The following is a 55,476-nucleotide window of genomic DNA, read 5'->3' as shown; positions in this document are numbered from 1 at the left end:
CCACCATTTGTAGAGCTTCTTCCTGCGTCATCGAGCCGTCCTGCAATTTTACACGCATGTCGTTCAAATCGGTAATGCCCACTTTTTGAATTAAGACTTTCGTTGCCTCTTCTTTTGTCGTAAACGGTAATGTACTGCTATCGACCGTTTTCGCCTCTTCCATATAGGCTTTTAATTGTGGGTCATTTTCAATGGTATTTTTGATTTCTTCCTTTTGTCCGCTATTTTCTAATTCTGTCGACAAGGTATCTACAATTTTTTCAGAGGCAAATTTTGTGCCGAAATGTAGTACACCATACCCCACTACACCAACAAATATAGCAATTACCACTAGAAATTTAATCAATCTCAACTACGCTCACTCCTTTATACACGTTCATCATACTATATGGAGCGGGTGTTGAGAAACAATTCTCCCTAGAAATTATGTAAAAAAACCCCATCTTTGTAGATGAGGCTTATTTAACGTATTTCAAATACTTCCGCACAAATTCAACAATGTAGAGAACTTCCTCTTCCGTCATCGTTAGCAGCTTGCAAACACGTTGTAGTCTAGCAGGTAATGCTAATTGCTGACGTACCTGATGAATATACATATATTTGCATTTCCGCGGATTTACTTTGTCTCGTATTTGCTTATATCGTAGGTATGCATAGCGGGCAAAGGCGTTGAGCATCTCCCGCTCCTGCTCATCACGCTCCCTCTTTTTAGCAGCCTCATCAATGATGTCCGTGTCAAATATCTGTGTACCATCTGTTAATTGCATAGTACCACCTCTCTATTGCAAATGTACTCCTCTCTATTAAATGCAACAAAAAAAGCCACACCTAGGGTAGATGTGACACTTTTTATGATTTTTATATGTAATGATTGGTGGATAGAATTCTAAATGTGACGGATACAATGCTCATTTTGATGGATAGAAATGCTTAGAATGGATTGCTCATTCAAATCGGTGGATAGAATTCTATTTTTGACGGATACAATGTCTAATCTGACGGATACATCGCTCATTTTGATGGATAGAATCGCTTAGATTGGATTGCTCATTCAATTCGGTGGATAGAATTCTATATTTGACGGATACAATGTCTAATTTGGCGGATCCAATGCTCATTTTGATGGATAGAAATGCTTAGATTGGATTGCTCATACAAATCGGTGGATAGAATTCTATATTTGACGGATAAAATATCTAATCTGACGGATACATCGCTCATTTTGATGGATAGAATCGCTTATATTGGATTGCTCATGCAAATCGGTGGATTGAATGCTAAATGTGATGAATACAATGCTTATTCTAAATTGATGGCTGCTATTAGCTTCATAGATAATAAACAAAGATTGCTACGATAATGTTTGGTATTGCTAATAGTAACGCATTATTCATGAGAAGATTGCGTTCGTTTCTGTCTTCATTGGTTTCTGTTGCGAAATTGGCGCGCATTCTATCTCCGCTTGCGATGGCTCCTGACAATAACATGGCAGAAACGATGAAAATTCCACCGAGTAGCCCTGAAAGCAAATGGGCTTCCTCTGTACCCCATATGAGAATGGAGCATATCACACCTAGAATGGACAAGATGGTGCCAATGCCTATATACTTCATTTTCAGCCCCCCTTCGTTTATATACGGCTAACCGCTCTTTTTCGTTTCAATAAATCCCTATTTACCTATACAAAATTTTTCCTTTTCCAGTAAAATAACTATTAGGAGGGAGGCTATGCAAATGAAAGACAAAATAAGAGCATTAACGAAAATGACCTTAGATGATTTAGTACATAATAGATATGAGAAACTTCAACAGGAGAAGATATTAACAGAGGATACTGCTATATTTCTGCAGGAGGTTTTCGCCTTGCAAGGTACCTTAACATGGCCGCTGGATGAAGCTTCCTTAGCTATTGATGTGTATGAAATGAATGACCAAAGTTGTTTTACAACAGAAATTCGCTATTTATGGTTTGATGATGAAGAAAGTGCTGTGGTTCTTTTTTGCAAGGCCTATACAAATGCAGATCAAACGGAGATCACTGCTTTCATGATTGATACGGTTGATGCCTAGTATAGTATCCGCGCCAAACGTTCATAGTAAGTATGGTGTGAAACTCACGCCGAATCATACGACGGAGGGATCAATTTATGAATGGAATTCGTGAAGGTTTAATCCCCACTATACTCGGGTCAGCTGTTACGGCGGCAGGCTATGCAATGAAGCAAAAACATGGCTCTAACAAAATGGTGGCCAATACGATTTTTGGCTTTGGCTTAGCACACATTGTGTTAGGTGCAATTGACCTGGTAGAGCATCGTCGTTAACGAGAGAAGGGCACGCAATGTGCTCTTCTTTTTTGTATTTTTTTCTATTAAATGCTAACATTGTCATAAAAGCTTAAGGAGTACAGTGATGGCGACAATAGAAGATTTTATAGCACTTGATATACGAATCGGCACGGTATTAGAGGCTGAGGAACTGCCAAAGGCTCGGGTTCCTGCGATTAAAATGAAAATTGATTTTGGTGAAGAATTGGGCATTAAACAGTCTTCCGCACAAATTACGAAGCGTTATACACCCGAAGTCATTATTGGGAAGCAAGTAGTGGCGATTGTTAATTTCCCGCCACGTCGCGTTGCGGGTTTTAAGTCAGAGGTATTAGTCATTGGTGGTGTACCTGTGGAGGGAGATGTAATCCTGTTAACGCCCGATCAGCAGCTGCCCAATGGAACGAAAATACAGTAAAAGCCTCTCGCATTATGCAAGAGGCTTCTTTTTCTGAAGTGGTATCCAGATTTCACTTGTAAAGGTTGGTGAGGAAAAATCCGTGCTTGTATGGCGCACGATTTCTGGACCAGCAACCTGTTCATAGCCAGATGATGGGAACCACTCCGCATAAATGCGCCCCCATGTTTCCTGCAGTGTTTGTGGGAATGGTCCAACCGCTTCAAAGACAGCCCACGTACAAGCGGGTACATCCAACTGTGAAAAATGGTGAGCCGTTTCGGTTGTGGCTACGCCGATATAATGATCAAGCTCGCCCTTTTCCTCCATTCTGCCCTCAGAAAAGTTTGTGGAGGCTTGGATGATTCCTGTTGGTTCTACATTCGACAGCTTTTTTAGTTGCCCAATATCCTCCATTGTTAATGCACGTGCCATTTCAGTTATCGCTTGATTTTCTCCTTGAAAGACGATAGGTACTCTTTTCATAAGACCCACGATGTGAAACGCTTCTTTTTGTTCGAGTCGGTAATTCATTTCACAACCTCCTTGTATGGTAAGTTGGAAGGTCATTCGTGGAAACGCTTTTAGGTGCTGACCATTTTGCCTCGCCTCCGATGGTGTGATGCCATGCATTTGCTGAAAGGCTCTTGTAAATGCATCTGCAGAGCGATAGCCATAACGAATCGCGATATCGAGAATTCTCATAGATGAATCTGATAGTTCCAGTGCGGCAAGCGTCAGACGCCTACGACGAATATACTCTGATAGCGAGATGCCTGCTAGAAAGGAAAACATACGTTTAAAATGGTATTCCGAGCAATAAGCTAATCTCGCAGCTTCTTGCACATCAATTTCCTCTGTTAGATTGGTCTCGATATACGTAATCGCCTTATTCAACCTTGTTAAAGAATCCACTTCTTTCACCTTCCTTATCTTTACTTTAGCAGGAATAGTAGCCCTTCATCCGACAATTGGTGCCCCATTTAGTCGCCTTCCAAAAAATAATCTATCGAGCAGGCAGATAACTAGCTTTTGAAGCTACTTTCACATACATATAATAGTGTAAAGCTAATTTTAGCCTTACACCTCCTGACTTGATACTTAGGGTCACTGCTCGCACAGTGGCCCTATGAAAATAAAAGATCATTGTGTCGGATCATAATTTTCGTTACAATATTTGTAAAAATAGTCTATTGAGCTGGAGGCAGCAACATGGATCGTCTTTTCCAGTGGTACAAGTATTTAAAATACATACTCATTCCTATAATTATTTTAAAATACTTTCATAATGGGGATATACCGAATGCGCATCCTCTAATCATTTTTGAATATGCTCTCCTATTTGGTGTGAGCTTTTTACTCATTATTCTACAGGATTTTTTCGCCATTCGTAAAAAAACAAAATTCCTACTCCGTCTCATCATACTGATTATTTTATTGTTTTTGTTCATAACTGCCATTGTCTATCAAGCGATAATGTCTATTATTTTTTCAATTCTACTACTATGCGTGTTAGGTATGGCACTTTATTTACATAGAAATGAAGAAGGAGAACAATAAATGGTACATGAAAATAATAGTAAGCGATTACTTTTAATCATCGGTTGGGTCAATGTGGTAGTAGCCCTTCTCCTATTCCAAGCTTTTTGTGGGCTTATGGCTATCTGTATGGGGATTGTACTTAAAAAGGATTATCAAGCACCAACCCATGGGCTAGTCTTGATAGGAGTTGGTATCGTGAGTACGGTTATAGGTTGGATGCTCAATCATTTCTATATGTAAAAATGACCAAGAACCTAGATTCTTGGTCATTTTATAATTAGCGATAACTATGATGTGTTGGTTCAAATAATGCTTCATCGGCGTTTCGCACAAGTGAGAAATGATCCACATTGTAATGGCCATGCAGGATGTCGTTATGGTGGGCAACTGTATCTTCTGGTGATAAGTAGTCGGAACCATTTGTTGAATGGCCATCTCCCACTAAAGTGACATCAAAGCCCTGTATAGTTGCTGCTCTAACTGCTGTATCCACGCAATGCTCGGTTTTGCAGCCCATCATCACCAAATGCTCTACCTCATTGGCCTGTAAGTAATCGAGTAATCCCGTCCTATAAAAAGCGTTTGTAGCCAGTTTATCAAAATAAACAGCGGTAGTAGGTACTTGGATCGCTTGATGTACCTGAAAGCCTTCCCCTTCTCCACCCGCTACATCCTGATCACGCACAAAGATAATATGTGCCTCTACCTCAATAGCTTTTTGAATAACGGCATTGATTGTTTTAAGCAATTCATCCTTGCGATAGACGGCTTGTTCATCCTGATTTCCCTCGATTAATTCTTGCTGTGCATCAATGACCACTAGTGCTTGCTTCAAAAGCATCTCTCCCTTATCGTTTGCTAACAATATTTTACCATTAATAGTTAATTTCTGATATGCATTATTTTATAACTTTTGAAACCGTCATACCATCCCCAATGGGTAAAAGAATCGAATCCAGCTGCGGATGATTAGCCACTGTGACATTGAACTTTTTCATGATGGCTGTATAGCGCTTGGGTGTCGCCATAGGGTCTGCTACACTGCCTCCTGCTAGGACATTATCTGTCACAATGAATGCACCAGGGCTTGCTAGCTGTATGCAATAGGCTAAATAATTTTCATAGTTACCCTTATCAGCATCAATGAAGAAAAAATCAAAACACTGTCCCGTTGCCACAAGCTTTTCAAGGCTATCCAATGCAGGACCTGTCATATACGTTACCTGCTCGGCAAAGCCTGCCTTGGCAAGATTTTTAGCGGCTAGCTGTGCATATTTATCCTCTAACTCTAGGGATGTCAGTTTGCCTTTCCCTTCCATTCCTCTCGCCAGACAAATACCACTATAGCCGCCAAGAGCACCAATTTCTAAAATAGCCTTTGACCTAGTAATCGATACAAGCATCGTCAACAGCTTTCCTGATGATCGAGAGACAGAAATAGCAGGCATACCATTTTCGGCAATAGAGGACAGGACATCCTCTAATAGGGCATCGTTCTGATAAAATACCTCATCTATATAGTTATTCATTTGTTTCATGTGCGTTATCTTCCTCTTGTAGACTGTCGTTGGTTTCATTTTCTTGAATATCAAACAACTGGCAAAATTCTTGGATAACCAGATCGATGGCTTTTAATTCACCGACTAAAATTTGCTGAATCGATTGAAATTCTGGCTGTTCTAATTGCTGTTTAATGGTAGCTCGCTTCACATGCAGCATCTCTAAAAATGAAATCGCTTTGCCGCGTCGGAACGTTTTTGCTCCTCGCTGTGGCGCGCCTTCCATGCCTCTGTGGCGTCCTCCACGGTGATGTCCCTCTCTCATATGCTCTCTAAATCCAGATCCTCTCATTTCTAAAACACTCCTTTTGTATACATTTGTATACATTAATTTAAACTGATTGTATACAAATGTATACAAATTGTCAATTAAACATAATGCTTTCATGCTTCAACATATGTTAGACAATAGGGTAAACGTATCGAAATGGAGGTTAGATGAGTGAAAAGGGTTATAAAATATGTGTTGGGCATCGGTACATTATTGATACTGTCAGGCATATTTTTGATTGGAGCACAATCTCACTATAATCAGAAGGAAATTAAAATTGCCAGTAAGCTATGTCTTGAAAATGGCGGACAGCCTACTATCATCCGCGATTATTTGGCTTTGAATTACTCCTTTTCATGTCAGAAGAACTGAGGTAGTACATATATGGATAGTGAACTGAGTTGCTAGAAAATCGAGTAAATTTCATCTATCTTTCAGGCAAATGGCTAGCTAACAAGATTACTTTTACATACAAATAGTAGGGTAAAGCAAATCTAGCCTTTCCACAGCTCTCCTGTTTTGAGGTCACTTTTCTTGGAAGGTGGCCTTTTTTGGCATGAAAAAAGACGTCATGTCGACGTCTTTAATGTTTGATCGATATCCTCAATCAACCTATCCACTTGTTCCTTTGTTATCTTGATGACATATAATTCTGTCGTTTCGATTCCATCAAGGCTTGTTAGGTGTTTAGGATATTGATAGTTATTTGATATCTCCTTGTCCATACAATCACCTCTTCAATAGATATATTCGACATAAAGTATAGCAAACCTTCTATAAAAAGGAAAATAACAGTATATTTTTTCACTAAAATAGCTATCATTTAGACGATTTAGGATAAAGAAAGGTTAAAGGGATAAGTCCATTTAGACTATCCTTGTGTAAAAATGCTTATTGCTTACCAAATTTCGCAATTTTTTTGAGGTAGAAAAACCCGATGGAAACAATGATAGCTCCATAGACTTTCAGCATCACATTTCTAACAGGCGCCTCCTCTATGGTTGTACTGAGAAAGGCACATCCAACCACAATGATTACCATCCCGAAGATGGCATGAATATATTTCACTATATTTCCCCTTTTCTAGTAGGCAAGTCCGACACGTGTTTTCAAAAATTCCTCACTGAAGATTTGTTGGTAGGCAAAATCTGCTGTATCCGCTACTGAAATTTCGCTACCTCCCTCTGGCAAGAAGTTACGTTCAACGCGGTAGTTTCCTGTCCAGGCCCCATCAGGTAAATAGGTAGGACAAACAATTGTCCAATCCATTGCAGATTGCTGTAGCTGTTCGAATACACGTTGGTGCTCCTGTGCAGCAAAGGTCGATTTTCGTTTCGATTCCGTTGATTGGTAACGAAGAAGAGTCGGCGTTACACGACTTTGTAGAATCCCTGCTGTTCCAATCGTAATGATTCTTGTCACCTGTTGCTTTGTCATCGCTTCAAGAATCAATGGTAAGCTAGCCGATAATGTAGTGCCTCCATCTGTATTTAATGCACTCACCACCACATCCACATGATGCATTGCCTGCTCGATATCCTGCTTGTTTAAAACATCCCCTTTCATTACACACAGCTGTTGATGATGGTGCGGTAATTTATCGGGATTTCGGACTAATAGGGTGACCTCATGCTGATCCTTTATTGCTAGTTCTACCAAATGGCTGCCGACACGTCCACTCGCGCCTAATATTAAAATTTTCATTTCTCTCACCTCTTTATCATTATATTACAATTCCCTTTATATGTAAAAAGGCACAGATCACAGTGCCTCCCCTCTACTATTCACGCTCTAGTAATTGAACATCAACCATAAATAGATGCATATTATTCTTTTCAGCTAGCTCATCGATAATCGATTGAATTTCACTTTCTGTACTTACATCAATTTCTTCCCCATCGTGTAATTGAATAGTGATGACTTGATGCGCTGGAGAGTCTATTAGATAACCAACTGTACTATCAGGCGAGTAGCCTGCCGACCGTATCGCCTGTAACACTTGTTTTGTAAAATTCGTAGCTTGTAATTTTTCGCCAAGCTCTTCAGCATAGGGAGTTGCTCTTTCGGTGCTCGGAGCTATAGCTAAAGGCTCCCTTTGTGCCATCCACAATGACATCACAACCAGTAAGCACATGAATAAAAAGAAGATTTGCAGGACACTTTTCATACACTCGCTCCATTTCTCCATGAAATTTACAGGCGGAAGTCTAGCAATCTTTTGCCCTGAAATTGTTATTATTCTCACAGCTATGTATGGCTATTTCTCTCTTTTTAATTATTAAAAAATAATTTTCTTTTTGTACAAAGGGCAAATTACCAAGAAGTTTTGTTTGTGGCTTCATAGATTAGAAATGTAAAGGTTAGCGCTACCATTACTAAAAAACTAACAAAAAGGGAGATTAAAAGATGCAGGATAGTAGATATAGTCAATATATGAATTGGAATCATAAAAAAGAAAAGTGCTGTGAACAATATGTAAAATGCTATTGTCATTTAGAAAAAAAATGTGAACACAAACAAGAAGGATGCAAATGCAAACACAAGCATGAGCATTGCAAATGGGAACAGAAGCATCAGCGATGTAAGTGTCATGAAAAGGATGACCATTGTAAATGGGAACATAAGGAGGATTCTTGCTCTTGCAAAAAAGAGGAGGAAGAGTACTACTACGAGAAGGATTATTCCAAAGATCACAAGTGTAAAGGCTGTATTTGTCATCTATTAAGATGCTTATCTCCTGGCACTTTGGTAGATGTTATTTTAGCAGGTGGCGGTAGCTTTGCAGGAATTTTATTCATCAGCTTAGATCCTAAAACTTGCTGTGCTACATTCTTAGAGGTAGATGCTGCAGCAGCCACACCACTTATCATTGATTGCCAGCAAATTATTGCCATTAGAAACGCGTAACTGTTCCATTATCCTACTTGACACCAATTCATATACCATAATCCTACCACTATAAGCACATTTAATCTTCTGCCAGGTTCGTGAAACCATACCTGGCAGAATTCATATTTTTTCAGCTATTCATTGACAATGACTTTGACAATGGGCTCTAATTTTCCTCTATTCACATCGCCAAGATAATCAACATCTACTACGACAGCTCGTGGCTCAAAACGTTGGATACATTCTATGAGGCGTTTTGTGTTTATTTTCTTCATACGCTGGAAGGGTTTACGAATATCAGACCTTGTCACATATTCGCGGAGCGGACAAGGAATCGTAAACGTCGATAAAATAAATGCTACATTTTGTAATATACCTTCCACGCCTGTAGCATTACCATTAACATTACTTAAAGCCGTTACTTGATGTGTCATTCTATCAACCTTTCTTCTACGTTCATACAATTGGTACTTTGGAAAAGAGCACTTTGTTATTTATGCTTGCTCATTAAAAATTATGAACGCTTTGTTTTTATGTACCCAATGTTATTTTTATTCAAACAACATCTTAGTTGATAGGCTGACCTACAAGCTTAGCGCATGATGGCGTAGTAAATAACATACAGCCAGCTAAAACAGCCATGGATGATTGCCCAAATGATGGAGTGATGCACACTCCAGGAGATCGTAATCGCTAAAACCGAACCAAAGCCAATGCCATTTTTGACCACCGTTTTATGCTCCACTTTTTTCACCTTCCTAGTGCTTTTTAACTCTCCTTCTTGCCATCGCAATCGGTTTCCCTCCTATCGTTTTCTATGTTTATGCAGGAACGAACAAGGGCAATCTGAAAGAAAGGATGTGATGTTATGACAATTGTCATGCTGACTGCCACGATTGGTATCCCCAGCCTTATGGCATATCTTCAGCACAAATGGGCTAGCTTTCGCCTTCTTTTCAACATACTAGGTGTCCTTGCTGCTATTCTGTTTAGCACGATTGCCGCTACAGCTATAACGAACATTATTCTTGAGGATGTAGTCTTTATGACAACGATCCATGCTGTGTTCTTAAACCCTGTCTTTCTAATTACAGGGGCGTACCTTGGCTTATATCTGATTTACCGGTTCATCATGATGACAATTCATGAAAGAGACAGGCGGCCATCCCTTTAGTAGAAATCACAATAGACGTGCCAAGTCTGGATTGTTGGATTGTAGAAAAAATAAAAATTACCATGATCCACAATATTCAAACGTGCTTTTGCATCGGAGGCAATTTGGAGGACAAATGGCGCATCGTCACCGAAATCAACGCCACTTTGACAAAAGCTTGGATAGCCACCAATTTTATGGAGTGGATAGAGGTCTTCAACAATATCCTCAAAATAGTCGAGCTGCTCTTCATGCTCCAACGTCAAAATCTCTTCCTCCAATTGAGCAGGAATACCGCCCCCATCCCATGTTGGATAGTCGTTCGTGATATGCTGTGGTATGAGTGGAAACGCGCGAATTTGTTCATGCTGCCATTCGCGCTTTACTAAGCCTTCCAAAGTGGTGTACGTTCTAATATCAAAATAAGAACCAAGATCATCCTCCATCAGATGATCAAATAGACGTTCATCGACAAAAACTGTGACTAATTGAAAAGGCTGTAATGCCATCGGTACATAGGGTAGACCTTTTAGAAAAAACGTAGCGAGCGGCTGATAGCCAGATGGTGGCTGCTCTTCTGGTAAGGACCAGCCCACATAGCCAATCCAGCTTTCCAATAAATCATGTGTAGGTCGAATACCACCCGTTTGAAAAATCGTGGCCTGCGTGGCTAGTTGAGCCCGAATTTGTTCAATTGCCATCCGCTAGCTCCTTTTGTCGACAGCAGCAATCTGTTGTATGGTCGTTTACCATGCCCACTGCCTGCATAAAAGAATAACAAATTGTACTACCGATAAATTTAAAGCCATCTTTCTTCAATTGCTTGCTCATACCATCACTAATTTCTGTCGTCACAGGCACCTCTTTGATGGATGCCCACTCATTCATAACTGGTTTGTGATCTACAAAGCCCCAAATATAATCTGAGAATGAGCCATGCTTTTCCTGTATTTGGAGATATGCTTTAGCATTTGTCACCACGCTAGCTATTTTTAATTTATTGCGTACAATCCGTGTGTCTTGCTGCAATTCCTCTAGCTTGTCTGCTGTATAATGGATAATTTTTTCCACATCGAATTGATCAAATGCCTCACGATAGCCTTCACGCTTTTGGAGAATCGTCCACCAGCTCAAGCCAGCCTGTGCCCCCTCCAAGCAAAGCATCTCAAATAAATGCTGGTCATCATAGACCGGTACACCCCACTCCTTGTCATGGTATTCCACATACAAAGGCTCATCTAGCTTGACCCAATCACATCTTTTCATTTTTATACCCTCCATTTTATGTATCCTTTACTTAATAGCTGTAATGCAAAGCCATCCTTTACTTGATTTTTCGGTGACATACACGGTTTGAAAACCGATACGTTCTAATAATTGCTTCGTTGCCTCAGGAGTTTGATAGGCTTTCATATGATAGTTCATTTTGTAGAGCTCTGCTATGATAATAAATTTCCCACCGTTTTTCAGAACCCGCCATACTTCCTCTACATCCTGCTCCAAGGATGGCCAAAAATAGTGCGTTTGAAAGGCTGTAATCGCATCAAAAAACTGATCATCGTATGGAATGCTTGAAACGCTTGCCTCTTTCACAATGACGCTACCCCTGGCAACATTTGCTTTATTCAATTTGATTGATTCCTTCACTGCCTGTGTGGAAAAATCTATCCCATATATTATACCATTTGGATTCAATTTGGATAAAATTTGGAGCGTTTTCCCACCACCACATCCTATGTCTAACACACGATCACCATCATTGATAGCACCTTGCCTGATGAACCATGCATTCATACCACGATGGGCAAAATTCATAATTTGTAGCATCGTTGAGCCAATCCATCCATTTGGCTTTTTCGCTTGTTCAATTAACGTTTGTAAGAGTGACATGATTGGATTCCCCCCTCAAGTAAGATTGTTAAAATAGAATTAGAGCTTTAAAATAAAAACGCTTACTAGTTTGTACGTACTTCAAAACAATTTGTTTCATTTTTTACAAAGGAGGAAAATTTTATGATTCAACAAGCAAACCAGAAGAACGCTCATGCTGCGGCCTCATTAGCCTTACTGCTCTGGCCTAATCATACACTAGAGGAATTTACCGAAGAGATGACACAGCTGCTAAAGGAAGAAAACGCAGCTATTTTTCTTGTCTATGACGATGACGAAGCAGTTGGATTTGCCCAATGCCAGTTAAGAACAGACTATGTAGAAGGGACTGACTCAAGTCCAGTCGGCTATTTAGAAGGCCTTTTTGTGAGAGAGGAATATCGCCAGCAGGGCTATGCAAGACTGCTTGTGGAGAAATGTGAGCAATGGGCAAAGCATAGGGGCTGTCTAGAGTTTGCCAGTGACTGTGAATGGGACAATGACGAAAGCCTAAGGGTTCATCTTCAGCTCGGTTTTACAGAAGCTAATCGCATCATTTGCTTCACAAAAAAATTATAAAATGGCTGACAAAAAAATCACAGGCGTTGCAAACATAGCACCTGTGATTTTTCGACATTTTTTTAGTTTAGATATGTATTGTTGGAAATATTTCGTTCGCGCTCATCTATGATTAATTGGATCATTAATGCGAGTTGTTGTTCGATTCGCATATTATTTAGATGTAAGATATCAGCAATCACATTCTTGTGCTTCTCTGCTAATTCCATCTCCTCTAGCATTAACATAATTTCTTCTTTTGTCAGCCCAAACATACTCATATCACCCCAATACTCTCTCTATTTATTATTGTAAAATCATTACTCCCATTTCATAATTAACGAAAATTTATCTTATTGGATGAACCATTTTTACTAATTATAGGTTTAAACATAGAAAATAATCAATCTATTATCCACATTTATTTAATATTTATTTTACATTAAGTAAAAACTTTTATTATGTTGGTTATAACTTATACAAAGATTGTATAAGTTTCCCTGTGGAATATTTCAAAATATTGCAGTAATTGCAACAAGACATCTATACCATTATAAAAATATTCTTGCATTTTGTCGAATTATAGATTTTTTTTGCACAAATTAAAGTTAATTAACAGCCCAAACGTATTTCTTTACCCATTTTTCACATATATGAAATATCAATACACGAATCCATAAAAAAAGTAATTTCAAAATTGAAACTACTTGTCTTATTTGTATAATCGGCTTTTATATTATTTTTTTAATATCATATTTCACTATTTCTAATTTCATGTCCTCAATTTGAGAAACCTTTGATGCTGTATCCTTCTGCCATGTCGCTGACTGTACATGTCCTTGTACAAATAATTGGCTGTTTTCCTGTACCACCGCTGGAGCCTTTACTGCGGCTATATCAGTATGACGCATTTCCAATAATGATTTATTGGACAGCGCTAAGAATGGTCTAGCCGCCTTATCCACCCTACAATTTTCAATACGCCCCATTGATTGATCTGACCAAATCATGGCATAAGAGCTTTCTTGACCATCTTTAAAATAGCTATTAGCTATCTCAAAAATTGCATCAATGCAAGTAATTCCGTTTCCTTCCATTTGTTCAAACGTGCAATATTGTGTAAATAATCGGGCATTGTTGATATAGATATGGTGGCTTTGCAGCTCTCGAATCGTTGTATGATGCATCATGATTTTGGCATGTTCATTACCATAAACACCACCTGATTGCCCAAATTGAATAATCGATTGCTGTAGCTTTAATCCACTAGCATCAACAATAATATGAAATTGCTGATGGTTTTGAATTTTACATTGGTTCATCGAAACATTTGCCTCATCCACAATGGTAAGCCCGACAGCCATGCCATTACGAACATGACATGTATGCAATTCCACCTTGCTATTTTCTATCAACACCTGCGCCTTGACATGCCGAGAAACTTGACAATCATAGAACTTGGCTTCGGTTTTTTCTCCAAGATACACCCCATGACTTTGACCATCTGAAAAAATAGAATCAGAAACCATTAGTTCACTGCGATGAACCACCATATTCGTATCAAAATGCTCTTTTATTTCACAGCCATCCATCCTGAAAGTCGTGCTATCAAACAATTGAATGCCTACCCCTTGCCCTTGGTGCACTAAACAATTGGTCATCGTAATCTCACTCGACGCAGCTATTACTTGTGCCTTGTCATGCCCATGAATTTCACAGTCCTCCATTGTCATCTTGACATGGCGAATCGCAAAAATACCATGCTTCTTCCCTTCCAACAGCATACAATTCGTCAAGGTCAGCTCACAGTTTTGAGCGATAATCTGTGCCTTCCTATGATGCTCAAATGTCGTGTCGACTAGAATAACACTGGATCCATTCGCCACACGCAAACCAAAATGATTCAGTGGCGTAGCAAGCACTGCACAATTTTTCATCAGCAAACTACCATAGCTCACCATCATCTGCGTTCGAATCAATTGCTCCTCAATGACACAATTCTCTAGCTGTAAATCACCTTTCACATATAGCCCCTGCCCTTGCCGGAACCGTAAATTACGCATCGCGACAGGAGTTTGATAGCGAATAAATACACCACCCTTGATGGTCACATTGCCAACCCCATACAACGTCAGCCGCTTGGCAATATCCAAGCTTTCCTCATAAATCCCATCCCGAATTTCAATCATATCCCCAGGCGCCGCCTCTTCAATCGCCTGCCCGATACTTTGATAACGATGCATTATGCTCCTCTTCACCACAAGTACAGCCATTTACACACTCCTAACCAAAAAATGTTCGTACCCTATTTATATACCGAACATGCTTGTGCTTATTCAATTTTGTGTAAAATTGCTGGAATATGCAGGTGTTTATTTGGAATGTTTGACGGTTTAATGAAAGTGGGGAAAAATGAAAAAACCACCAACAACCGAATTCCCTCGGTTATTGCTGGTTTTTTTCATTTACATTATTTCTTGCGTTTCACAAATACAATAACAAAAATAGCGGCTAGTGCTGCTAGGATAGCGATCATCCAAACTGTGTTTGAGTTGGATGCTGTGTCATCTGCTGCGGCTGCTTGTTGCTCTTCTCTTGGTGTAGCGTTCGAAAACTCCGTTTCTTTGGCATCCTCTTTCACCACTTGTGCAGTGCTAATTTGCACATATTGTAGTGTTGCTTCATTCGAGTCGGATGCTTCATGCTCGTGGCTGTCACCATGGCCTTCTGCATGATCCCCGTGGTTTTCCTCTTGCCCACCGTCATGTCCATGAGGGTGATCCGCTGCTGTTGTAAAAATAGAACGTTCTAGCTGTTGCCCTACCCAGCTTTTGGCATCTGTTGAATCGGCAAAGATGCGAGGGTGTCCTGACAGCATGTATGTTTTACCGTCGATGATGATTCCTGTTTGGTCACCTGTGACAACGTCTTCAATCGTACCCGTTGGTCCTTCTGCAAAGCCGCCCATCTGAATAAGCGTATGTCCGCCCATATCAAATGTAAGGTGCTCTGTTAAGAATGCAATGTACTCTTCTTTCGTCATGGTTGCGTCAGGATTGGCTAGCTCAAGTTTATGATGAAAAAGTGCTGTATTTATTTCCTTGTACGTAATATCTCCCTCTAGCGAAGATACGTAATCCTCTTTTTGAGCTGCTTGTGCTAGCTCATCCACTGTTGCTCCCTCAAGGCCGAAAAAGCCACCTACCCAGCCTGCAAAGTCCTTGCGTGAAAGATTGTCTGTTGGATTTAAGGCCATATCTTTGCCATTGTACCCAAGAAGCCCAATACTGTGTAGTACCATAATGTCCTGAATATTGGCGGCTGTTTCAGGGACATCTGTGAATAGTGTACTTTTATCCATCGTATGGGCGTAGGCAACGGGTGCCATGAATAAAGTACTCATCAATAATAAAAGTAAATATTTTCTCAAAATGATTCCACCTTCCAATGCCTTAGTATACAGATGAAATGTGAGGGAAGTTTGAAATCCACAGGTATTTTCTATTGCTTAAATTGACGAATCAGGGCATTTAGTTGTTCAGCCATTTCTGCTAAATGCTCGGCACTATGTTTAATTTCAGCCATGGAGCTTGCAGTTTGCTCAATGGTAGCCGATGTTTCCTGAATGCCTGCCGCTGATTGTTCGGAGACAGCAGCAATTTCATCGACTGCTTTATTAATCGTGACAGTATTGTGAACAACTTCAGCTAGCTCCACTGACATACCTTCAATGCCTGTCGCAATGGCCTCAATAGCATCCGCAATTCGATTGAATGTTGTATTGGTTGCGGCCATTTGTGTTGTGCCCTTTTCGACTTCCTCATAGCCTTGCTCTAGCGAGGAGGTTACTGTATCGGAATCATCCTGAATTTTTCTGACAATCGCTGTAATATCATCGACGGAGAAGGCGACCTGTTCGGCTAATGTTCGAACCTCGTCGGCCACCACGGCAAAGCCTTTCCCCTGTTCCCCAGCTCTAGCTGCTTCAATCGCTGCGTTCAATGCGAGTAAATTAGTTTGGGCAGCAATCGTTTGAATGACCGCTACAAGCTTAGAAATCTCCTGTGTTTGCTTACTTAAGCCATTTACCTGATTCACCGCGTCCTTCACTGTATGCTGGATGGCTTCCATTTGTTTTGTGGAAGTGGTCATTAAGCTTCTACCTTCTTGTGTTAAAGCCTTCACACTCTGCGAATACTGTTGAACATCTTTACTGCCGTGATGAACCGTAGTAACTTTGCTAGTAAAATCATTCATGGCGGAAGCGACATCAGAGGCATGATCTGCCTGTAATTCTGTCCCACTTGCCATTTCTGTAACCGTATGAACAATTTGCTCTGTCCCCATTTTGACCTCAGAAGTCGACTGAAGAAGCTCCTCACTATGTGCCGCTACATCATTGGACACCGTTTGAATGTGCTTTAATAGACGATTTAAAATATCTGACATCGTATTGGTCGCTTCCATCAGTTGCCCTACTTCATCCTTCGATTGAACCTTCAAAGGCGGCTCACTTAAATCGCCATTGGTCATTTGTTGCATACGCTTGGTTAACGTCACGATTGGTCTTGAAATACCACGAGCACTTAATAGCTCAATTATCACTGCTAGAAGAACAATCACAATACCTACGATAATGGCGATTCGCTGTTTCTGCTCTCCAGCAGCAATACTGTCCGTCCCTACCTCATTAATGGCTAGCTTCCGTTGCGCCGCTAAGTCTTCGTAGCCTTCACGAATGGTCGTAGCTGTGTCATCCATTTTTGTGAGGTTTTGGGTAGCTAGCTCGGTGTTCCCTTGATCATATACCGCAAATACCTCTTGCTCAATATAACGGTTCCATTCCTTAGACATTTCCGCAAATTGTCCGAATTCGCCTGAGGAAGATAATGCTGACCGCTTTTCTTCATTGCTTAGTTCCTTTGCAACATTATCCTGAAATATCTCTTTATACTTTTCTCTCCCAGAAAGCACATAGCCTCTAGCTGCCGCTATTCTTAAATCAATGGACTGTGCCTGCTCGTAATCGATGATTAATAGTTGTAATTCTTGCTGTACAATTTGCTCTGTCGCATCATTGCTTTGCTTGATGGCAAAGTAATTGTAAACAATGTATCCTATCATGATTGCAATCACAATGCTAAAGGAAAAAACAATGCGTCTACTGATTGTTTTGAACTTCATTTGCAAAAACCCCTTATTTTCCTAATCTATTCCATCCTTAAAAATCTACCATTTAATTAGGACGATTAGCGGTTTTAGGAATTTTTGCTATATTTCCAGAAATAACTTGGTCAATATAATGTTTTTTATAGCATCTTTTATCGCACGCCTATAGTACTATCCTTAATCCCAGCCATTGAACATTACATCGCCAATGGTTTGACTATTAAAATAAGAGACGTATTTCCATTCTGTAGCAGATAGGCTATGGAACGCCTCATCCTTTGTTAGTAATGTTGTAAGTGTCTCCGCTTCCAAGCATTTTCGCATAGGAAAATATTTATGCAGGTGAGGCTTGGATAAAAAGGTAAAGCTATTCACCTCCTGCTTGGCAAATGCGATGTACGGCATCAAACGATGATGAAGAATCGTCAGTGTTTCTCCATCGATTTCAATCACTGCCTGCATATAGACAAAGGGCGCTTGATCAATAAATTGCCTTACTTTCGCTCTTTGTTCGCTTGTCACTAAATGGTACACCATCGACTGAAACATGCGCATGTCCTGCTCAATTAAATGCGCTGCATCGAAACCAGAAATTCCTTTTGTTAAACGCAAGCCTTCCATCACTCCTTGTTATTTGTCTCTATAATAGGACCTTCTCGTTCGGTTGAGGAAATTCCTGCCAATCTAAGCATTTCTTTTAATATGATAATCAATTTGTAGGAATGGAATACCAAATAACGTCATCTGATGGCGTGCTGACAATGTCTTGTCATCTACCGCAGAAATTTGAAAATGCTCCTGTAGGGGTAGCCTCATCACATTTTTTCCTATCGCCAAATAAATTCCTGCATCTCCATCATGACGACTTGTTAGGTGTAGCTGACCATTTTCTTCATAGGCATACAAAATGCCAACCATTGTTGAGAACGGGAGTGGTAAGGCTATATTCATATAGGTCGTTTCGTCGCTTGTGTGCTTCGAATAAATCGCGACAAAAACGGTTTGCTGATGAATTGTCCGAATCCATGCACGTGGAGACGGACGGCTATCTCGTGCAGAATCGACCTGAACAATGCTACCCGTCATCTCAACTGGCTTACTGGAAAAGGGTAAATTGAGCTGTTGGAGCAAACGGCTCATTCCTTGATACAGAAAGGCAAAAGGTCGAAACCAAGCCTTCCATTGCACCGTCGAAAGCAGCCGATAGGTCGTCGTATACTCATAAAAATGTGGAATGACAGGCGGTAGCTTTGTAGTATCCACAAAATCCTGTAAGGCATCGACCAAGCCAGGGTGTGGTATATTCTCATGATGTAGCTTCCCGCGAATTTGGCTTACAGGGAACTCAAACGGACGCTGTGTTGTTGGGGGGACAGCCATTAGCCAGGCGATGACCCCTATCCCCCCAAAGAAAACACCATTGATCACACCATGGAATTGAAGCATTTCTGGAATGCCGATGGAAACGTTTCCGCTGACACGACTGTAAACATACAGACAAGATCCAAGAATCGTCAGACAGAGCGCTCCATAGGAAGTCCTCAGCAATAGCCCCTGTCCAAACGGAAGCTTTGTTTTGAGCGCTACGAAAAACAAGCCGTAAATGGCGAAAATATAAAGAGCGACGGCGATGATTTCGATGAGAATGGAAAAGGCAATACCTATCGCAACAAGGATTGGTCCTGCCAGCAACATCATCACCATAACACGATAGCCTCTACTATCATGTAATCGACCTAAAAGTCCAACTGAAATGGGTAATAAACAAGCCGAATAATGAAAGTGAATGGCCGTTAACCACGTTATTAATGGTGAAAAACCAGTATCCATGTTGGTGACATAGGCGAAAAACCACAGACCACCGAGGGCTAGGTAGAAAAGCCCCATGTCGATAGCAAACTCCGCAATATTTGTAAAACCTCGTTGTAAAAATCTTTTCACGCCTTGCATGGCGATATAGAAGGTATACAGTACATACATGCCTGCCAAAACATTAGCCAAAACGCCATCCGTCGACCAATGCAGCAGTGTAACGGCTAGCATCATCCCCATAGTAATGGCTGTGCCGACTTTCTGAACATCCACAACCATTAATACCATGGTGGGAACGAAAATTAGTTGAGCAACGGTTAGTAACCATAAGTAATTGGGTTGCCCACTAAGCACAAAGCACATCACCGTGAACAAAATCCCTAGTAAAAAAATGAAATTACTTCGATTGTTGCGTAAATTCACCAGCATACATCATGAGCCTCCCTATGAATGGATTATGGATGGAGACATGAATGGTAAAGACATTTTTCGATTCATCAAAGCCTTCCTCTACAATGACTCGACCCTCTAACAGTCTAGGCATCGGGCATTCGAAACGCGAGAGGACAAAGCGCTGCTTTCCTGAACGAATGACCAATGTCCCCGCTCGTGTCACCGTAAAGTGCAAATCGGAATAAAAAAGAGCGGGTGTGCCTAAATAATCTTTCACAATTTTTTGGATTGGATCAATGGTCATCCTTGCATCAAAATGCCTTGTTTTCTGCGGGAAATAAAAGGTGCGCTCCCATAGTACCTCTAGTTCCCCACTTGGCAGGGCTCTGCATGTATTCGAAATAGTAAAGGGGATATCCTCCCCTGACTCTGGGAACAGAAATCGCGTTTTCGCAGCCAGTGTATAGAAGGGACACATCCATTTAGCACCAGATTTTATTTGATGCATCACGCCCTTAGCAAAAAATGATTCATCAATTGGTAACGCATAACGCTGTTGTAGCATCGGATGAAGTCTTGCAAAATCATCCCCTAATAATGTTTGATAGATCGTCATCCTTGTTATCCTCGCTTTCTTTTACAACTTTTAGCACTCGGTACATCCTTACTTAAGCTAAATCCGACAATCGACAACACCCATAAAGCACTATTAAAGGTAAGTGGATTAAAGGGTGCTTGTACACTTGTCGGGTCCGCAACAATAGCAGCTATCGTCAAGAGCGGAAAAACGATGATTTGCATGCCAAAGAGCCAGCGTTTTCCTCGCGGGTAAAGCCAACAAAAAGCAAAGAGAATTTCCGCAACCCCTATCCACATAACTAGCTGATCTGCATGGTTTAGTAATGAAGCGGTCATCTTTAATTCCTGCGGATGCAAATGGATGATCTTCGGTACAAGACCATGATAGAACCAGACAAAGCAAAAGAATAGACACAGAAGCATCGTTAAAAAGAATCGACTATACTGTGCGGTAGGATTTTCTCCTTTTTCTAGCCATCTTTTTAAAACGTCAAAGCTGAGTGCCGTCGCCCACCCCATTAATGGACGAAAAAATAAATCAAAGAATACGCCAAGCTTGCCATAGCGTGTATCATAATCATATTGGGTCAGAAATGTCAGCCCCTGTTGATGCGGGATATATTGCCAATAGCCTTTTCCCTCCGCTATGGGTGAGCGCTTTTGAGGCGTACCAAAATGCAGTGAGGATGTTCGCGTGCCATTTTCTTTATGATGCTCCCCCTTGCTTTCTCCCCAGCCGCTTACCTGTAAGCCTGCCATTACCTTCGTTTCATAGGTAAAACGCTGTGGCTCCTCGGGTGCTTTTTTCGGAATATATGTAATCGATGTAAAACGTAAATCCCATTGCTCATGCAGATGAGGATTTTGTGTATAATCCCACGCTTTCTCTATAGGAGCCTGAATGTCTATCTCGACATAAATAGGCTTTCTGCTCATAAACTCACTCCTTTTTTTGATGAAGCCACTATCATTATAGCAGTAAATTGATAACCTTCTATTAAATGGGTATGCTTATGACGTTTCTCAATAAAAATAAAAAACTTGAATCGAAATGATGACTTGCTGAGTCTAATGGTCGAAAAGGAGGCGATTTTCATTACGAGCACCCAACAAACTCTTGTAGCCTTAGCCCAACAAGGTGATGAGCAGGCGTTTTATCAGCTCATTGAGCAGGAGCAGCATAAGCTTTACCGAATGGCCTATGTCTACGTACAAAATGAAAACGACGCCGTAGAAGTTTTTCAGCAAACCATTATTCGAGCCTATGAGGGGCTACCGCAATTAAAGGAGCCTCACTATTTTGCCACTTATCTGTACCTTTTATAGCAACTTAATGAAAACCATATAGTATAATACCTCTCCTACATTGAATCACAATTCAAAACTGCTATAAAAATAAATAATGAATTAAACGATCCAATCACAACCACAATTATCAAAAGTATGGAAGCATGCACTATGCTGAAACACGGAGTATATTACCTTGCAACTCGGCGATGAATGGCTTTCCCTATCGTTTGTACTATATTTTTAATTAGTTTTAACGAGAATACTAGGCTTTATTGATAATGATATACTCATGTCCTATTACTTCTTCACATCAGGCATCAAGAGCATGCCTTTATGTACCTACACTCATTCACTCTCCAGAGTCTATGGGATGAGCCGACAAAGCTAGAAATTTAAATAACAACAGCCCCTCTATTAATACTCTATTAATAGAAGGGCTGTTGTTTTTACTGTTCAAAATTAAGTTTTTGAAGGGTCCTTTCATAAAATGTTATGGTTTTTGACACGCAAAATTATAACCACCGATTTTTCTAGCCTCAGTCGCATTGGTTTGTCCATTTAACCCAGCATCATCTCGGGAGTCAATGATTGGATTTCCTCCCTGTGCAAAGCATTTGTTCATATAATTCATTTTTTCTTTATGTGTCAAGTATCGGTCCCAGAAGAAATAGCCTATGAAAGAAACCAAACCAATTCCTGCAAGCCATGCTATAACAGCATATGGTGTCACTTCCCCATCTTCATTTTCTTTATAAATTATTGTGCCATCATAATTGTCCATGTCTAGCCCAAAGGTTAAAAGTTTATGATGAACCTCATTAGGAGATAGTGATTCAAGAGATTCGTAATAATTTAATTCTTCATCTGTGAAATGATATAATTTCTGGGCTGCTTCTTCATCAAACTCTAATGTTTGTGTAGCCAAGTTATAGTAGATGGATTCGGCTAAAACACTTTCTTTACGTCCATATTCATCAGCATTCGCAAAATTCGGAAAAATTGTAGCAACAATCAACGTAACAATCAAACTGCAAATAAAAAATTGAAGCTTCTTCATCACAGTAAACCTCCTTGTTTTATTTATTTATGTTAAAATATTACATTAATGGATAATGTAATATTAGCTTTATTATACATATAATCCAGATAAATGTATAATATATAAAGAAAGTGAGGTGTTTTTTTGTATTTCTCAAATATACAATTATTAATGCTTGTATTTGCTTTTGTTATTACGATTTTCAGTGTGATTAAAGTGTATCAAATAAAAAAAGAGTATTTGATTAAACACAGAGAATTAGAGGTGGAATACGAAAGAATCCAACTGGAGAAACAAAAACAAAAGATTCTTTAATTTAGTATGAAAACTTACTATATAAAAAGTGCACCTCGTCATTAGATTTTCCCTAACGATTAGGTACACCTATTTTTTCCTTCAATCATTCACTACATCCTGCCACCAGTCGTCTACCTGATAGTGTAATAACTGTTCTGGATGAGTGCCATGTCCACGATACAGCGGCGCATAGCAGGTATAGCCTTGGTTATGTAATGCAGTGGCTACTGTCTTCATATCTCTTGTATGACTTGTAAAGGAATGTAAAAGCAATAGGGCATGCTCATTTCCCTGTAAATAAATCTCTTTTGCTGGTAATATGTTTAGCATTTCATCAAGCCCTTTCTTCCATCTACCTTTATTTAAGCCCCAACAAACAGCACTGCCTGTCCGATGGCAATAAAAAAGGCTTCCTGCTGAATGGGACTGCTGTCTTCAATTTGTAGTGTAATGTCAAAATGCGTCTCACAGAAAGTCGCTTGCCAGCGTGCGATAGGCTGCTCATTCACAGTAAAAACAGACCAGTCCTCCATTTCTTTGTTGAGCTTGATCTGCTGTTCGCCATTGGTAATGACTAAATCAGGAATCATGATTTGCCAGCCATCATAGGCAATCATATAGTCTTTACCTGTTACCAAATCCTTGCCACGGAAATGCACGCGCCCGCGACGGGATACTTTTTTACACGTAAAAAGCGGCTGACCATTGCGATCGTGGACATCAAAACGAACGAAATAACGATAGTCCATCGTTTTATCGAATGCTTTTTTTAGTGCATTGGAATACACGCGTTGAACGGTGGACGATACCTCCCCCGCTTCATTTAAAATAGTAACGGTCTCTGTTGACTCGATGGCCGCTGGTTGCTTGTATGTATAGGTCTTCAATCTATTCGCTCCTTTGAAACATTGCTTTCTTAAAACTACCATAAAATAAGCGTCAAATACAAAGGATGTATTTGACGCTCCTATTATGGTTATTGCGGTTATTTCAATCAAGTAGCCTACTCCATTTTCTATCGATCTAACTTAAAGGTAATTTCCCCGATGCCCAATTCCGAATTGACCTCTAGCACGACATCCGCCTTGTCGTAAGCTTCGTTGACATAGACACCATTCCCTTTTGATACAAGGCCCTCCACATTAGACGAGCCAATGCCTTTTTCTGTCGTTAATTTCACGCCAACCTTTGAAGGTAAAATAACTGTTGTTTGACCGACACCTGTTTCAATAGTCGTTGTAAAGCTCTTTTTCCAGTCGCCACCTAGATTAACCGTTAGATCACCGACACCCGCTTCAATATCGAGCTTTTCCAGCTGAAGACCCTGTAAATCAAGATTGGCAAGAGAGGCACCCGTTTCCACATTCAGATCCATGGGGATGCTGTCGTTCAGTTGAATCGCCCATGTGTTTTTAATATTCGAGAGCCCCAGCCTTGTTGAGCCCTTATGCTTGATTTCCACTTCTCCTGTATCGCCATGTAGATCATAGTCTACCTGAGGGGCTAGCTTTTTTACATTATATTCTGCGTTGCCCTCAACCCATTCCTTTGCACCACTCGATACATTCATTTCGCCAACACCTAAATCAATGTCTACCTCTAATGCTTTCGCTTTATCCTTTTCCACCAAAATGGCTTCCTCTCGCATTTTATTTGGAATAAAGGAAAAGCACCCCGATAATACCAATGCTGACGTGCCTATCACGACACCTAAACCCACTAATTTTTTCACTATTATTTCCTCCCACCGTATAATCTACCAATAATTTCATTATATAGAAGGGAGGAAATTAAAATACGACCCTCCGCTCGAAATTCATCTAAGACCTAAGACGTAGAGAGGCTTACTGATAAGGAATGTCATGCCCCTCCAGCAATGCCTTTAAATTCGCAAGAGAGGCATCATAGCCTGACGAATTAAAGCTCACCGTAGTGCCATTACCCTGTTGGGCTAGCGTAATAGCAATCAATGTTTCAGGAACTTCTAGATAGAAGGAAAATTCCTCATTTTTCTTCACTTGCTGAATCGTTAGCTCCATCGGCAGTTTTTCAGAAAGCTGGTTATGCGCATTTGGCATTAAGGTAAATGTCATCTTTTCCCCAGCTGTTAGTATAGGGATGTCCCATATGGAGCCTGGTGCGTACCATCGGGAGAGGGATTGCTCCTCTGTAATCGCCTGCCATACTTTATCAATCTTTGCCTCAATCCAAATTGAACTGGTCATTCGTCGCAACCTCCATTTCCTCTTTTCCATTATTTTACCGAACTTTCAGAAGTTAGACTACCTTGGGATGTTCTGTATAAGTGAAATGCCCCCAGTATAACCATCACAGCGATAACATCCAAAGCGAGCTGATAGCTGGAAAAAACAGTAACCAATAAACCATAAACCGTTGGTGCCAAGACAATAAAGAACTGATTAATCGTTAACGCTGCACTAACAGTTAGTCCTACTGCTTGCGAATCGGATTGCTCCGTGACACAAGTGATATATATGGAATACCAGCCAAGCGCTAAAAACCCAAATAAACTGCAAAATAAAATCATGAGGCCCTTGCTATGTATGACAAAGGGCAAAAAGCCAACCATCAGGAATGTAGCGACCATGACGAGCACTAATAATGGCTCTCGTTTTTGAGCGAAATAATGGTCACTCATCCAAGCAAGTACAATTCTCCCAAACATCCCACCAAATAAAATCAGACTTAAATAGCGCCCTGCCTCGGTTAATGTATACCCACCTTCATGATGTAAATAGCTCATAAAGTGAGCTATGATAATCATTTGGAGGGACATCATAACCATGCCCACAAAAAATAAAGGATAGAGCGCCCGATTGTGCCGAATAGCACGCATCTTCTCTTTAAAAGGAATGAGAGGTGCCGTAGCGGTGTCATGCTGTTTTGGTTCTTTGTACAGCAATAAAAATAATAGTCCCCCACCAACCGCCATCAAGCCCTGTGCTAAATGGACAGAGGAAAGATGATGATGTTGATACAAATAGGTCAGCAAAGTGGAAGCCAATGCACCTCCAATCGGAATACCTGTTTGGCGTATCCCAATAGCAAGTCCTCGATGCTTGTTAGGAAACCATTTCACAATAGCAGTACTGCCACCTGTTTGCGCACTGCCATACCATATCCCCACAACTATTAATACGAGAAGCAATGTCGTATAATGATTCACGGGTATTAGCAATAAGGCTGACAGGCCCAGTAGTATCGAGCCCCATCCAATAATCTGCTTTTCTCCCTTTTTATCCATGAGATAACCAAATAGCAGCATGGAGAAAATTGGCCCTATATTGACGGCTGAAACAATTAGCCCTGTCTGGAAGGACGTTAAGTGCCATTCCATTTGATAAAAAGAGGCAACTGGCCCCATTCCGTAGGTCACAAAGGTTGCGGCTGTTTGCGAAAGTGTAGCCACAAGCAAGATGACCCATCGATAATATGTATGCATAATAACCCTCCATCAGGTTACTGCTTTTGCAGTCTACCTTTTCATTATCTAGAGTGTACGTGGACAGCTAGCGTACGTAAAATGGAGGAAAATGATAGCGGCTATTAAAAAAATCTATAGGTATGTGAGGAACAACATGAACATTGAAGAAATTGCCTTAAAAATGGAGCTTTTAGAGAGGCAAAACTTGAGTAAATCGGCTGAAATCACCAATTATACACAATCTGCCTTAACAGCAAAGGTGAAAAAAATGGAGCGTGAAATTGGGCAGGACGTCTTTAAACGAACACCCCAAGGCTTAAAGCTGACAGAGGTAGGTCAACATTATTTACAGTTTTTAAAGAAAGTTGCCGAGCAGTATGAAGACTTTTTACATACCATCGGCCCTACACAAACGAGCATTTTGGTTGGTACATCTCATACAACCATAAAAATATATGGACCATCCATCATGAACGCACTGCAAACTAGTCGAAGTCCGATAGATGTTGATTTCACTGTGGAATCAAGTACAGCCTTAAATCACAAAGTTCATCTGGCGGAAATAGATTGTGCATTGACAAGTAATCCAATCAAGCATTATAGCGATCTACACTATGATGTACTAGCCACAGAGACGTTTGAAGTTATCTCAAGCTCCGCTCATATCATTGACTTTGATCAACGAACACCTGTCACATTGCTTGTTTTAAGTAAGGGCTGCATGTATACCCATGCATTAGCACAATGGCTCACTGACAAGCAGGTACCTTTTACGATGAAGGAAATTAAATCAGTTAGTAGTATTTTAGATTTTCTTGAAATCGAGCATACATTGGCTGTATTAAATACCAAATTACTAGCACTTTATCCTTGTCCCGACCTGCATTTTTATGATTTAGATGGGCTTCACAGTGTGATTGAAACAGTTTATATCTATAAAAAAGATGACAGTAAGCAGCCCTTCATCCTGCAATTAAAACAGGTCATTGAATCCTTGCTTGAGCAGAATTAGCTCCATAAACCTATTTTGTGCTAATATTCTAAAAACCCTATATTATTCATGCGGACTACACTATAATAGGTTTGTCATTATTAATCTTGTAAATGCTTAGGAGTACATCATGTTTTATTACATCTCGTTATTTTTTGCAGTATTTGCATTATCTACCTCAGCAATCTTTGTTAAGCTAGCTGATGCACCACCAGCGATTACAGCCTTTTATCGACTATTTTTTGCAATGCTAGTTCTTCTTCCATTTTTATTGGCACAGAAGAGCTTGCGGCAGGAGCTTACAAGTCTCTCGAAAAAACAATGGGGACTCGGCATTTTATCAGGCTTATTTTTGTCCTGTCATTATGTGTTATGGTTTGAATCATTAAACTACACATCTGTGGCTAGTTCAACCGTTATTGTGACACTACAGCCACTATTCTCTTTAATAGGCAGCTATTTTTTATTTAAAGAGCGATTTTCAAAAGGAGCGATTGTTGGCTGCTTCGTAGCGATCATCGGCTGCTTCATTATTGGCTGGCAAGATTTCCAGATTAGTGGACAAGCCCTTTATGGCGATATTCTTGCCTTTATTGCGGCAGGTATTATTACAGCCTACTTTTTTATTGGGCAATCAGTGCGCAAGGATTTATCGCTCATTCCCTATTCTATTATCGGCTATGGCAGTAGCTCGATCTTTTTAGCCGTTTATGCCCTCTTTATGAAAGAATCGTTTTTCGATTATTCAGCCTCCACTTGGTGGTCCCTTGTAGGGCTGGCTGTCATTGCAACGATTTTCGGGCAAACCATTTTTAATTGGCTATTGAAATGGTTAAGTACAACGGTGATTTCCATGAGTATTTTAGGCGAAACAATCGGCACATGTATATTAGCTTATTTTATTTTAGATGAGATGATTTCCGTTCAACAGGGGATCGGTATTGTGGTCATTTTACTAGGACTTGCCCTGTTCTTACTACAGCAACGAAAATCAGTGTAAAATAAAAAACAACGGCAAAGGCTGCCGTTGTTTTTTATTGGTGTGTAAAGTAGAAGGTCGTGCCATTTTTGTTTGATTGTAAGGAAGCTTCGATATTCAATGTTTTAGCAATATCCTGAATGATTTTAAGCCCAAGTCCGCCATGCTCATCTTCCGTCGTAAAGCCAATACCATCATCACACATGACAACTTGCCCGTCCTTAATCGTCACCTCTAGCTTGGATGCTTGGGCATGCTTTAATGTATTTTGAAAGACATTATCGAATAAACGCTGTAGCCACAATTCATTGCTAAGCCAAGCTGCTTGTAAATCATCGTGCTGAAAATGCAGCGTAATATTCTGCATGCGATATAGATACTGCCACTTCTTTATCATCATTTGTAACAATGGGACAAGTTGAACCTCCTCCTGCATGACATAGGACTGTTCACTTGTATCAAAGGACTGTAACTGAAATGCATTAGTTAAATTCGTGATATATTGAATTTGTGCATGTAAGGATTCCACCAATTTGGGCTGCCCCTGTAGCTGATCCTCTAGATAAAACAGCTGCAAACGGATAGCCGTTAACGGCGTATGAATGTCATGTCGCAACTTTTGTAGCAACTCTTTTTGAAGCTCCTGCTGCTGGGCAAGCTCTAATTCTCGGTAAGTTGTACGTTCAATTAAAAGATTGACAGATTGGCTAAGCTGTCCAATTTCATCCTCACTTTTTATCGTTAACGTGTCAGGTATTCGCTCATTACTTGCTAGTTCTCGTATTGTTTTATTAAGTAGTGTAATTTTGGATAGTAACGAATGAATCGATGTGGAAAATAGCCATGCGAGCATTCCTAACGCTAGCACAAACGCAATCAGCATCACAGGATAGGCATAGGACTCATGAAACGGAATGCCGTCATTTTTCATTTTAAAGGCCTTGTCATACAAAATTGACATGGCCACACTAATGCCTAATAGTACAACAGGCACACTCCCAATGGCTACAAATAACAAAGTACGGTATTTTGTTTTTAAGGTCATTTTTTATTATAGGTATTTAAACGATACCCTTCTCCATAAATATTTTGCACAATAATGCCTGCTGGGTCTTGTAGCTTTGTTCGAATTTTTTTAATATGGACATTCAAAATATTATGATTGCGTTCATCAAGTGGCCAAAGATAATCAAAAAAATGTTCCTTTGTTAATACTCGATCTCGATTGTCAAATAAATAAAAGAAAATTTTTCGCTCAATCGCTGTTAGGGCGATTTCATCATGGATGCTATGATGAAATACTTGACGGCGCTCCCCATCGATCAATAAATGCTGAATTTGCGTAAGTGTACCATACTGTTGTGCTAGCATTTTTTGCATTCTTAGCAACAGCTCTCGCGGATCAAATGGCTTTGTCAGGTAATCCTCGCCGACCATCAACCCCTCTAGCTTACTTTCAATATCATTACGTGCCGATAGAAAAATGATTGGAATATTTAAGCCTAAACGTTTAATATTTTTGCTTAATTGATAGCCATCCTCTCCTGGCAGCATAATATCCATTATGACTAAATCCACCTGCTGAATCAGCGCCATCATATCCTTGCCATCTGTTTTCCAGATTGCCTCATAGCCCTCACGCTGTACTATTTTTTGCAGTAGATCACCAATCATGTGATCGTCTTCTATAATTAAGATTCTAAATCCTTTCATACTTATCGACCTTTCTCATCACCCGTTGTTTTCATAAATTCCATTGCCAGTTGATAGATTTCATCTGGCTGATAGAGATAAATACTATGTGTCCCACTGACCTCTTTCACCTGTGCATAAGTGAATTGCTTTGCAAAGTCAGCATAATCCTGCCGATTTTGCTTCGTATATTTCGAATATTTGTTTTCTTCCGCAATCGCATCAATCAGTAAGATAGGCGTGTCTTGCGGCTTTTTGAGCTGTTCTGATTGTAAACTATTTTCGTAGACCTGCAACAGCTCATTTTGCATATCTTCATTAAAAAATTGCTTAAAGGACAACGCCTGATAGATTTCCTTTTCCTGTGCTGTTAAAAACGACATTTGAAGTACTTGCGGATTATAGACCTGTGTTGGCAAAAGTCGATGTAAGCCGAGTTTAGTAGCGAGGTGCATGCCTCTCACCCTCCAACGATCGACCGTCCCCATTTTATGCTTTACATATTGACTAGGTAGGCCAATGTCTAGCGCGATGATGCCCTTTACTTCCTCTGGGTATTTTTGCGCCCAGTAAATGGCCTCTAGCCCTGAAATGGAATGTGGCACAAGGACATAGGGCGGTTCAAGCCCACTTTGCAGAAGTGCCTGTCGTGTTTGCGCTAAAATCGTATCGATTCCTCTATCATCATGGGCTACGTCGCTATAGCCATAGCCAGCTCGATCCACTACTGCAATTTGATGATGCTGTGAAAACTTACGATACAGCCCTTTTAGCTCATATACGGGTGCTGCGATACCTGAGCCAGCCATAAAAATATATGTATCCTCGCCAGCCCCCTCCTGATAAACATGGAGATTGTGACCATCTACATTGTTTAATGTGCCGTTAGGTTGTAAAATAGCTGACTCCTTCTGTATTAAGCTATAGTGATAAATACAAATTATCACCATTCCAAGCACAATCAATACCCCCATATAGACAATCATTTTCTTTGCTTTCTTTTTCATACGTATCTCCTCTTTTCGTTGATACTTGCAAGGATACACGGTAAAAATAAATTTCTACTAAACTTTTGAAGAAAATAGATAAATTTCATACAAAAAAGCTACCTAACTAATAGGCAGCTCTCTTGATTAAGCATCTGGATAGGTTTTTCGTAAAAAATCGATCGTTTGTTGTATAAGGGCTTTTAAGATGTCTTCATTCACATCAGCTAGCTTATTAATATAAACGCAGGCTTTTCCTGTTGTGTGTTTACCAAATTGTTGTAATAGTTGCTCTCGTTCATCCCCTGGAGCAAAATATAAGCTAATTTTCGCTTTGCGAGGGGAATAGGCAGCTAGTGGGGCATCCCCTTCATGGCCTGTTTGATATTTGTAATGATATTTACCAAAGCCTATAATACTCGGTCCCCACATTTTGGCTTCATAGCCTGTGACCTCTGTAAAAATGTCCAATAATCGATAGGCGTCTTCTCGCTTTTTTGGATGGTCTACACTTTCAATAAATTCAATGACACTTACATCGGTTTCTTTGGTCTTTAATTCATACATGTCAATCCCTCGCCTTCTGGAAGATGTACCTTTATTATTCCCTATTCTACCTGCTCTAACAATAGTTTTTGTTGAAGATTACGATAGATTCCCTGCTGCTGCATCAGCTCTTGGTGATTGCCCTGCTCGACAATTTCTCCCTGCTGAATCACGAGGATTTGATCGGCATTTTCGATTGTTTTCAGACGATGGGCAATGACAAAGCTTGTGCGTCCCTGCATTAAATGCTGTAAGCCTTTTTGAATATCGACCTCTGTTTGGGTATCCACGCTAGATGTCGCTTCATCCAAAATTAAAATATCTGCATTCTCTAATATCGCACGGGCGATCGCAATAAGCTGACGCTGCCCCTGACTTAAATTGGCTCCTCCTGCCTGCACGGGTGTTTCGTATTGGGCAGGTAAATATTTTATAAAATGATGGGCATTCGCGATTTTTGCCGCTTCCACAACCTCTTCATCTGTCGCATCTAGCTTACCAAAGCGAATATTTTCACGAATCGTTCCCGAGAACAAATAGGTGTCCTGTAAAACCACACCAACTCTTTGGCGAATCGTCGCCATCTGATAGTGTTCAATATTATGCCCATCAATTAAAATCTCACCTTGATCGACGTCATAAAAACGTGTTAATAAATTGATAATCGTTGTTTTGCCTGAGCCTGTTGGGCCAACAAGAGCAAATGTCTCTCCTGCCTTGGCATGGAAGTCAATGTTTTTTAACACAGGCTTATTTGGCTCATAGCTAAATGATACTTGCTTGAAAACAACATCCCCCTTGAGCGATGCCGTCTTGATAGCACTAGGCTTGTCGGCTACCTCTGAGGGTTCATCTAGTATCTCAAAAACACGCTCTGCCCCAGCAATAGCAGACTGGAAGGTGTTTAATAGATTAGATAGCTGATTAAGCGGACGGAAAAATTGCCGTGTATAGGTCACAAAGGCGGCAATAATCCCCACTGTAACAATACTCTTTACTGCTAAAAAGGCACCTGTTCCGATGACGATGGCAAGGCCTAAATTATTCATAAAGTTATTAATCGGACCTAGTAAGCCAGAGGTAATTTCTGCTCGTTGGGCAGAGTTTCGTAGATTTTCATTTTGCTGATGGAACGTATCAATCGTTTGCTGCTCCCTACCAAAAAGCGTAAGTACCTCCGAACCTGTAATCATTTCCTCAATATAGCCGTTGAGCTTCCCGAGATCTCGTTGTCGTGCTGCATAATTTTTACTGCTGCGTTTAATGATTTGCTTGGTTGTGAAAACGATCAGCGGAATAATAATCAATGTCACGATTGCTAATTGCCAGCTTAATGTAAACATGGCGATACTGACACCGATTACAGTTAAAATGGATGACACGATTTGCGTAACACTTTGCGCAAGTGCTGTATTTAAATTATCAATATCGTTGGTCACACGGCTCATTAAATCCCCAAGTGCACGCTGATCAAAGAAACGTAATGTCAGTGTCTGAAGTTTTTGAAATAGTTCCAGACGCAATGTCCGAATGGTTTTCATCGCCACATGAATCATGACATAGGTTTGCAGCCATGTCAGAATAGAGGCTACTGAAAAAATAACGGCCAACAGGATGCCTAAACGAATCGTTCCGTCGATATCCTTTTTCATAATATAATCATCAATAATATGCCCAATCATATAGGGCCCCGCAAGGCTTAAAAAGGTCGAGGCAATGACAAAAAAGATAGAGAAAAACAGCCCTATTTTTTGTTGCTTGACATAATGCCACACACGTGACAATGTCTCCCTTTGATTTTTCGCCTTCTCAGCTGGTCCTACCATACGCGGTCCACGTCCAAAATTCATTTGCTTTGGTTGACCTTGACTCATCCTTGTTCACCAGCCTTTTGCTGTGACGCATAAATTGCTTGATAATGCGCATTTGATTGTAGAAGCTGCTGATGGGTTCCTTGCCCAACAATGTCGCCATCCTCTAGTACCAAAATAACATCTGCCTGCTGAATGGAGGCAATTTTCGACGCTACGATGAAGGTCGTTGTGTCTTGATAATAGGTGGCAATAGCTCGCTGCACTTGTTGTTCTGATGCACTATCTAACGCTGACGTTGTATCATCCAACACCAAAATAGCAGGCTTTCGAATAAACGCACGACTTAATGCAAGGCGCTGCTTCTGCCCACCCGAAAGATTCGTAGCACCCTGTGATAATTCATGTGCTAAGCCCTTATCAAGTCGCTCTACAAATTCACTGGCGCAGGCCGCCTCTAATGCCTGCTGTATGTCCTCAGCTGTAGCATCATCCTTACCGAGACGAATATTTTTTTCAATCGGTCCTGAGAACAATAATGCTTTCTGTGAGGTAAATCCGATATGCTCACGTAGGGTTGCGAGTGAGTAGGATTTTAGTGGTTTTCCGTCTATGCGGATTTCGCCACCAGAGGGATCAAATAAGCGAGGTAATAGCTTCACCAGCGTCGATTTACCACTACCTGTTTTCCCAATAATACCGACCGTTTGCCCTGGTTTCACCGAAAATGAAATCTTTTTGAGGACATCCTCAGCTGTTTCATAGTAACGATAGCTCACCTGATCAAAGTCAATGGCCCCTTTTATTGGATCGGTCAGCGCATGTTCCGCTTCCTTAACAGCAATCTCTTTGTTTAACACGTCCACAATGCGTTCTCCTGAAGGCAAGGCTCGCGCTATCTGCATCAGCACCATACTAGAGGACATCAGTCCATTTAAAATAATCGTTAAATAATTGATGAATGCAAGAATAACGCCCACTTGCAGCGTACCCGCGTCTACCTTAATGGCTCCAAGCCAAAGCGCGGCTACAATCCCTAGATTGACAACAAACATCGTAAAGGGTACAAGCACGCCGACAATTTGCTCAGCTGTAATAAAACGTTTCGTCAACGCCTCATTTAATTCTCCAAACTGTGCTACCTGCTGTGTTTCACGGCGAAAGGCTTTAACTACACGAATACCCGCCAAATTTTCCTGTAGCTTCGTATTGACGGCATCAATGGCCTCCTGAACACGACGATACAATACACCCGAATACTTCGTAAAAAAATACATCGCTATAACCAACAATGGTACGATAATGAGCAATATGGAAAAAAGCTCACGTGCTGTGACAAACACAATAATCACTGCGCCGATAAAGAGCAAGGGCCCACGCACAAAAATACGCAGCGTCATCATAAAGGCACGCTGAATACTTTCCACATCACTCGTTAAAATCGTAATCAGCTTCCCCGTTGTAAAAGCATCTCGCTCCTTGGCTGAGTAAGTCATCATCTTCTCATAAAGAGCCTGTCGAATATCCGAGGCAAAATGAATCGCCGCCTTCGAGCTATAATACGAGCAACCAACCCCACCAATAAGTCCGAGCACTGCACTGCCAAGCATCCACACAAACATATTCAATACGTAACGATTATCCCCATTGGCAATCCCCGTATCAATCATATGTTGCATGATGGTCGGCTGAATTAAATCCATCGTCACCTCTAGCACCATCAATAACGGTGCAATCAGCGTGAAAAATTTATAAGGCCCCAAATACTGCCCTAATTGTTTAACTGCCTGCATACATTCGACTCCGTTCTATTTAAATCCCATTCGTTCCTTATTATAACTGAAAATCATTCCCATTTGATAAATAATTTTTCGGGTCTCGTAATATTATTGGAGTGGTTTGATTGTGGTGTAGTGTCTTCATAAGGAGAAAAAATCTAATTTCTAAGCAGATTTTGGAGGGTGGTGAATTTTTAAAGCGAAGTTCCACTTCTTATGAGCGGGTTTCATTTACTTTGGAGCGGGTTGCCCTGCTGAAGAGCGACTTCCTCACACTACAGAGCGGGCCTATTCCTTTACAAGCAACAGCCAGCTACTTTAGATTCAGCGTCATCCTGTCAATAAGTAAGGAAATACCCAGAGCAAGAATCATATCGAAGTAAAATAACACTTGCTCTGGATTATCTAGCCCTGTCCCAAGCTGCGATCATTTGCTCAAAACAAGCCCCATCACTTTTCAGAAATGCGTAGTTTCTCAAAATTTCGCAGGAAAATTTTTTGTGCCTGTGACTCATTGTCTGGAGCAATGCCTAGCAAAATGACTGTACAGGGGCCTGCTGATTTTGCTCCATCAAGAGCGCATTCCACATGTCGCTCCCCAAACAGACGGGCAAATTCTCCTTGCAGCCCCCTTGATCCGACTGGCCATACTTGCTGAACAATTTCTGACTGCCATGCCTTGAAAACAGGCAGCAACTGCGCCACATCTTCAGGCTGTGCCAACACCTCTTCACCCACAAGCGGCAGGCCATAGGTGTACCAGCTAAGCTGATCGTGGTCAAATGCTCGACGCTGCTGCTGAATTTCTCCAAGCATTGTAACAGCTAAGCCTGACTGCAATGTGGGCATATTGGATTCCGTACTCCCCGTAATGGCTGGGCATGTAAGACCTGCCTCTGTAAACACTTGCTGTATACCTTTTTCATAGCGAGACCATGCGGCATCTCCAGAAAAATTCGCAAGTAGAACTTGAATAGGTAGTGCCTGTGCAGCAAGCTGTTCTAAAAACGTTACACGGGCTGTCATGTAGGCTGTCAATTGGTCTGGTGCCGACACAACATCTTGCGGTTTTTGTCCAATGGCTGCGGCATTATCCATGGTCGCAATGAATGCCCCTACTTTCATCGCATTTCTCACTGTGCACGACCTTCCTTACGCACAAAAACCTTTGATAGGACGGGCATTACTACCGCAACAATGATTAAATTGATCACCGTTGCCATTAGAATACTACCTAAAGCACCCCAGAAAAATGCTGGACTAATAATAAAATAAAATGGTAGTGGCGCAACAATACCATTTAATACTAAGGCAACTGGCCATTTCCAAAAGTGCATGCCTTTTTTATGCATCACCCCAAAGACCCATACGACAATCAACATTTCTACCGCAATAATAATATGTAAAGGTCCTAGGGGGAATCCAGATGTTAATGCTGTAATAAAATGGCCGATTAATCCAGCAACCCCTGCTAAGATGGGGGATAGAAAGACAACACCTAAAAAGGCAGGAGCCGAATCCAGTGCAGCCGTTGAAATAAACGCTGGTACCTTAATCATTGCTCCTACTGCACAGATGGCCGCTACCATCGCCGTCAAAATCAATTTTCTTAATTTTTGTCGTTCCATTTCATTCCCTCTTTTCTGTTGAATGTCTACTTTACTTCAATGGCTCAGCTATTCCATACCAAATCCGTACAACTTGCTCCGCTTCCTTGAACAAAGCTTGATATAGTCGACCACAGGTATCACGTAGCTGTCGGGCTTGTTTTTCCATTGGCACAACCCCACGCCCCATATCCGTCACAATAAGTGCGAGTGTACAATGGTGTTCAAGCTCTTGTAATGTGGCTAGCACCTTTTGTACGATTTGTTCATCTTCCTCCAAGTTTTGTGTCACAAGCCATTTTTCTAAGTTCTTTAGGACAAGGACATCACAGGCGGGCGCTACCTCAGGTAGTTCGCCAGCAATCATAACCATCTGTTGCGGTTCATACAAGCGCCTCACATAGTCGGTTTTGCCGTTATAGGCACCTCCGATAAAGACATGCATCTTGCTCCCTCCTCCCAAGCCTTTCTTGTAAATGTTAAAACAAATTGTTTATCATGTGGCACTTGATAAGACCAAAAGGGCTGTTCTGTTGGCGCAAAGGCAACAAGTAAGGCACGAATAACCCCACCATGAACCACTAAAAAATAGCTATCCTCATTTTTCGGTAAATAATGAAATCCATCTACAACACGTTTCATAAAATCATCGAATGCCTCACCTTGTGGAGGGGGTGTACGGATTGGATCATCTATCCATGCCCGATAGTGAGCATCCATTTTTAGCTCCTCATAGGTTTTCCCTTCGAATGCACCAAAGTTCGTCTCTCGAAGGGATGCCTCTGCCTGGTAGCTAGCATTGGGAAAATAATGAGCAGCCGTTTGTCGACAGCGCTGTAGATCACTGCCATATACCTTTTTAACGAATGCATCTACAACAGCAAGCTTGGCTGTATCTGCTAATGGTGCGTCCGTCCACCCAAGGTAACGCTTTTCAAGATTCTCTTTAGTAGGCGCATGCCGTATTAAGCACACAGTAACAATGTCACCCATAGCACAACCTCCATCCCTTCAATGGAGGCACCCAGTAAATCGCCAGATACTCCACCAAAATTACGCAACGTAAATTGTCGAAAAATAAAAAGTGCAATGGCTAAAACGACGACTAGGACAACAGGAAGAAGTAAGAACTGCGTGCTGATAAAAATAACCGTCATCGCCAATACGAGCGATAACAGCATGATCACTTTTAATCGATTAGCATTCATATGAGACTTAAAAAAATAAGCAAGACCTTTTTCCTTTGAGCAATGGAGTGACATAAAATAAAAGCTCATGCCCACCCTTGTTAGAAATGGAATGAATATCACCATCCACAAGTCGAACTTCTGCTGCACTAAAAGCTCATGTAGAATAACAAATTTCCCCATTAATAAAAACACCACAGCCAATACTCCGAACGCTCCCACACGGGGGTCATCTAAAATCTCCAATCGTTTTTCTCGATCTCGATAGGAAAAATAGGCATCGCCCATATCAATAAAGCCGTCTAAGTGCAAACCACCTGTCCATAAAGCAAATAGCCCTATCACAGTGAAAGCTAGCATCACTTCACTGCTGGCTGTCCACTGCATAAGACTATAAAGCACAGCTGCCACCGTTGTTCCCATTAAAGCACCTATCCACGGTAAGCAAGCAAACATGCCTGTGATGGTGGACCTTGTTAGCGGAAGCTCTTTATGTACTGGCAATACCGTAAAAAATTGAAATGCCAGTAGGAGGCTATGCCAAAAATTTTTCATCCTCTTGCCTTCCTTCTTGATTATTTCCATCTCTTTACAATGCCATAGTTCATTTCATAGGCCTCCTGTGCCATAGAAACCAACCATTGATGGAACTGTCCGAGCGTTCGTCGGTATAATTCTACTTTATCACTAGCATAAGGAGGTTCATCAAACAGTTCATTGGATACCACAAAAAAAGTCAAATCCTTCTTCAGTAGTGATTGGATCGCCTGCTTGACGGCCTGTAGCTTCTTAGCTAAACAACCAGGCTGTTGTAAACAGGGTGTCCCCTTGTCATAGCCTTCGTAAAAAGCATTGGTCAGCCAAGTTGTCACGCAATCCCACAGCACCACATCTCCATCCTGAAGTGTCTCAAATACTTCAGAAATTGCATAGGGAGCCTCCACCGTCAGCCATTGTACAGGCTGTGCCTGGCGATCTGCCTGATGCCGTAAGATTCTTTTTTCCATTTCATGATCTAAGGCAATACCCGAAGCCAAATAGAGCAAGCGTTTCGCTGTACATGCCTGTGCCTCATAATGCTGAAGCGCTGCTTGCTCGGCAAAATGGGATTTACCACTACGTACACCACCTGTAATAAAAATAAGCGCCATGTAGGACACCTCCTATTGTAAATGATGTAAATTACCAATATCCTTCACAAGCCATTGTTGACCTTGCCGTTCAATCACTGTCACACTTGTCCCATGAATGTATGGGGCCGCCCATAGCTCACTAATACTGCGCTGTAAAATAGCATTGATAATGCATTTAATCGTTACAGCGTGGGAGACAATGAGGATCGTTTCATTGTGATGTTGGGCTGCTATTTTTTTTAATGTAAACATCGCTCTTTCTGTTACAGCTCCAAAGCTTTCTGTATGACTCGCCACAAACTGCGCAGGGTAGTTCGTATATAGCTCATAATCAAGCTTATGTGTCGCCAGTATATCGTCGATTGTCTGCCCCTGCCATTTCCCTAAAAAGATCTCCCGTAAATCATCTTCATAGGCAATAGGCAGCTTGCGATTGGCCATCAAAATAGCCATCGTCTCTCTTGCACGACCACTTGAACTACAATAAGCAGCGGTAAAAGGAATCTGTTGCAGTTGCTTGTGAAGTTTTTCAGCCGCTGCTCTACCGTTTTCCGTTAATGGAGAATCCAGCCACCCCTGTAGTCGATGCTCCTGATTCCATTGTGTTTCCCCATGTCTTACTAGATAAAAAGTTGTCACTTTTCTCTCCCCTTATTTAGGTTAAACCACGTTTGTAGACAATTATGTAAAGATGTCATGGCTGCAATGTCTTTTATGCCAATACGGAACCACTCACCCTGCAAGCCTTGAAAGTTTTTTGTGTGACGCAGCACAACCCCCTGTGCAAGACAATAGGTGAAAAAGGCGTCCGCTTGCTGTGTTTTCGGTAAGGAGAAGCACACATAATTCGTCACACTATTCGTTACTTGGCAGCCATTGTCCTGTAAGTAACGATGCAGCCATTCCCTTTGCGCAGCGGCATAGGTAATTGCCTGCTGACAATAGTGCTGCTCGTCTAAACAGCTTGCCCCAATTACAAGCGCAAAGGCATTTAAATTCCAATGCGGTAGCATTTCTTTTAAGGCGCTCACAATTGTAGCATGCGCAACCAAATACCCAAGTCGTAAACCTGGAATCGCATACATTTTAGTCATCGAACGAACGACAATAACATGTGGGTTTTGTGCACTAAATTGAATCAGCGAATGCGCCTCATCTACCCAATCCATAAATGCCTCATCGATAACAAGCTCACAGTTAACGATTGCTCCGTGTGCGATTAAGGCGAGTAAATCTTCCTTATTTGGCAGTACGCCAGTCGGATTATTAGGTGTACAAAGATATACAGCATCTGCCGTCATCATTTCCTGCTGTAGCTGCTCTAATGGCAATGTGTAATTGATAAAATCTGTCACGACAATAGGAACGATCGTAGCACCTACAGCACGCAATGTTCGCTCATACTCTGAAAAAGTTGGATGCACAATGATAACACGCTTATTGGCATAGCGTCTTGCTAGTACACTAAAAAGCTCTGAAGCCCCATTGCCTAGTAAAATCGTATTCTTTGCTACTTGATGAAAAGCAGCGACCTTCGTTAAAAAAGGCTCCCCATCTGGATCTGGATAGCGCTGAATTAGTGGATAAAAAGTACGCCAACGTGCCTCCACAAAGGCTGGTGGTCCTGCCGCATTGACATTTTCGCTGAAATCATACACCACCTCAGGCATCGTTAAGCCTAATTGCTGATAAACATTTTGCGGATTTGCTCCGTGATTAGGTAACCGCATAAATTAACACCTCCACTGCTAACATAACAAGCGCAAACAGCACTGTGGCAATACGCATATGAATAATGGACGTTGCAATATGCTCTTTCGTTAATGGCACTAATTTTTCTCCCATAATTGCTCGATGAGAAACAACGCCCTGATACGTATTTTTTCCTCCTAGCTGTACACCAAGCTGCACTGCAGTCGCTGCCTCTAAATAGCCACTATTTGGACTAGGATGTTTCTTAGCGTCCTGTACCCAACGCTTTAAGCGCTTGCCAAGCGAACGATCTGTTTCATTTTTCGTACCAAGCACGATCAGTAAGCCTGTAATGCGACTTGGAATAAAATTCAGGACATCATCAAGCTTGGCTGAAAACATACCAAAGTCTTTATATTTTTCATTTTTATAGCCCACCATCGAATCTAAGGTATTGACAGCCTTATAGCCCCATAAACCAATTGCCCCAAATAGAAAGGCATAAAAGAGTGGAGCTGTCACACCATCACTTGTATTCTCAGAAACCGTTTCTACCACACCACGCACAATTTCATCCTCACCTAGTTTATCGGTATCACGTCCGACAATCCAAGACAGCTTAACACGTGCTTCGGAAAAATCCCCTTTGACAAGCGGCTCATAGACAGCCATCGCCGCCTCCTTCAAGCTCCGCTGTGCCAGTCCGATACCAATCAGCAGACCCTCTACAAGGATGCCAAAAATGATACTCACCTGATAGCTTAGTAATAGAATTAGCGTCACCACAAACATGGTCGTGCCAACAACAGCAAGTGCCATCACTGTCCCACGTAGCTTGCGCCATTTGCCCTTATTCCATAAAGCTGTTTGCGATTGAATCAAGTGTCCAATCCAGCGTACAGGATGAGGAAGCTTCGGAGGGTCCCCTACTACTAAATCAAAAATAAGCCCTATGATGCAGGCAATCACGATAGCAATCATTTAGACCTCTCCTCTTTATCTTTTTTGTATTTCCTAACCGCCTCACACATCGTTTCATAAACACCATAGCCAATGACCTTACCAAGCATAGTGATGGGACCTGCATATTGATGGAAGTCCCCTTCTTCTGTCGAGGCAATTAGCAAGCTATCAGTAGATGTACCTGTAGCTAGCGTGCCTGTCGTAGGATCTGTAACACCCTCATCTACTAAAGCCTTGACCTTGGCTTCCGTAGTTGAAATCATTGCCTGAAAAAGTGCCTCATCAGACAGCTTGCCATTGATCAGTACCCAAGTATTAATGGTGCCTGCATGGTACTGCTCCTCTCGTTGAAAAGCACGGGTAATATCCACCGCATTGCCAAGCCCTGCGGTAATCATAATGACAAGGTGGATTCCCTCATATGTAAAGTCACGAATAGTCGCAAACTTGGCTTGGACAGCCGTCATCATAGCCACTGTATTGTCATGCGGGAAATGCTGTGCCTGCAAAAACTGCAGCAATTCCTGATGTGGCTGTCGTTCATCATAGGTAATAGGCACCGTTCGATTCATCAGATGCGTATAATGACCAAAGCCTGGGTTATGCATGGCTGAGGATACAACCTTCATGGCTGAAGCTGTTTGAAGGGCAACATAATCGTCAAAAATATGAATGCAATCCTTAGTAAGTATAGGCAATCAATCGCCTCCTCGCGATAAAGTTATGACGGAACATAAAAAAACAAATTCTTACAAAGAAGAATTTGTACGGTCGATTCTTTATTAAAATTTGAACCTTCTGAACATTTGTACAGAATAACAACTTCATAATACTCAAATTATTTATTTTCTTTGAAATTGTATCATAACTTTGGCTATTGTCACAATTCCATTTTCAAAGTGTTATTGCTGCTTTTGTTTGAGATTCTTAAAGCGGATGACAGAGCCGACGATAATAAAGACCCACCCAATGCCTATATAAACAATTTTCATTGTTTTTGTCGATGACGGTAAAATATCCATAATCGTTAAACAGACAAAAAGTATCCCGATGATTGAAAAAAGCATACCGATTGTTAAATTCTTCACGAATAACCCTCCCAACTATGTACGCCCTCGATTTTACCGTATTCTCGGCAAAAAGAAAACACTAATCCAAGCAGAAACACTTGGATTAGTGACGTTTGTGTCATTATGCTTTTGCATGGGCAAAAAACTCTTCATATAACGCTTGTAAAATGCGGTTTTCATATTCCTGAAGGACACCAAACACGAGGCTCACTTCAGAAGAACCTTGATTGATCATTTCAATATTTGCGCCAGTTTTTGAAATCGCTGTGGCAGCACGGGCAGCTAATCCTGTGTTATGACGCATCCCTTCGCCCACAATCACGATCATGGAAAAACCGTGACGCATTTCTACATACTCTGCATGTAGCTCTTCTTTCACACGACTAAGAATGCGTGCTTCATTTTCTGGTGTTAGTTGATTCGAACGCATGATGACAGAAATATCGTCTAAACCAGATGGTGTGTGTTCATAAGAAATATTTTCATCTTCTAAAATTTGGAGTAGCTTACGTCCAAAGCCTACCTCACGATTCATCAAATATTTAGAGACATATAAAGTTGAAAAGCCACTGTCTGCCGAAATACCTGTAACTGGACGACCTGTTGCAGGACGGCTTGGTACAATACGTGTACCTGGGGCTGATGGATTATTTGTATTTTTTATGTTAACGGGCACCCCAATCTTGTAGACAGGCATTAACGCTTCATCATGGAACACTGAAAAGCCTGCATATGATAATTCGCGCATTTCGCGATACGTAATTTCTTTAATTTCCACTGGATCGTTGACGACTTTCGGATTCGCGGAGAACACACAATCCACATCCGTAAAGTTTTCATACAGCTCCGCTTCAACGGCTGCTGCTAAAATAGAGCCTGTAATATCAGAGCCACCGCGGTCAAATGTTCGCAATACGCCCGCTTTAGTGTAACCGAAGAACCCTGGGAACACAATAATTTCTTTTGTGTCTTTTAAAGGGGCTAAATTAGCATACGCTTCAGGTAATGCAAAGGTTCTTTCTGGTAAATCATTGACCACTAAACCTTCTTTAGGACTGACATAGCGTGCGGGCATACCAATGGCATTAAAGTAAGCTGCAATAAGCTTGGCGTTATTATCTTCACCTGCTGCTTTAATACTATCGATGAATAATTCCACATTTGTTTTGTCACCTTGTACACGTTCACGTAAATCTTCTGCGATTACGTCACAAATGGCATTATCTAGCCCCAAACCATCAGCAATCGCTCTAAAACGATCCACAACAGTTTGCAATTTTTCCTCTGTATTCTCTTGTAGTATCGCTGCATTTGCTAATTGTATTAATAGGTCAGTTACTTTTATATCGTCACCAGAACGTTTCCCTGGTGCTGAAACGGCAACAATCTTACGCGCCGGATTAGATTTTACAATGTTTGCTACTTTTTGTATTTGTTCTGCACTTGCTACAGATGTTCCACCAAATTTACACACGATCATATCTATCAAATCCTAACTTTTCAAATTAATTGTATTCCTCCACAAAACAATTGACTGTACACAGTGTACAAATTATCGTTTCCTACGTCAATACAATTTAAAAAATTCACGCAATTTTTCGAGAAATATGGACAATTTTCGTACTGTTTGATTTATTATACGGATTTCACATGAAATAGTTAAGGTTTTTGTGAATTTTTTTTCGTGACGTTCACATAATCGTGAAATTTTCGGTTTTGACTTTCTTCTATATAAATGAAGAAAACGCTTACTCCATTTATGATATGCACAAATATCCACTATGTCTGTGCTATTTTTGTATGTATCAAGGATTCCTTCAGCAGGGATTTCTCTTTTATTTATTTGGTTTATCGCTCGTTATCGAGGATTTATTGCTCAATCGCAGGTATGACCGCGTGTATCTTCACTCGATTCGCCGGTATTCATCCTCGTCCATATAAAAAAACTAGGCTCACGTCGAGTGATGCCTAGTTTTGATTTTGCTATTGGATTAAATGGCTGTCCAGCCGCCATCGATTACGAGCTCTGCGCCTGTCATAAAGCGGGATTCGTCTGACGCTAAGAACACTACGCCATAAGCTACATCTTCAGGTTCACCGAAGTATGGTAATTGCGTGTAAGCTTGATAGTATGGCAATGCACCGCCCTCTTCCATCGTAGGCGCTGTCATTGGTGTTACAATAATGCCTGGATGAACAGAATTCACACGAATTTTATCTTTACCATATTCAATCGCAGCCGATTTAGAAAGCACACGAAGCGCTCCTTTTGCTGCTGTATAAGGGCTTGTACCAGCCATTCCCACGATTCCACCGATCGAAGAAATATTGATAATTGAACCACCGCCAGCTTTTTGCATTTCAGGAATCACATATTTCATGCCAATGATACAACCATTCAGGTTAATATCCATAATTTTATTCCATTCAGCCATTTCCATGTTGGCAATTGTTTTAGGTGATGAAACGCCCGCATTGTTGACGAGGATATCCACTTTGCCATATGCCTTTACAGCCTCGGCAATCACTGCTTTCCACTCATCCTCAGAAGTAACATTATGTTGAAGACCAATAATGTCCCCACCATTTTCTTTAATTTCTTTTACTAAATTATTCAGGGGCTCGATTTGTACATCTGTTGCAATGACATTTGCGCCTTCTTGTGCAAATAGTTTTGCCTCAGAAGCGCCCATTCCCATTGCTGCTCCTGTAATAATTGCTACTTTCCCATTTAAACGACCCATCATAAAACTCCCTTTCTTCTATATAAATGAACAATTCGTGAACACGTTAACAACTAGTTGTATTATCGACACGGTGTCGTTAATATAATTATAACGCGCAATTGAAAAAGGGCAAACAACACCAAAGCCCATAATGATGCTTTCACAACACTTGCAATCGGACTGTTGTTTAAATAGAAAATTTAATACAAGGAGCTTCAAAATGTCGAAAAAAATGGACCCTCGCGTCATCAGAACGCGCCAATTATTAAGAGATGCACTAGTGGCATTAATTGATGAACAAGGCTATGAAAAGATTACGGTACAAGATATTACACAACGGGCTACATTAAATCGTGCCACTTTTTATTTACACTACCGTGATAAATTAGACCTTCTCTATCAAAGCTCAGAAGAAGCCTTGCATGAGCTTGTAAGTAGTATTCATCCACCCTTCGAAGAGAAGAAGGATTTTGATTTATTACCAAATTATGACCAGCCACATGAGACATTTATGCATTTATTTGAACAAATAGCGCTGAATAGTAAGCTATACAAGGTCTATCTCACAGAAAAAAATATTCCTTATTTCTCCGATGGCCTTAAAGACATTATTATCAATTTTGTCTCGAGCGGCATTCAAATGATGGAGCCTGACGACCAAAAGCTGACCGTGCCGCGCGAAATGGCCGTCCGTTTTTATGCAGCCGCCTTTCTTGAAGTAATCGTCTGGTGGTTAGAAAATGATATGCCCTATACCCCCAAATTTATGGCGACCCAGTTAATGCGTATTACCATTAAAGGCCCTTATATTGACAACCCTTTTGAAAGATAAAGCAGAACACCAAATTTCAATTAACAACAAAAACAAAAGGTAATCACAACGCAAATGTGATTACCTTTCTCTATTTGTCTCGAAAGTTATACGATTTTCATGTTTAATTCTCTAGTAGGGTTATAGAATTGTAACCATTTCTCCGCTTCACTGACCATCCACGTTCCAAATTCATTTAAAAACAATAACAAAACGTTCGTATCGATTATGGGTGTTATTGCATATTCAAGTGCCCTTCTCATGTCGCTTTCCTTGTCAGGGAAATATTCTGAGAACCGTTTATAGGCGGGGTATAAATCCCTTGTATAGGTGTTTTCCTTTGTTATGACAAGTGCAAGCCCTGCTCTTACTATAATTTTCATAATCCACTTACAACAATCTTTAATATCCTCTCTATCCGAATTATCTTGAAGATCATCACAGGCATTTTTTATTTGCCCCTGCAAATGAATAAGGTGGTCATTCGCTAAAGCCTCGTTCGCTTTATATCTTGGTAATCGAGGTATTAAATCCTCTCCAAAGACACATATACTATGGGTTTGGAGGATGAAACTAATGATTGAAAAAGATGTCGTATTTAAAATATCTTCTTTGCCGAATACACTTAGCTCAATCCCATCTACACAATGATGGTTTTGAGTTAACGCTTGTTCTACTTCTTTTATCCGCTTTACCTGCTGTTTTTTAGGCTTATGCTTCGTGACCGCTATCGTGTCTAAGTCAGCTACTCCTTCAATACCTATACCCTTTGGAATCGATCCCCTTATATAAATGCTATGTAAGTCATCTTGGAGAAGGGTGCGATAGGTATGAACCACATCGTTGATGACAGCAAGAAAAATAGGGTTGATTTTATTCCAATCTGCTTGATTAATAATGTATCCATCACTATCTGTCAGACATAAGCTGCCAATTTCTTGTATAGTCGTCATTACATCGCTCCTTTTAGGTGACTGATTTACTTAAAAATAGGATAGCATGTCCTATACAAACACACTATCCTACTTTCATGTTGGAAGTCCTTTGAAACTATCAGCATTTACTTTTCTTTAAATTCAAATTCAATTTTTCCTTCTACCAAACGGAGGGCTGCATTAAATTGTTTGCCATTCTTTGATTTAAAGCCTTTCATCATAGCAGTTTTCCCACTCTTACATAAATCAAGGATGTTTTTTTCCGTTAGTTTTTTTCCTAATAGCCTTTGTGGGAACGTTTGCTTACAACCATTTTTATAATTCGAACATCCGTAAAAGCTTTTACGCAAGCCTATTTTCCCTTCCTTGCATGCTGGGCACATGGCAATATCTTTGACCACAGCTGGTTTAAACTGCTCTGCTTCAATTGTCAGTGACTCTAACTGTTTAGGCACCTCTGCTATTAGTTGATGAATAAACTTGCCTATGCTCTCAATAAAATGCTTAGCAGAGCCTTCCCCATGGCCAATTTTATGTAAGTAAATTTCCCATTTGGCCGTCATGGAAGGACTTGACAGTAATGTTCCTTCAATTGCCTGACATAAAAGCTGACCTTTCGGTGTAATGCTCACGATATTTTTTCGTACTTCAATAAATCCATGCTTCTTAATCGTCTCGATAATGCCACTTCGAGTTGCTTCCGTCCCAATCCCTTCAATCGATTTCAGCACCTCGATTTCCTCTTCATCCTCAACCGATTTACCACAGGTTTTCATCATCGTAATGAGTTGACCTTCTGTATAGGGCTTCGGAGGTGTTGTCGTGCCTTCTAGTATAGCAATCTTACTTTGTACCAGCTCATCTTGGAAGACAACAGGTAAAGACTCCTCACGCGCCTGCACCTCTGTCTCATTTGAAAATAATTCTTTCCAGCCTTTGACAAGCTCTGTTTTCCCTACTGTTTTAAACTCTACATTTTTGACATTCGTGATAATCGTTTTTTCATCGTATTCATAATCCTGATGAAACATAGCGAGTGTCGTATTGAGGATTTCAAAATAAATATTTCGTTCATCAGCATTCATGGATTGCAACGCTTTGGCGGTCGGTATTTTTTTCGTTGGAATTATCGCATAGTGCTCCCCAACATTGGCACTGTCGACATAGCGCTTGTTCTTCCCTCTATTGATTGGTTGAAATGCTTTTCCCACGAGCTGCTGATAGTTTCCTAATGATTCATTTAAATAAGCAAACTCATTATGTGTAATGAGCTGTGAATCGGTACGTGGGTAAGAAACGAGCTTTTTCTCATAAAGTGATTGCGTAAGTTTCAACACATGTGATGGACTGTATTTCCAACGTTTATTGGCAGCCGCTTGTAAAGTTGATAGCGCATGTAGTTTAGGCGGTGCCATCCGCTTCGTTTTGTTCGTGACACTTGTAATGAGACCTGTATCATTCGGTTCAATCCCATGCTGTTGCAATAACTGCACTGCCTCAGCCCGCTCTTTTGTCTTTAGCTTTGCCTTCCCTTTATATACACCATGTTGAGCTTTAAATACCCCTTCAATTTCATAAAATTTTTCAGGCTTGAACTGTTCAATTTCCTGCTGTCTTTTATAAATTAAATAGACGGTTGGCGATTGTACTCGTCCGATGGAGATACTGCCCTTGAAGCCCTTTTTCTGCAACAGTAGCGTATAGAGGCGACTACAGTTCATACCCACTAGCCAATCGCTAATTTGACGCGTTTTAGCTTCTTGGTACATAAGCAAATCACGCTCATTACCTTGCATATGATTAAAACCTTTTCGGATTTCCTCCACTTCTAATGAATTGATCCATAATCGTTTAACTGGCTTATTTACTTTTGTCATTTTCAAAAGGGAGTAGAAGATATTTGAACCCTCACGTTCACTATCACAGCAGTTATAAATCATTGTTACTTGGGGATCACTAAAGATTTTTTTGACTGCATTGAATTGTGGATACATTTTAGAGACCACTTTATCTTCAAATTTTTGCGGAATGATCGGTAATGAAGCAAGCGACCACTTCTCCCATTCCTTCTGATATTCTTTCGGCTCCTTTAATTCAACAAGATGACCAACCGCCCAGGTAATAACTGCACCATGAGGAAAAGTAGCACAAGGTTCCAGTTCAATAAAGGTTTTCTCTTTTTGCTTCACTTTAAAGGCGTCTGCATATGCTCTTGCTTGAGATGGTTTCTCTGCTAATATAGCAATTTTCCCCATTTATCATCACATCTTCTTTACAATATTTTAGTAGCTTTTCTATAAAAACATAAAACTCAACTAATCAGATTAGTTGAGTTGATGGTGAAATACCTTACTACTATTTTACTTTAAACCATATAAAATAGCACTTACTAAAATCTTTGACCTCTTAAGCAAATTATAAAGAAGCAAAAATTTTCTTTACCCATTCAAGATACGCTCGCATATAGTATTCCTGCTTAAAGCCATGATTCTGGTCCTCTGCTACTATCACAGTCACATCCGCGTCTGCGTTTCGTGCAGATTGGATATATTCCTGTGGACCTTTTACCCCGATTGCTAAATCCTTTGTCCCATAAGCTATAAACTGAGGTATATGAGCTGTTCTGAAATGCGTAGATAAATCTGTCTGCTGCAAGAGCTCTTCACGTTTTTCTGGATTTCTGACATCTTCATCATTAAAAGAAGCAAAGAGCATGGGCACATTATAGCGATACGTCAATGCAGGGTAAATCATAGCAGCAGATGCTACTTGATCATCAACAGCATCAATGGCATCAGGCTGATAACTAGCAGGAAACAGATTTTCTCCCTGAATAAGGTTAATAAAGCTACCCGTTTGATAGCCTCCAGCACTAAAACCTATTAAACCAATTCGATCTGGATGGAGACCATAATCATTGGCATGATAACGTAGAAATCGGACGGCACGCTGAACATCTAGCTGTGGAATAGGCCACTCATAGGGATTGGAACGATAGTGGAGAACGAATGCATTAATACCTGCTTTATTTAATGATGCAGCTACTTCCTTTCCTTCCGCTGTTCCTCCATCCATTTCCTTAAAGCCATAACCACCACCTGGCATAATAATGACGGCACTGTCACTGTTCGCTACCGTATAAGGAATCAGATAGGGCTCATCTTCATAGGTTGATTTTTCATAGCCCCCTTCAATTTCATGGACATAGGTAAAGGTATCAATGGCCGCTTCATTGTCTTTATAGTCTTCTCCCACAATGCCAGTGGAAAATTTGAATGTCGCCAAAAGTCTGTTAGGATTGCCCTTAATATTCATATCGTCAAGCTTACTTCCCGAATGATTACCTGCCACTTCTTCTCCCCAAATCTCCACCTTGTCTTCAATATCCGCAACTGGCTTGCCTGGTTTATTTCCTAACGGATTAATCACAAGAATAGCGTATCCAATACCCATAAACAAAGTCAGTATAACTAGAAGGATTCCTGCCATCTTGGCTATTTTCTTCACTACCCTCATCATCATTACCTCCATTAAATTTACTTATGTATCGTTTACTATTTATTATCTCGGGTAAAGGATTATTAACCTTTAGCTCATTCTTTAGCAAATAACGATTGAAGATCTTGTATAGCATCATTACAAAGTTTTTATTCTTTCATTTTCTAAAGAATTAAAGTGACCCTTTAGAGGAAGCATGACGTAGTCCTTACTAAAGAAATGTCTGAAGACCACAAATTTTTTAAAAACTGCATACGTACCTTGCTTAAACTATATTATTAAAACACAACCATAATTTTTTCGGAGTAAGAGGTAGGTATTGTAAAAAAGAAGGAGGGATACGATGTTTGATGAAGCTGCATATTTTATTTTTAGAGCACTGTTAATTTTAACTGTTTTGGTTGTTGTGGTTGGAATCCCACTTGGTGAAACACTGATTAGAAAAAAATAAAACTGCATCTAAATGGATGCAGTTTTTGATTTTTATCCTACTTTGTGTCGATAATAGATTTTGGCATTGTTGAAATAATGAACTATATAGAAGTCTTAGAATGGATTTTCACCTTTTATAAAAGGAATAAAAACTACATAATTTGAACCAATAAAAATGAGCCAAAAGAGTACTGATGTACGTCGCTGTTTAAAGATATTACTTTCCTGAAAAATAAAAATACCGACAATCAACGAGTATAAGACGAATAAAATATACGATAATCCAAACCAGTTTACCCATACGTCACCTGTAAATTGAATTCCAAAATTCTCGTATATAGGTCTTAAAATATAAGTTGTGAAAAGTAAACCAATCGATAGAATTACAATAATTTCGAGTAAACTAAGTACAACTTTCTTCCATTCATCCAAATAAATTACCTCATTTCTTCTGACAACATGAAAATATAAACCTGCGTAATGGTACAAACAAAGTTGCAATGTTGTTTAAGTAGAAAAAGGCTCTACTCCTTATTAAAGTAAGTCCGTTAAAACAATAGTAAAACACTATCATCCCCCTTAAGGAATTGTATTACTCATAACCGTCACAAAGCCGTTCAACGAGGCTGTATCAATTAATTGAAGTATTCCCAGTCTTGCGGTATCACTGTAGACATACCAATGATTTGCAGTAGTATCATGCACCAAAACTCCGCCCAAGTCCCCCGTGGAAAAATAAATATCAAACCGTTTGATACTGTTCGAGTCTTGGTCTAAAAAATCAAATTGCGCATTTTTATCATAGTCTCCTACTGGAATGGGATGAGAATTCCAAGGATTATAAGTAGGTGCTTCGATTTTACTTCCATTATTTTTTATAAAAGTATTATAAATAGCTTCGTTATAACCATTCCCATTGATTTGCTGTACGACTCCGCCTAATGTCATATGATATTCGTATTGCAATGCTTTTACTTTTATACCATCAATAAAGAGAGGCTGTGTCTCAACCGTTACTGTACCGTTTTTGTAAGTGATATTGCTGCCAAATGTTTCGGCAAGAAAACGCATCGGAACAAAAGTACGATTATTCTTCATATATGGCTCTACATCAAGCAGTTCTGTTTTACCGTTTTTCACCACTTGATTACGATTAAGTTTTAGTGTTACCTGTATGTCGTTTTTAGTAAGGGTGATTTGGGCATCCGTCCATACAACATTTACCCCTAAATTTTCACTAATTACACGTAAAGGAACCATTGTCCGATTACTTTTAACTTCTGGATTTACATCAGATGCAATTGTAACACCGTCAACTTTTATTTGAAAATCGGCTGCATATGCCGGTGACGAAGTCATGATTAGAATCACCCCAAGAAAAATTCCTGAGAACACTTTTTTCAACTTTGAACACTCCTTTTCTTAAAACTCACTATTCTCCCCAAAAATACATTCCACTAAATATTTTACCATAAAAATCCACCTATATCGTTAAACTATCCTGCTCTTTATTCAATCTACATGACCTATAAAAGAAGACGCGTTTCGAAATAAACGCGTCCGATTGTTAGATAAAGATACTGGTGAAAATTATCAATTAGAATTGATGTCCTTTCTAAAAACCTAATAAATTCCCCTACTAAAGGCTGGCTGCCAAATTCCTTGGGCATTTTTCTCCATACCTAGCTCTGTTGGTCCTTCAAGTGAAATAAATTTCACAACCCCTGTTGTATCTGTTTGTTGCTCAAACTCCGCATGTTCTAGCCCAGCAAAGAGGTTTGCAATAATAAGGCGATTTATTTCCTTTGTAAACAACTCCTGACGTACGATTTTCGTTTTCTCATAATATCTTCGAACACTTTCTGTTTCTTCGTTCTTATTTGTTGTAAACAATGCTTCATATGTTTCATAATCTTTTTCAATATCACTCAATAAAAACATTTTAGTAATCGCTTGGGGTGTCATATTTTTTAACTTTTCAATATTATAATCCGCTTTAAAGGCATCAAAAACTTGCTGCTCCTGTTCAGACAATTCAAATGTTAGCTCAAAATTTTGGAAGCCTACGACCTTACCGACTAATTGCCCCTCACTAATTTTCATAATCGTATGGCCTTCGTCACTGTCATAAACAACCATTTCTTTTTCTTTCGCAGAAATCGATTTGTCATTGAATGGCGCTGGTCTTGTTCCATAATTATGAAAAAAGTAAGGATTCTTAAATGGGTCATTAATTTCCTCTTTTTTTATTTGCTCATTTAATCCATGTACTTTTAATGGGGTATCCTCTACTAAAATTTGCCCTTGCTTCATTGTTACATGATCATTCCCTAATCCTAATACAGTTGAAACGACAAGCCCATCCGTTCCATAAAAAGCAATATAATCTCCATACGTAATAGGGGCTTCCTTATCGATAATCATGGGTAAAAAATGCAGCATCCATTGTTTTCCAAGTAGATGGGCATATTTAGGTTGAATGATGTCTAACGAAGAAACATCATTGACAATCGGTAGTAGCTCATTTTGCTGACTTGCGGTTTGTAGGTTATTCTTTTGAGAAAACTCAACGAATAGCATTAACCCAATAATGAAACAAGCTGCAATAGATACGGTGACAACCTGCCAGTTAAACTTTCTTTTTATGGGTTTCTTTTGCAATATACGTTGCTTGATGTCGTTTGTAAATGGGGCATCTTGTCGCAATTCTTCTTTTAGCTTGTCTTTAAATTCCTTCATAAAATATTGCCTCCAGTTCCGGATTTGTTTTCAACAATTCTCTCGCTCGACGAATCCTTGTACGAACGGTGTTTTGTGAGACGTTTAATAAACTAGCAATTTCAGAAACATCAAATTCTTCATAATAAAACAGTACAATGACTTCCCTATAATGAAGTGGTAATGCAAAGACAATTTGCTTTAAAGTTGCAAAATCTTCAGTTGCTATATATGTTTGCTCTACGGAGGGTTCAGTTCTACCTAGTGGTAAAAGCTTTGAAATAAATGATTTTCTCTTTTGTTTACGTAGTTCATCGTGACAGCAATTAATAGCGATACGGGTTAAATACGTTTTCAATGAAGCATCTTTTCTAAAATCGTCTTTATGTAATAAGTACTTCATGAGTACGTCCTGTGTAATCTCCTCTGCAAGCTGAAAATCCTTCATATATAAATAGCTAAGATGATACAAATATTCACCATATTGTTCTACGATTTGTTCCAACAACAACTCACCTCGTTTCAATCTACTACTTAGACGCTAGTATTCTAAAAAATTGTTCAATCTCCTGGAAATATTTTAGAATAGCCTTTTTATCAAGATTGCAGTAGTATGCAATGCACTTCTAGATGATGCAACAGTACCTATGTATTAGATGGGCTTACTGATAATGGCCCTTTTCATGAAGAAAGACGCTTTCCTATTATTTCAGAAAAGCGTCCGAGGAGATCGTTATTCAACTTTACCTATAGTTCGTTCAAGAAGGACTGTTCTTTTTTCGATTTGTTAAATAAATCTATTCTTTCTTTTATACTTTCGTTCTTACTAGTATCCCACCATTCAACGATCACATAAATCTCATGTATATCTTTCAGTGTAATAAAGTCACCATTTTTATTGATGTATGGCCCTGCAATAGCACCAGTTGTATATTCTGCTATATTCGTCTCACCAGTAACTGAATCAGTATGAACGACTGAATCATCACTCTCGATAACCACATGCGTTTCAAAGTGGAAGAAATCTGTCATATACGTATTGACGTTTTTCATTTTTAAGGTCCCAAATCCTGCTTTAAAGTCTTCTGGTGTTATAACAATTTCATACCCAGTTAGATTCCAGCTTTCACTTTCACCCATCAATAATAAATAATAAGTATTACCACTTTTTTGAGCATTGCAGCCAGATAGTACAAAGAACGACAACATCAAATAAATGCAAGGTACTAAACCTTTTATATACTTCTTCATTCAATCCCCCTTTGAAAAATGAATGCTATTCAACTCTTTAAAAGAAAAAGACACGTTCCTATTAAACTGTACCCTATAAGA

The 55,476-nt window shown here is 40.2% G+C and carries 70 protein-coding genes (1 of these 70 only partly in view); 13 read left to right on the top strand and 57 right to left on the bottom strand.

The window, feature by feature from the left end; all coding sequences use genetic code 11:
- The 3 genes from C7B89_RS11210 to C7B89_RS11200 form a co-directional block, all read right to left on the bottom strand.
- On the bottom strand, positions 1 to 352 hold the 5' portion of the coding sequence (locus tag C7B89_RS11210) for a hypothetical protein (protein ID WP_048393864.1). Its footprint begins 68 nt before the window's first position; 352 of the gene's 420 nt are visible here — the first part of the coding sequence; the start codon lies at positions 350 to 352; its stop codon lies off the left edge, out of view.
- A gap of 106 nt (positions 353 to 458) precedes the next feature.
- Positions 459 to 767, bottom strand: a complete 309-nt coding sequence (locus tag C7B89_RS11205) for a hypothetical protein (RefSeq protein ID WP_004228634.1) — start codon at positions 765 to 767, stop codon at positions 459 to 461.
- Between the two features lie 561 nt (positions 768 to 1,328).
- Positions 1,329 to 1,613, bottom strand: a complete 285-nt coding sequence (locus C7B89_RS11200; protein ID WP_115673739.1) for a DUF5316 domain-containing protein — start codon at positions 1,611 to 1,613, stop codon at positions 1,329 to 1,331.
- A 115-nt stretch (positions 1,614 to 1,728) separates the two neighbouring features.
- On the opposite strand from C7B89_RS11200, the gene C7B89_RS11195 reads away from it, so the two are divergent.
- The 3 genes from C7B89_RS11195 to csaA all read left to right on the top strand — a co-directional run bounded on the left by C7B89_RS11195 (position 1,729) and on the right by csaA (position 2,745).
- Positions 1,729 to 2,070 carry a DUF7668 domain-containing protein gene (locus C7B89_RS11195; protein WP_115673738.1) on the top strand — a complete coding sequence of 114 codons (342 nt, stop codon included), beginning with the start codon at positions 1,729 to 1,731 and terminating at the stop codon, positions 2,068 to 2,070.
- A 77-nt stretch (positions 2,071 to 2,147) separates the two neighbouring features.
- Entirely contained in the window at positions 2,148 to 2,324 is a 177-nt protein-coding gene (locus C7B89_RS11190; protein WP_004228639.1) for a hypothetical protein, read from the top strand.
- Between the two features lie 88 nt (positions 2,325 to 2,412).
- Entirely contained in the window at positions 2,413 to 2,745 is a 333-nt protein-coding gene (gene csaA, locus C7B89_RS11185) for a chaperone CsaA (RefSeq protein ID WP_004228641.1), read from the top strand.
- 12 nt (positions 2,746 to 2,757) lie between these two features.
- Here csaA and C7B89_RS11180 read toward each other — a convergent pair whose 3' ends face one another.
- Complete coding sequence (locus C7B89_RS11180) at positions 2,758 to 3,639, bottom strand: AraC family transcriptional regulator (RefSeq protein ID WP_115673737.1); 882 nt, start codon at positions 3,637 to 3,639, stop codon at positions 2,758 to 2,760.
- 297 nt (positions 3,640 to 3,936) lie between these two features.
- Here C7B89_RS11180 and C7B89_RS11175 point away from each other — a divergent pair, with 297 nt between their 5' ends.
- Both C7B89_RS11175 and C7B89_RS11170 read left to right on the top strand, forming a co-directional pair.
- Positions 3,937 to 4,284, top strand: a complete 348-nt coding sequence (locus C7B89_RS11175) for a hypothetical protein (RefSeq protein WP_115673736.1) — start codon at positions 3,937 to 3,939, stop codon at positions 4,282 to 4,284.
- Positions 4,285 to 4,506: a hypothetical protein gene (locus tag C7B89_RS11170; protein WP_115673735.1), complete on the top strand. Its 222-nt coding sequence runs from the start codon at positions 4,285 to 4,287 to the stop codon at positions 4,504 to 4,506.
- Positions 4,507 to 4,543: 37 nt separating this feature from the next.
- On the opposite strand, the gene C7B89_RS11165 is transcribed toward C7B89_RS11170, so the two are convergent.
- From C7B89_RS11165 to C7B89_RS11155, 3 genes are all read right to left on the bottom strand, one after another.
- Positions 4,544 to 5,101 (bottom strand): isochorismatase family protein, encoded by a 558-nt coding sequence (locus C7B89_RS11165; protein ID WP_115673734.1) that lies wholly within the window; start codon positions 5,099 to 5,101, stop codon positions 4,544 to 4,546.
- 64 nt (positions 5,102 to 5,165) lie between these two features.
- Complete coding sequence (locus C7B89_RS11160) at positions 5,166 to 5,804, bottom strand: O-methyltransferase (protein ID WP_115673733.1); 639 nt, start codon at positions 5,802 to 5,804, stop codon at positions 5,166 to 5,168.
- Positions 5,788 to 6,117, bottom strand: a complete 330-nt coding sequence (locus C7B89_RS11155) for a hypothetical protein (RefSeq protein ID WP_048393875.1) — start codon at positions 6,115 to 6,117, stop codon at positions 5,788 to 5,790. The genes C7B89_RS11160 and C7B89_RS11155 overlap by 17 nt, the downstream gene beginning before the upstream one ends.
- A gap of 150 nt (positions 6,118 to 6,267) precedes the next feature.
- Here C7B89_RS11155 and C7B89_RS11150 point away from each other — a divergent pair, with 150 nt between their 5' ends.
- Positions 6,268 to 6,468 (top strand): hypothetical protein, encoded by a 201-nt coding sequence (locus C7B89_RS11150; RefSeq protein ID WP_016993987.1) that lies wholly within the window; start codon positions 6,268 to 6,270, stop codon positions 6,466 to 6,468.
- 197 nt (positions 6,469 to 6,665) lie between these two features.
- On the opposite strand, the gene C7B89_RS23070 is transcribed toward C7B89_RS11150, so the two are convergent.
- The 4 genes from C7B89_RS23070 to C7B89_RS11140 all read right to left on the bottom strand — a co-directional run bounded on the left by C7B89_RS23070 (position 6,666) and on the right by C7B89_RS11140 (position 8,263).
- A complete protein-coding gene (locus C7B89_RS23070) occupies positions 6,666 to 6,821 on the bottom strand; it encodes a hypothetical protein (protein ID WP_016993988.1) in 156 nt (51 codons plus the stop codon).
- Positions 6,822 to 6,987: 166 nt separating this feature from the next.
- A complete protein-coding gene (locus tag C7B89_RS23065) occupies positions 6,988 to 7,164 on the bottom strand; it encodes a hypothetical protein (RefSeq protein ID WP_167444830.1) in 177 nt (58 codons plus the stop codon).
- Between the two features lie 15 nt (positions 7,165 to 7,179).
- Positions 7,180 to 7,800 carry an NAD(P)-dependent oxidoreductase gene (locus tag C7B89_RS11145; RefSeq protein ID WP_048393876.1) on the bottom strand — a complete coding sequence of 207 codons (621 nt, stop codon included), beginning with the start codon at positions 7,798 to 7,800 and terminating at the stop codon, positions 7,180 to 7,182.
- Positions 7,801 to 7,876: 76 nt separating this feature from the next.
- Positions 7,877 to 8,263, bottom strand: coding sequence for a hypothetical protein (locus C7B89_RS11140; RefSeq protein WP_103117954.1), 387 nt, complete (start codon positions 8,261 to 8,263; stop codon positions 7,877 to 7,879).
- Positions 8,264 to 8,502: 239 nt separating this feature from the next.
- Between C7B89_RS11140 and C7B89_RS11135 the strand changes: the two genes are divergently transcribed.
- Positions 8,503 to 9,003: a hypothetical protein gene (locus C7B89_RS11135; protein ID WP_048393879.1), complete on the top strand. Its 501-nt coding sequence runs from the start codon at positions 8,503 to 8,505 to the stop codon at positions 9,001 to 9,003.
- 116 nt (positions 9,004 to 9,119) lie between these two features.
- Here C7B89_RS11135 and C7B89_RS11130 read toward each other — a convergent pair whose 3' ends face one another.
- Both C7B89_RS11130 and C7B89_RS11125 read right to left on the bottom strand, forming a co-directional pair.
- Entirely contained in the window at positions 9,120 to 9,419 is a 300-nt protein-coding gene (locus C7B89_RS11130; protein ID WP_048393880.1) for a GPW/gp25 family protein, read from the bottom strand.
- A gap of 158 nt (positions 9,420 to 9,577) precedes the next feature.
- Positions 9,578 to 9,778 carry a hypothetical protein gene (locus C7B89_RS11125; protein ID WP_048393883.1) on the bottom strand — a complete coding sequence of 67 codons (201 nt, stop codon included), beginning with the start codon at positions 9,776 to 9,778 and terminating at the stop codon, positions 9,578 to 9,580.
- Between the two features lie 75 nt (positions 9,779 to 9,853).
- Here C7B89_RS11125 and C7B89_RS11120 point away from each other — a divergent pair, with 75 nt between their 5' ends.
- The gene (locus tag C7B89_RS11120; protein WP_115673732.1) at positions 9,854 to 10,159 is read left to right on the top strand and encodes a transposase; all 306 of its coding nucleotides are present in this window, start codon (positions 9,854 to 9,856) and stop codon (positions 10,157 to 10,159) included.
- Here C7B89_RS11120 and C7B89_RS11115 read toward each other — a convergent pair.
- The 3 genes from C7B89_RS11115 to C7B89_RS11105 are packed head-to-tail and all read right to left on the bottom strand — an operon-like array spanning position 10,156 to position 12,028.
- Complete coding sequence (locus C7B89_RS11115) at positions 10,156 to 10,839, bottom strand: DUF1963 domain-containing protein (RefSeq protein ID WP_115673731.1); 684 nt, start codon at positions 10,837 to 10,839, stop codon at positions 10,156 to 10,158. The two genes, C7B89_RS11120 and C7B89_RS11115, sit on opposite strands and share 4 nt — an antisense overlap.
- Entirely contained in the window at positions 10,829 to 11,404 is a 576-nt protein-coding gene (locus C7B89_RS11110) for a DNA-3-methyladenine glycosylase I (protein WP_115673730.1), read from the bottom strand. Before C7B89_RS11110 ends, C7B89_RS11115 begins: the two co-directional genes overlap by 11 nt.
- Before the next feature lie 27 nt (positions 11,405 to 11,431).
- A complete protein-coding gene (locus C7B89_RS11105; RefSeq protein ID WP_048393890.1) occupies positions 11,432 to 12,028 on the bottom strand; it encodes a class I SAM-dependent methyltransferase in 597 nt (198 codons plus the stop codon).
- Positions 12,029 to 12,151: 123 nt separating this feature from the next.
- Here C7B89_RS11105 and aac(6') point away from each other — a divergent pair, with 123 nt between their 5' ends.
- On the top strand, positions 12,152 to 12,586 hold the full coding sequence (gene aac(6'), locus C7B89_RS11100) for an aminoglycoside 6'-N-acetyltransferase (RefSeq protein WP_115673729.1): 435 nt from the start codon (positions 12,152 to 12,154) through the stop codon (positions 12,584 to 12,586).
- Positions 12,587 to 12,648: 62 nt separating this feature from the next.
- On the opposite strand, the gene C7B89_RS11095 is transcribed toward aac(6'), so the two are convergent.
- From C7B89_RS11095 to C7B89_RS11060, 8 genes are all read right to left on the bottom strand, one after another.
- A complete protein-coding gene (locus C7B89_RS11095) occupies positions 12,649 to 12,840 on the bottom strand; it encodes a hypothetical protein (RefSeq protein ID WP_054548747.1) in 192 nt (63 codons plus the stop codon).
- Between the two features lie 456 nt (positions 12,841 to 13,296).
- On the bottom strand, positions 13,297 to 14,808 hold the full coding sequence (locus tag C7B89_RS11090) for a right-handed parallel beta-helix repeat-containing protein (RefSeq protein WP_244205642.1): 1,512 nt from the start codon (positions 14,806 to 14,808) through the stop codon (positions 13,297 to 13,299).
- A 227-nt stretch (positions 14,809 to 15,035) separates the two neighbouring features.
- Complete coding sequence (locus C7B89_RS11085; protein ID WP_115673727.1) at positions 15,036 to 15,995, bottom strand: hypothetical protein; 960 nt, start codon at positions 15,993 to 15,995, stop codon at positions 15,036 to 15,038.
- Between the two features lie 71 nt (positions 15,996 to 16,066).
- Positions 16,067 to 17,749: a methyl-accepting chemotaxis protein gene (locus C7B89_RS11080; protein WP_115673726.1), complete on the bottom strand. Its 1,683-nt coding sequence runs from the start codon at positions 17,747 to 17,749 to the stop codon at positions 16,067 to 16,069.
- A 162-nt stretch (positions 17,750 to 17,911) separates the two neighbouring features.
- Complete coding sequence (locus C7B89_RS11075) at positions 17,912 to 18,355, bottom strand: hypothetical protein (RefSeq protein ID WP_103117948.1); 444 nt, start codon at positions 18,353 to 18,355, stop codon at positions 17,912 to 17,914.
- Positions 18,356 to 18,418: 63 nt separating this feature from the next.
- Positions 18,419 to 19,975: a YndJ family protein gene (locus tag C7B89_RS11070; protein WP_115673725.1), complete on the bottom strand. Its 1,557-nt coding sequence runs from the start codon at positions 19,973 to 19,975 to the stop codon at positions 18,419 to 18,421.
- Positions 19,944 to 20,555: a DUF4166 domain-containing protein gene (locus tag C7B89_RS11065; protein ID WP_115673724.1), complete on the bottom strand. Its 612-nt coding sequence runs from the start codon at positions 20,553 to 20,555 to the stop codon at positions 19,944 to 19,946. The genes C7B89_RS11070 and C7B89_RS11065 overlap by 32 nt, the downstream gene beginning before the upstream one ends.
- Positions 20,556 to 20,560: 5 nt before the next feature.
- Positions 20,561 to 21,454 (bottom strand): DoxX-like family protein, encoded by an 894-nt coding sequence (locus C7B89_RS11060; RefSeq protein WP_115673723.1) that lies wholly within the window; start codon positions 21,452 to 21,454, stop codon positions 20,561 to 20,563.
- 105 nt (positions 21,455 to 21,559) lie between these two features.
- On the opposite strand from C7B89_RS11060, the gene C7B89_RS11055 reads away from it, so the two are divergent.
- The gene (locus tag C7B89_RS11055; protein WP_244205640.1) at positions 21,560 to 21,844 is read left to right on the top strand and encodes an RNA polymerase sigma factor; all 285 of its coding nucleotides are present in this window, start codon (positions 21,560 to 21,562) and stop codon (positions 21,842 to 21,844) included.
- 454 nt (positions 21,845 to 22,298) lie between these two features.
- On the opposite strand, the gene C7B89_RS11050 is transcribed toward C7B89_RS11055, so the two are convergent.
- The 6 genes from C7B89_RS11050 to C7B89_RS11025 form a co-directional block, all read right to left on the bottom strand.
- Positions 22,299 to 22,865, bottom strand: a complete 567-nt coding sequence (locus C7B89_RS11050; RefSeq protein ID WP_115673722.1) for a hypothetical protein — start codon at positions 22,863 to 22,865, stop codon at positions 22,299 to 22,301.
- Positions 22,866 to 23,243: 378 nt separating this feature from the next.
- A complete protein-coding gene (locus C7B89_RS11045; RefSeq protein ID WP_115673721.1) occupies positions 23,244 to 23,474 on the bottom strand; it encodes an alpha/beta hydrolase in 231 nt (76 codons plus the stop codon).
- Between the two features lie 32 nt (positions 23,475 to 23,506).
- Positions 23,507 to 24,031: a tubby C-terminal domain-like protein gene (locus C7B89_RS11040; RefSeq protein WP_115673720.1), complete on the bottom strand. Its 525-nt coding sequence runs from the start codon at positions 24,029 to 24,031 to the stop codon at positions 23,507 to 23,509.
- A gap of 128 nt (positions 24,032 to 24,159) precedes the next feature.
- A complete protein-coding gene (locus C7B89_RS11035) occupies positions 24,160 to 24,876 on the bottom strand; it encodes a toast rack family protein (protein ID WP_115673719.1) in 717 nt (238 codons plus the stop codon).
- 112 nt (positions 24,877 to 24,988) lie between these two features.
- On the bottom strand, positions 24,989 to 25,369 hold the full coding sequence (locus C7B89_RS11030) for an SRPBCC domain-containing protein (RefSeq protein ID WP_048390658.1): 381 nt from the start codon (positions 25,367 to 25,369) through the stop codon (positions 24,989 to 24,991).
- A 29-nt stretch (positions 25,370 to 25,398) separates the two neighbouring features.
- Positions 25,399 to 26,607, bottom strand: a complete 1,209-nt coding sequence (locus C7B89_RS11025; RefSeq protein ID WP_054548758.1) for an MFS transporter — start codon at positions 26,605 to 26,607, stop codon at positions 25,399 to 25,401.
- Between the two features lie 136 nt (positions 26,608 to 26,743).
- Between C7B89_RS11025 and C7B89_RS11020 the strand changes: the two genes are divergently transcribed.
- Together C7B89_RS11020 and C7B89_RS11015 are read left to right on the top strand one after the other, a co-directional pair.
- Positions 26,744 to 27,601: a LysR family transcriptional regulator gene (locus C7B89_RS11020; protein ID WP_115673718.1), complete on the top strand. Its 858-nt coding sequence runs from the start codon at positions 26,744 to 26,746 to the stop codon at positions 27,599 to 27,601.
- Positions 27,602 to 27,710: 109 nt separating this feature from the next.
- On the top strand, positions 27,711 to 28,580 hold the full coding sequence (locus tag C7B89_RS11015) for a DMT family transporter (protein WP_048390652.1): 870 nt from the start codon (positions 27,711 to 27,713) through the stop codon (positions 28,578 to 28,580).
- A 34-nt stretch (positions 28,581 to 28,614) separates the two neighbouring features.
- On the opposite strand, the gene C7B89_RS11010 is transcribed toward C7B89_RS11015, so the two are convergent.
- The 19 genes from C7B89_RS11010 to C7B89_RS10920 all read right to left on the bottom strand — a co-directional run bounded on the left by C7B89_RS11010 (position 28,615) and on the right by C7B89_RS10920 (position 45,768).
- Positions 28,615 to 29,604: a sensor histidine kinase gene (locus tag C7B89_RS11010; RefSeq protein WP_054548761.1), complete on the bottom strand. Its 990-nt coding sequence runs from the start codon at positions 29,602 to 29,604 to the stop codon at positions 28,615 to 28,617.
- A complete protein-coding gene (locus C7B89_RS11005; protein ID WP_115673717.1) occupies positions 29,601 to 30,272 on the bottom strand; it encodes a response regulator transcription factor in 672 nt (223 codons plus the stop codon). Before C7B89_RS11005 ends, C7B89_RS11010 begins: the two co-directional genes overlap by 4 nt.
- Positions 30,273 to 30,274: 2 nt before the next feature.
- On the bottom strand, positions 30,275 to 31,258 hold the full coding sequence (locus C7B89_RS11000) for an alpha/beta hydrolase (RefSeq protein ID WP_115673716.1): 984 nt from the start codon (positions 31,256 to 31,258) through the stop codon (positions 30,275 to 30,277).
- A 126-nt stretch (positions 31,259 to 31,384) separates the two neighbouring features.
- Complete coding sequence (locus tag C7B89_RS10995) at positions 31,385 to 31,804, bottom strand: DUF1801 domain-containing protein (protein ID WP_004228761.1); 420 nt, start codon at positions 31,802 to 31,804, stop codon at positions 31,385 to 31,387.
- Positions 31,805 to 31,845: 41 nt separating this feature from the next.
- Positions 31,846 to 33,657, bottom strand: a complete 1,812-nt coding sequence (locus tag C7B89_RS10990; RefSeq protein ID WP_115673715.1) for an ABC transporter ATP-binding protein — start codon at positions 33,655 to 33,657, stop codon at positions 31,846 to 31,848.
- A complete protein-coding gene (locus C7B89_RS10985) occupies positions 33,654 to 35,387 on the bottom strand; it encodes an ABC transporter ATP-binding protein (RefSeq protein ID WP_048390642.1) in 1,734 nt (577 codons plus the stop codon). Before C7B89_RS10985 ends, C7B89_RS10990 begins: the two co-directional genes overlap by 4 nt.
- A 435-nt stretch (positions 35,388 to 35,822) precedes the next feature.
- Complete coding sequence (locus C7B89_RS10980; RefSeq protein WP_066038515.1) at positions 35,823 to 36,509, bottom strand: hypothetical protein; 687 nt, start codon at positions 36,507 to 36,509, stop codon at positions 35,823 to 35,825.
- Positions 36,506 to 37,000, bottom strand: a complete 495-nt coding sequence (locus C7B89_RS10975) for an ECF transporter S component (protein ID WP_048390640.1) — start codon at positions 36,998 to 37,000, stop codon at positions 36,506 to 36,508. The genes C7B89_RS10980 and C7B89_RS10975 overlap by 4 nt, the downstream gene beginning before the upstream one ends.
- A 31-nt stretch (positions 37,001 to 37,031) precedes the next feature.
- Positions 37,032 to 37,424, bottom strand: a complete 393-nt coding sequence (locus C7B89_RS10970) for a bifunctional adenosylcobinamide kinase/adenosylcobinamide-phosphate guanylyltransferase (RefSeq protein WP_048390638.1) — start codon at positions 37,422 to 37,424, stop codon at positions 37,032 to 37,034.
- Entirely contained in the window at positions 37,376 to 37,972 is a 597-nt protein-coding gene (locus tag C7B89_RS10965) for a histidine phosphatase family protein (protein WP_115673714.1), read from the bottom strand. The genes C7B89_RS10970 and C7B89_RS10965 overlap by 49 nt, the downstream gene beginning before the upstream one ends.
- A complete protein-coding gene (gene cobS, locus C7B89_RS10960; protein WP_115673777.1) occupies positions 37,945 to 38,721 on the bottom strand; it encodes an adenosylcobinamide-GDP ribazoletransferase in 777 nt (258 codons plus the stop codon). Before cobS ends, C7B89_RS10965 begins: the two co-directional genes overlap by 28 nt.
- Before the next feature lie 20 nt (positions 38,722 to 38,741).
- The gene (locus C7B89_RS10955; protein WP_115673713.1) at positions 38,742 to 39,317 is read right to left on the bottom strand and encodes a bifunctional adenosylcobinamide kinase/adenosylcobinamide-phosphate guanylyltransferase; all 576 of its coding nucleotides are present in this window, start codon (positions 39,315 to 39,317) and stop codon (positions 38,742 to 38,744) included.
- 12 nt (positions 39,318 to 39,329) lie between these two features.
- On the bottom strand, positions 39,330 to 39,938 hold the full coding sequence (locus C7B89_RS10950) for a histidine phosphatase family protein (protein WP_054548766.1): 609 nt from the start codon (positions 39,936 to 39,938) through the stop codon (positions 39,330 to 39,332).
- On the bottom strand, positions 39,935 to 41,029 hold the full coding sequence (locus C7B89_RS10945) for a pyridoxal phosphate-dependent aminotransferase (RefSeq protein WP_115673712.1): 1,095 nt from the start codon (positions 41,027 to 41,029) through the stop codon (positions 39,935 to 39,937). Before C7B89_RS10945 ends, C7B89_RS10950 begins: the two co-directional genes overlap by 4 nt.
- Positions 41,016 to 41,972: an adenosylcobinamide-phosphate synthase CbiB gene (gene cbiB, locus C7B89_RS10940; protein WP_048390628.1), complete on the bottom strand. Its 957-nt coding sequence runs from the start codon at positions 41,970 to 41,972 to the stop codon at positions 41,016 to 41,018. Before cbiB ends, C7B89_RS10945 begins: the two co-directional genes overlap by 14 nt.
- Positions 41,969 to 42,652 (bottom strand): adenosylcobinamide amidohydrolase, encoded by a 684-nt coding sequence (locus tag C7B89_RS10935; RefSeq protein ID WP_048390626.1) that lies wholly within the window; start codon positions 42,650 to 42,652, stop codon positions 41,969 to 41,971. Before C7B89_RS10935 ends, cbiB begins: the two co-directional genes overlap by 4 nt.
- A 204-nt stretch (positions 42,653 to 42,856) precedes the next feature.
- Positions 42,857 to 43,042, bottom strand: coding sequence for a hypothetical protein (locus tag C7B89_RS10930; protein WP_048390624.1), 186 nt, complete (start codon positions 43,040 to 43,042; stop codon positions 42,857 to 42,859).
- Positions 43,043 to 43,145: 103 nt separating this feature from the next.
- Positions 43,146 to 44,504 carry an aspartate kinase gene (locus tag C7B89_RS10925; RefSeq protein WP_115673711.1) on the bottom strand — a complete coding sequence of 453 codons (1,359 nt, stop codon included), beginning with the start codon at positions 44,502 to 44,504 and terminating at the stop codon, positions 43,146 to 43,148.
- Positions 44,505 to 45,015: 511 nt separating this feature from the next.
- Complete coding sequence (locus tag C7B89_RS10920; protein WP_115673710.1) at positions 45,016 to 45,768, bottom strand: glucose 1-dehydrogenase; 753 nt, start codon at positions 45,766 to 45,768, stop codon at positions 45,016 to 45,018.
- Between the two features lie 202 nt (positions 45,769 to 45,970).
- Between C7B89_RS10920 and C7B89_RS10915 the strand changes: the two genes are divergently transcribed.
- Positions 45,971 to 46,582 carry a TetR/AcrR family transcriptional regulator gene (locus C7B89_RS10915; RefSeq protein WP_009371039.1) on the top strand — a complete coding sequence of 204 codons (612 nt, stop codon included), beginning with the start codon at positions 45,971 to 45,973 and terminating at the stop codon, positions 46,580 to 46,582.
- A gap of 86 nt (positions 46,583 to 46,668) precedes the next feature.
- On the opposite strand, the gene C7B89_RS10910 is transcribed toward C7B89_RS10915, so the two are convergent.
- From C7B89_RS10910 to C7B89_RS10875, 8 genes are all read right to left on the bottom strand, one after another.
- Positions 46,669 to 47,514: a nucleotidyltransferase gene (locus tag C7B89_RS10910; protein WP_115673709.1), complete on the bottom strand. Its 846-nt coding sequence runs from the start codon at positions 47,512 to 47,514 to the stop codon at positions 46,669 to 46,671.
- A 107-nt stretch (positions 47,515 to 47,621) separates the two neighbouring features.
- Positions 47,622 to 49,751, bottom strand: a complete 2,130-nt coding sequence (locus C7B89_RS10905) for a type IA DNA topoisomerase (protein ID WP_103117925.1) — start codon at positions 49,749 to 49,751, stop codon at positions 47,622 to 47,624.
- A gap of 160 nt (positions 49,752 to 49,911) precedes the next feature.
- Complete coding sequence (locus tag C7B89_RS10900; RefSeq protein WP_115673708.1) at positions 49,912 to 51,012, bottom strand: alpha/beta hydrolase; 1,101 nt, start codon at positions 51,010 to 51,012, stop codon at positions 49,912 to 49,914.
- 528 nt (positions 51,013 to 51,540) lie between these two features.
- Positions 51,541 to 51,858 (bottom strand): hypothetical protein, encoded by a 318-nt coding sequence (locus C7B89_RS10895; RefSeq protein WP_054548773.1) that lies wholly within the window; start codon positions 51,856 to 51,858, stop codon positions 51,541 to 51,543.
- A gap of 147 nt (positions 51,859 to 52,005) precedes the next feature.
- Positions 52,006 to 52,830 carry a copper amine oxidase N-terminal domain-containing protein gene (locus C7B89_RS10890; RefSeq protein WP_115673707.1) on the bottom strand — a complete coding sequence of 275 codons (825 nt, stop codon included), beginning with the start codon at positions 52,828 to 52,830 and terminating at the stop codon, positions 52,006 to 52,008.
- 219 nt (positions 52,831 to 53,049) lie between these two features.
- Positions 53,050 to 54,165 carry a hypothetical protein gene (locus C7B89_RS10885; RefSeq protein ID WP_115673706.1) on the bottom strand — a complete coding sequence of 372 codons (1,116 nt, stop codon included), beginning with the start codon at positions 54,163 to 54,165 and terminating at the stop codon, positions 53,050 to 53,052.
- On the bottom strand, positions 54,152 to 54,649 hold the full coding sequence (locus tag C7B89_RS10880; RefSeq protein ID WP_016994968.1) for an RNA polymerase sigma factor: 498 nt from the start codon (positions 54,647 to 54,649) through the stop codon (positions 54,152 to 54,154). The genes C7B89_RS10885 and C7B89_RS10880 overlap by 14 nt, the downstream gene beginning before the upstream one ends.
- 242 nt (positions 54,650 to 54,891) lie before the next feature.
- Positions 54,892 to 55,395, bottom strand: coding sequence for a hypothetical protein (locus tag C7B89_RS10875; RefSeq protein WP_115673705.1), 504 nt, complete (start codon positions 55,393 to 55,395; stop codon positions 54,892 to 54,894).
- Positions 55,396 to 55,476: the final 81 nt, after the last annotated feature.

The sequence above is a fragment of the Lysinibacillus capsici genome, from assembly GCF_003367505.1.
Taxonomy (GTDB): Bacteria; Bacillota; Bacilli; order Bacillales_A; family Planococcaceae; genus Lysinibacillus; species Lysinibacillus capsici.
Note: the sequence above shows the minus strand (reverse complement) of the source record. Positions and strands in the feature narration are given on the sequence as shown.

Bases quoted from the DNA above. Each gene is read 5' to 3' on its own strand.
- C7B89_RS11205 (WP_004228634.1), bottom strand. From the start codon at position 767: ATGCAATTAACAGATGGTACACAGATATTTGACACGGACATCATTGAT.
- C7B89_RS11200 (WP_115673739.1), bottom strand. From the start codon at position 1,613: ATGAAGTATATAGGCATTGGCACCATCTTGTCCATTCTAGGTGTGATA.
- C7B89_RS11195 (WP_115673738.1), top strand. From the start codon at position 1,729: ATGCAAATGAAAGACAAAATAAGAGCATTAACGAAAATGACCTTAGAT.
- C7B89_RS11190 (WP_004228639.1), top strand. From the start codon at position 2,148: ATGAATGGAATTCGTGAAGGTTTAATCCCCACTATACTCGGGTCAGCT.
- csaA (WP_004228641.1), top strand. From the start codon at position 2,413: ATGGCGACAATAGAAGATTTTATAGCACTTGATATACGAATCGGCACG.
- C7B89_RS11175 (WP_115673736.1), top strand. From the start codon at position 3,937: ATGGATCGTCTTTTCCAGTGGTACAAGTATTTAAAATACATACTCATT.
- C7B89_RS11170 (WP_115673735.1), top strand. From the start codon at position 4,285: ATGGTACATGAAAATAATAGTAAGCGATTACTTTTAATCATCGGTTGG.
- C7B89_RS11160 (WP_115673733.1), bottom strand. From the start codon at position 5,804: ATGAAACAAATGAATAACTATATAGATGAGGTATTTTATCAGAACGAT.
- C7B89_RS11155 (WP_048393875.1), bottom strand. From the start codon at position 6,117: ATGAGAGGATCTGGATTTAGAGAGCATATGAGAGAGGGACATCACCGT.
- C7B89_RS23070 (WP_016993988.1), bottom strand. From the start codon at position 6,821: ATGGACAAGGAGATATCAAATAACTATCAATATCCTAAACACCTAACA.
- C7B89_RS11145 (WP_048393876.1), bottom strand. From the start codon at position 7,800: ATGAAAATTTTAATATTAGGCGCGAGTGGACGTGTCGGCAGCCATTTG.
- C7B89_RS11140 (WP_103117954.1), bottom strand. From the start codon at position 8,263: ATGAAAAGTGTCCTGCAAATCTTCTTTTTATTCATGTGCTTACTGGTT.
- C7B89_RS11135 (WP_048393879.1), top strand. From the start codon at position 8,503: ATGCAGGATAGTAGATATAGTCAATATATGAATTGGAATCATAAAAAA.
- C7B89_RS11130 (WP_048393880.1), bottom strand. From the start codon at position 9,419: ATGACACATCAAGTAACGGCTTTAAGTAATGTTAATGGTAATGCTACA.
- C7B89_RS11120 (WP_115673732.1), top strand. From the start codon at position 9,854: ATGACAATTGTCATGCTGACTGCCACGATTGGTATCCCCAGCCTTATG.
- C7B89_RS11115 (WP_115673731.1), bottom strand. From the start codon at position 10,839: ATGGCAATTGAACAAATTCGGGCTCAACTAGCCACGCAGGCCACGATT.
- C7B89_RS11110 (WP_115673730.1), bottom strand. From the start codon at position 11,404: ATGAAAAGATGTGATTGGGTCAAGCTAGATGAGCCTTTGTATGTGGAA.
- C7B89_RS11105 (WP_048393890.1), bottom strand. From the start codon at position 12,028: ATGTCACTCTTACAAACGTTAATTGAACAAGCGAAAAAGCCAAATGGA.
- C7B89_RS11095 (WP_054548747.1), bottom strand. From the start codon at position 12,840: ATGTTTGGGCTGACAAAAGAAGAAATTATGTTAATGCTAGAGGAGATG.
- C7B89_RS11090 (WP_244205642.1), bottom strand. From the start codon at position 14,808: ATGCATCGTTATCAAAGTATCGGGCAGGCGATTGAAGAGGCGGCGCCT.
- C7B89_RS11080 (WP_115673726.1), bottom strand. From the start codon at position 17,749: ATGAAGTTCAAAACAATCAGTAGACGCATTGTTTTTTCCTTTAGCATT.
- C7B89_RS11075 (WP_103117948.1), bottom strand. From the start codon at position 18,355: ATGGAAGGCTTGCGTTTAACAAAAGGAATTTCTGGTTTCGATGCAGCG.
- C7B89_RS11070 (WP_115673725.1), bottom strand. From the start codon at position 19,975: ATGCTGGTGAATTTACGCAACAATCGAAGTAATTTCATTTTTTTACTA.
- C7B89_RS11065 (WP_115673724.1), bottom strand. From the start codon at position 20,555: ATGACGATCTATCAAACATTATTAGGGGATGATTTTGCAAGACTTCAT.
- C7B89_RS11060 (WP_115673723.1), bottom strand. From the start codon at position 21,454: ATGAGCAGAAAGCCTATTTATGTCGAGATAGACATTCAGGCTCCTATA.
- C7B89_RS11050 (WP_115673722.1), bottom strand. From the start codon at position 22,865: ATGAAGAAGCTTCAATTTTTTATTTGCAGTTTGATTGTTACGTTGATT.
- C7B89_RS11045 (WP_115673721.1), bottom strand. From the start codon at position 23,474: ATGCTAAACATATTACCAGCAAAAGAGATTTATTTACAGGGAAATGAG.
- C7B89_RS11030 (WP_048390658.1), bottom strand. From the start codon at position 25,369: ATGACCAGTTCAATTTGGATTGAGGCAAAGATTGATAAAGTATGGCAG.
- C7B89_RS11025 (WP_054548758.1), bottom strand. From the start codon at position 26,607: ATGCATACATATTATCGATGGGTCATCTTGCTTGTGGCTACACTTTCG.
- C7B89_RS11020 (WP_115673718.1), top strand. From the start codon at position 26,744: ATGAACATTGAAGAAATTGCCTTAAAAATGGAGCTTTTAGAGAGGCAA.
- C7B89_RS11015 (WP_048390652.1), top strand. From the start codon at position 27,711: ATGTTTTATTACATCTCGTTATTTTTTGCAGTATTTGCATTATCTACC.
- C7B89_RS11010 (WP_054548761.1), bottom strand. From the start codon at position 29,604: ATGACCTTAAAAACAAAATACCGTACTTTGTTATTTGTAGCCATTGGG.
- C7B89_RS11005 (WP_115673717.1), bottom strand. From the start codon at position 30,272: ATGAAAGGATTTAGAATCTTAATTATAGAAGACGATCACATGATTGGT.
- C7B89_RS11000 (WP_115673716.1), bottom strand. From the start codon at position 31,258: ATGAAAAAGAAAGCAAAGAAAATGATTGTCTATATGGGGGTATTGATT.
- C7B89_RS10995 (WP_004228761.1), bottom strand. From the start codon at position 31,804: ATGTATGAATTAAAGACCAAAGAAACCGATGTAAGTGTCATTGAATTT.
- C7B89_RS10990 (WP_115673715.1), bottom strand. From the start codon at position 33,657: ATGAGTCAAGGTCAACCAAAGCAAATGAATTTTGGACGTGGACCGCGT.
- C7B89_RS10985 (WP_048390642.1), bottom strand. From the start codon at position 35,387: ATGCAGGCAGTTAAACAATTAGGGCAGTATTTGGGGCCTTATAAATTT.
- C7B89_RS10975 (WP_048390640.1), bottom strand. From the start codon at position 37,000: ATGGAACGACAAAAATTAAGAAAATTGATTTTGACGGCGATGGTAGCG.
- C7B89_RS10970 (WP_048390638.1), bottom strand. From the start codon at position 37,424: ATGCATGTCTTTATCGGAGGTGCCTATAACGGCAAAACCGACTATGTG.
- C7B89_RS10965 (WP_115673714.1), bottom strand. From the start codon at position 37,972: ATGGGTGACATTGTTACTGTGTGCTTAATACGGCATGCGCCTACTAAA.
- cobS (WP_115673777.1), bottom strand. From the start codon at position 38,721: ATGAAAAATTTTTGGCATAGCCTCCTACTGGCATTTCAATTTTTTACG.
- C7B89_RS10955 (WP_115673713.1), bottom strand. From the start codon at position 39,317: ATGGCGCTTATTTTTATTACAGGTGGTGTACGTAGTGGTAAATCCCAT.
- C7B89_RS10945 (WP_115673712.1), bottom strand. From the start codon at position 41,029: ATGCGGTTACCTAATCACGGAGCAAATCCGCAAAATGTTTATCAGCAA.
- cbiB (WP_048390628.1), bottom strand. From the start codon at position 41,972: ATGATTGCTATCGTGATTGCCTGCATCATAGGGCTTATTTTTGATTTA.
- C7B89_RS10925 (WP_115673711.1), bottom strand. From the start codon at position 44,504: ATGATCGTGTGTAAATTTGGTGGAACATCTGTAGCAAGTGCAGAACAA.
- C7B89_RS10920 (WP_115673710.1), bottom strand. From the start codon at position 45,768: ATGGGTCGTTTAAATGGGAAAGTAGCAATTATTACAGGAGCAGCAATG.
- C7B89_RS10915 (WP_009371039.1), top strand. From the start codon at position 45,971: ATGTCGAAAAAAATGGACCCTCGCGTCATCAGAACGCGCCAATTATTA.
- C7B89_RS10910 (WP_115673709.1), bottom strand. From the start codon at position 47,514: ATGACGACTATACAAGAAATTGGCAGCTTATGTCTGACAGATAGTGAT.
- C7B89_RS10905 (WP_103117925.1), bottom strand. From the start codon at position 49,751: ATGGGGAAAATTGCTATATTAGCAGAGAAACCATCTCAAGCAAGAGCA.
- C7B89_RS10900 (WP_115673708.1), bottom strand. From the start codon at position 51,012: ATGAGGGTAGTGAAGAAAATAGCCAAGATGGCAGGAATCCTTCTAGTT.
- C7B89_RS10885 (WP_115673706.1), bottom strand. From the start codon at position 54,165: ATGAAGGAATTTAAAGACAAGCTAAAAGAAGAATTGCGACAAGATGCC.
- C7B89_RS10875 (WP_115673705.1), bottom strand. From the start codon at position 55,395: ATGAAGAAGTATATAAAAGGTTTAGTACCTTGCATTTATTTGATGTTG.